The 57671-nt window shown below is 55.4% G+C and carries 46 protein-coding genes and 1 pseudogene (1 of these 47 running past the window's edge); 32 read left to right on the top strand and 15 right to left on the bottom strand.

Annotation, left to right across the window (positions count from 1 at the left end; genetic code table 11):
• Positions 1–312: 312 nt before the first annotated feature.
• Positions 313–1176: a bile acid:sodium symporter family protein gene (locus OUO13_RS07765; protein WP_283173301.1), complete on the bottom strand. Its 864-nt coding sequence runs from the start codon at positions 1174–1176 to the stop codon at positions 313–315.
• Positions 1177–1425: 249 nt separating this feature from the next.
• Here OUO13_RS07765 and OUO13_RS07770 point away from each other — a divergent pair, with 249 nt between their 5' ends.
• Positions 1426–2790 carry an alpha/beta hydrolase gene (locus OUO13_RS07770; protein ID WP_283173302.1) on the top strand — a complete coding sequence of 455 codons (1365 nt, stop codon included), beginning with the start codon at positions 1426–1428 and terminating at the stop codon, positions 2788–2790.
• 84 nt (positions 2791–2874) lie between these two features.
• On the opposite strand, the gene OUO13_RS07775 is transcribed toward OUO13_RS07770, so the two are convergent.
• Positions 2875–4233: a TrpB-like pyridoxal phosphate-dependent enzyme gene (locus OUO13_RS07775; RefSeq protein WP_283173303.1), complete on the bottom strand. Its 1359-nt coding sequence runs from the start codon at positions 4231–4233 to the stop codon at positions 2875–2877.
• Positions 4234–4504: 271 nt separating this feature from the next.
• Here OUO13_RS07775 and OUO13_RS07780 point away from each other — a divergent pair, with 271 nt between their 5' ends.
• The 5 genes from OUO13_RS07780 to OUO13_RS07800 all read left to right on the top strand — a co-directional run bounded on the left by OUO13_RS07780 (position 4505) and on the right by OUO13_RS07800 (position 12356).
• Entirely contained in the window at positions 4505–5776 is a 1272-nt protein-coding gene (locus OUO13_RS07780; protein WP_283173304.1) for a DUF945 family protein, read from the top strand.
• Positions 5777–7581: 1805 nt separating this feature from the next.
• The gene (locus OUO13_RS07785) at positions 7582–8088 is read left to right on the top strand and encodes a hypothetical protein (protein ID WP_283173305.1); all 507 of its coding nucleotides are present in this window, start codon (positions 7582–7584) and stop codon (positions 8086–8088) included.
• 121 nt (positions 8089–8209) lie between these two features.
• Positions 8210–9127, top strand: coding sequence for an endo alpha-1,4 polygalactosaminidase (locus tag OUO13_RS07790; RefSeq protein ID WP_283173306.1), 918 nt, complete (start codon positions 8210–8212; stop codon positions 9125–9127).
• Positions 9128–9598: 471 nt separating this feature from the next.
• Positions 9599–11800 carry an OsmC domain/YcaO domain-containing protein gene (locus tag OUO13_RS07795; protein ID WP_283173307.1) on the top strand — a complete coding sequence of 734 codons (2202 nt, stop codon included), beginning with the start codon at positions 9599–9601 and terminating at the stop codon, positions 11798–11800.
• A gap of 220 nt (positions 11801–12020) precedes the next feature.
• Positions 12021–12356: a cupin domain-containing protein gene (locus OUO13_RS07800; RefSeq protein WP_283173308.1), complete on the top strand. Its 336-nt coding sequence runs from the start codon at positions 12021–12023 to the stop codon at positions 12354–12356.
• Positions 12357–12408: 52 nt separating this feature from the next.
• On the opposite strand, the gene OUO13_RS07805 is transcribed toward OUO13_RS07800, so the two are convergent.
• Positions 12409–12990 (bottom strand): ester cyclase, encoded by a 582-nt coding sequence (locus tag OUO13_RS07805; protein ID WP_283173309.1) that lies wholly within the window; start codon positions 12988–12990, stop codon positions 12409–12411.
• 166 nt (positions 12991–13156) lie between these two features.
• On the opposite strand from OUO13_RS07805, the gene OUO13_RS07810 reads away from it, so the two are divergent.
• On the top strand, positions 13157–14065 hold the full coding sequence (locus tag OUO13_RS07810; RefSeq protein ID WP_283173310.1) for a LysR family transcriptional regulator: 909 nt from the start codon (positions 13157–13159) through the stop codon (positions 14063–14065).
• A gap of 23 nt (positions 14066–14088) precedes the next feature.
• Here OUO13_RS07810 and OUO13_RS07815 read toward each other — a convergent pair whose 3' ends face one another.
• Entirely contained in the window at positions 14089–14826 is a 738-nt protein-coding gene (locus tag OUO13_RS07815; RefSeq protein WP_283173311.1) for an IclR family transcriptional regulator, read from the bottom strand.
• A gap of 150 nt (positions 14827–14976) precedes the next feature.
• On the opposite strand from OUO13_RS07815, the gene OUO13_RS07820 reads away from it, so the two are divergent.
• Positions 14977–15540 (top strand): NADPH-dependent FMN reductase, encoded by a 564-nt coding sequence (locus OUO13_RS07820; RefSeq protein WP_283173312.1) that lies wholly within the window; start codon positions 14977–14979, stop codon positions 15538–15540.
• A 1118-nt stretch (positions 15541–16658) separates the two neighbouring features.
• Here the strand turns inward: OUO13_RS07820 and OUO13_RS07825 are convergent.
• The 4 genes from OUO13_RS07825 to OUO13_RS07840 all read right to left on the bottom strand — a co-directional run bounded on the left by OUO13_RS07825 (position 16659) and on the right by OUO13_RS07840 (position 20864).
• Positions 16659–17621 carry a glycine betaine ABC transporter substrate-binding protein gene (locus OUO13_RS07825; RefSeq protein ID WP_283173313.1) on the bottom strand — a complete coding sequence of 321 codons (963 nt, stop codon included), beginning with the start codon at positions 17619–17621 and terminating at the stop codon, positions 16659–16661.
• A gap of 147 nt (positions 17622–17768) precedes the next feature.
• Positions 17769–18338 (bottom strand): hypothetical protein, encoded by a 570-nt coding sequence (locus OUO13_RS07830; protein ID WP_283173314.1) that lies wholly within the window; start codon positions 18336–18338, stop codon positions 17769–17771.
• 182 nt (positions 18339–18520) lie between these two features.
• Positions 18521–19708, bottom strand: coding sequence for an acetylornithine transaminase (locus tag OUO13_RS07835; protein WP_283173315.1), 1188 nt, complete (start codon positions 19706–19708; stop codon positions 18521–18523).
• 235 nt (positions 19709–19943) lie between these two features.
• On the bottom strand, positions 19944–20864 hold the full coding sequence (locus tag OUO13_RS07840) for a LysR family transcriptional regulator (protein ID WP_283173316.1): 921 nt from the start codon (positions 20862–20864) through the stop codon (positions 19944–19946).
• A gap of 158 nt (positions 20865–21022) precedes the next feature.
• Here OUO13_RS07840 and OUO13_RS07845 point away from each other — a divergent pair, with 158 nt between their 5' ends.
• From OUO13_RS07845 to OUO13_RS07870, 6 genes are all read left to right on the top strand, one after another.
• On the top strand, positions 21023–21736 hold the full coding sequence (locus OUO13_RS07845; protein WP_283173317.1) for an alpha/beta fold hydrolase: 714 nt from the start codon (positions 21023–21025) through the stop codon (positions 21734–21736).
• Positions 21737–21823: 87 nt separating this feature from the next.
• Positions 21824–22246 (top strand): nuclear transport factor 2 family protein, encoded by a 423-nt coding sequence (locus OUO13_RS07850; RefSeq protein WP_283173318.1) that lies wholly within the window; start codon positions 21824–21826, stop codon positions 22244–22246.
• Between the two features lie 49 nt (positions 22247–22295).
• Positions 22296–22658 carry a protocatechuate 3,4-dioxygenase gene (locus OUO13_RS07855; protein ID WP_283173319.1) on the top strand — a complete coding sequence of 121 codons (363 nt, stop codon included), beginning with the start codon at positions 22296–22298 and terminating at the stop codon, positions 22656–22658.
• Complete coding sequence (locus OUO13_RS07860; protein ID WP_283173320.1) at positions 22658–23503, top strand: class III extradiol dioxygenase family protein; 846 nt, start codon at positions 22658–22660, stop codon at positions 23501–23503. The genes OUO13_RS07855 and OUO13_RS07860 overlap by 1 nt, the downstream gene beginning before the upstream one ends.
• Positions 23504–23669: 166 nt before the next feature.
• Positions 23670–24746: a TRAP transporter substrate-binding protein gene (locus OUO13_RS07865; protein ID WP_283173321.1), complete on the top strand. Its 1077-nt coding sequence runs from the start codon at positions 23670–23672 to the stop codon at positions 24744–24746.
• Positions 24747–24857: 111 nt separating this feature from the next.
• Positions 24858–26312 carry a hypothetical protein gene (locus tag OUO13_RS07870; RefSeq protein ID WP_283173322.1) on the top strand — a complete coding sequence of 485 codons (1455 nt, stop codon included), beginning with the start codon at positions 24858–24860 and terminating at the stop codon, positions 26310–26312.
• A gap of 178 nt (positions 26313–26490) precedes the next feature.
• On the opposite strand, the gene OUO13_RS20045 is transcribed toward OUO13_RS07870, so the two are convergent.
• Complete coding sequence (locus OUO13_RS20045) at positions 26491–26925, bottom strand: methyl-accepting chemotaxis protein (protein ID WP_428982325.1); 435 nt, start codon at positions 26923–26925, stop codon at positions 26491–26493.
• 108 nt (positions 26926–27033) lie between these two features.
• Positions 27034–27810: pseudogene (locus tag OUO13_RS20050) on the bottom strand (PAS domain-containing protein); the annotation flags it as partial.
• 455 nt (positions 27811–28265) lie between these two features.
• Here OUO13_RS20050 and OUO13_RS07880 point away from each other — a divergent pair.
• Positions 28266–29084, top strand: a complete 819-nt coding sequence (locus OUO13_RS07880) for a hypothetical protein (protein ID WP_283173324.1) — start codon at positions 28266–28268, stop codon at positions 29082–29084.
• Positions 29085–29425: 341 nt separating this feature from the next.
• Here the strand turns inward: OUO13_RS07880 and gcvP are convergent, their stop codons facing one another.
• From gcvP to gcvT, 3 genes are all read right to left on the bottom strand, one after another.
• On the bottom strand, positions 29426–32344 hold the full coding sequence (gene gcvP / locus OUO13_RS07885) for an aminomethyl-transferring glycine dehydrogenase (protein WP_283173325.1): 2919 nt from the start codon (positions 32342–32344) through the stop codon (positions 29426–29428).
• Between the two features lie 224 nt (positions 32345–32568).
• Positions 32569–32955, bottom strand: coding sequence for a glycine cleavage system protein GcvH (gene gcvH / locus OUO13_RS07890; protein WP_283173326.1), 387 nt, complete (start codon positions 32953–32955; stop codon positions 32569–32571).
• A gap of 201 nt (positions 32956–33156) precedes the next feature.
• Complete coding sequence (gene gcvT, locus OUO13_RS07895; protein WP_283173327.1) at positions 33157–34242, bottom strand: glycine cleavage system aminomethyltransferase GcvT; 1086 nt, start codon at positions 34240–34242, stop codon at positions 33157–33159.
• Positions 34243–34625: 383 nt separating this feature from the next.
• Here gcvT and OUO13_RS07900 point away from each other — a divergent pair, with 383 nt between their 5' ends.
• From OUO13_RS07900 to OUO13_RS07910, 3 genes are all read left to right on the top strand, one after another.
• The gene (locus OUO13_RS07900; protein ID WP_283173328.1) at positions 34626–36566 is read left to right on the top strand and encodes a methyl-accepting chemotaxis protein; all 1941 of its coding nucleotides are present in this window, start codon (positions 34626–34628) and stop codon (positions 36564–36566) included.
• Positions 36567–36743: 177 nt separating this feature from the next.
• Positions 36744–37736 (top strand): permease, encoded by a 993-nt coding sequence (locus OUO13_RS07905; RefSeq protein WP_283173329.1) that lies wholly within the window; start codon positions 36744–36746, stop codon positions 37734–37736.
• 71 nt (positions 37737–37807) lie between these two features.
• Positions 37808–38044 carry a thioredoxin family protein gene (locus OUO13_RS07910; RefSeq protein ID WP_283173330.1) on the top strand — a complete coding sequence of 79 codons (237 nt, stop codon included), beginning with the start codon at positions 37808–37810 and terminating at the stop codon, positions 38042–38044.
• Positions 38045–38065: 21 nt separating this feature from the next.
• Here the strand turns inward: OUO13_RS07910 and OUO13_RS07915 are convergent, their stop codons facing one another.
• Positions 38066–38707: a TetR/AcrR family transcriptional regulator gene (locus OUO13_RS07915; protein ID WP_283173331.1), complete on the bottom strand. Its 642-nt coding sequence runs from the start codon at positions 38705–38707 to the stop codon at positions 38066–38068.
• Positions 38708–39003: 296 nt separating this feature from the next.
• Between OUO13_RS07915 and OUO13_RS07920 the strand changes: the two genes are divergently transcribed.
• The 3 genes from OUO13_RS07920 (at position 39004) to OUO13_RS07930 (ending at position 42474) form a co-directional block, all read left to right on the top strand.
• Positions 39004–39606 carry a peroxiredoxin gene (locus OUO13_RS07920; protein WP_283173332.1) on the top strand — a complete coding sequence of 201 codons (603 nt, stop codon included), beginning with the start codon at positions 39004–39006 and terminating at the stop codon, positions 39604–39606.
• 570 nt (positions 39607–40176) lie between these two features.
• Positions 40177–41529, top strand: a complete 1353-nt coding sequence (locus tag OUO13_RS07925; RefSeq protein WP_283173333.1) for an alanine/glycine:cation symporter family protein — start codon at positions 40177–40179, stop codon at positions 41527–41529.
• A 573-nt stretch (positions 41530–42102) separates the two neighbouring features.
• On the top strand, positions 42103–42474 hold the full coding sequence (locus OUO13_RS07930) for a c-type cytochrome (protein WP_283173334.1): 372 nt from the start codon (positions 42103–42105) through the stop codon (positions 42472–42474).
• A gap of 176 nt (positions 42475–42650) precedes the next feature.
• Here the strand turns inward: OUO13_RS07930 and OUO13_RS07935 are convergent, their stop codons facing one another.
• Positions 42651–43106, bottom strand: coding sequence for a hypothetical protein (locus OUO13_RS07935; protein WP_283173335.1), 456 nt, complete (start codon positions 43104–43106; stop codon positions 42651–42653).
• Between the two features lie 510 nt (positions 43107–43616).
• Here OUO13_RS07935 and OUO13_RS07940 point away from each other — a divergent pair.
• The 11 genes from OUO13_RS07940 to OUO13_RS07990 all read left to right on the top strand — a co-directional run.
• Entirely contained in the window at positions 43617–44222 is a 606-nt protein-coding gene (locus OUO13_RS07940) for a hypothetical protein (protein ID WP_283173336.1), read from the top strand.
• Positions 44223–44361: 139 nt separating this feature from the next.
• Positions 44362–46581: a flagellar biosynthesis protein FlhA gene (gene flhA, locus OUO13_RS07945; protein ID WP_283173337.1), complete on the top strand. Its 2220-nt coding sequence runs from the start codon at positions 44362–44364 to the stop codon at positions 46579–46581.
• A gap of 71 nt (positions 46582–46652) precedes the next feature.
• Positions 46653–48251, top strand: coding sequence for a flagellar biosynthesis protein FlhF (locus tag OUO13_RS07950; RefSeq protein WP_283173338.1), 1599 nt, complete (start codon positions 46653–46655; stop codon positions 48249–48251).
• A 2-nt stretch (positions 48252–48253) separates the two neighbouring features.
• Positions 48254–49075 (top strand): MinD/ParA family protein, encoded by an 822-nt coding sequence (locus OUO13_RS07955; protein ID WP_428982324.1) that lies wholly within the window; start codon positions 48254–48256, stop codon positions 49073–49075.
• Between the two features lie 3 nt (positions 49076–49078).
• Positions 49079–49810, top strand: a complete 732-nt coding sequence (locus tag OUO13_RS07960) for an RNA polymerase sigma factor FliA (protein ID WP_283173339.1) — start codon at positions 49079–49081, stop codon at positions 49808–49810.
• A gap of 155 nt (positions 49811–49965) precedes the next feature.
• Positions 49966–50340 (top strand): chemotaxis response regulator CheY, encoded by a 375-nt coding sequence (gene cheY / locus OUO13_RS07965; protein WP_428982326.1) that lies wholly within the window; start codon positions 49966–49968, stop codon positions 50338–50340.
• A gap of 24 nt (positions 50341–50364) precedes the next feature.
• The gene (locus tag OUO13_RS07970) at positions 50365–51144 is read left to right on the top strand and encodes a protein phosphatase CheZ (protein WP_283173341.1); all 780 of its coding nucleotides are present in this window, start codon (positions 50365–50367) and stop codon (positions 51142–51144) included.
• Positions 51145–51156: 12 nt separating this feature from the next.
• Positions 51157–53448 (top strand): chemotaxis protein CheA, encoded by a 2292-nt coding sequence (locus tag OUO13_RS07975; protein ID WP_283173342.1) that lies wholly within the window; start codon positions 51157–51159, stop codon positions 53446–53448.
• A gap of 28 nt (positions 53449–53476) precedes the next feature.
• Entirely contained in the window at positions 53477–54592 is a 1116-nt protein-coding gene (locus OUO13_RS07980) for a protein-glutamate methylesterase/protein-glutamine glutaminase (protein ID WP_283173343.1), read from the top strand.
• Positions 54593–54983: 391 nt separating this feature from the next.
• Positions 54984–55766 (top strand): ParA family protein, encoded by a 783-nt coding sequence (locus OUO13_RS07985; protein ID WP_283173344.1) that lies wholly within the window; start codon positions 54984–54986, stop codon positions 55764–55766.
• 329 nt (positions 55767–56095) lie between these two features.
• A protein-coding gene (locus OUO13_RS07990; protein WP_283173345.1) for a chemotaxis protein CheW crosses the window boundary here: on the top strand, positions 56096–57671 show its 5' portion. 278 nt of this gene lie beyond the right edge of the window; the window shows 1576 of its 1854 coding nt (coding positions 1–1576); the start codon lies at positions 56096–56098; the stop codon falls past the right edge of the window.

A 57671-nucleotide genomic window follows, 5' to 3' on the forward strand; every position in this document is an offset into this window, starting at 1 on the left:
CCGACAACGGCGGTTCGACCCCGGCCCGATGGCACATCCCTGTGCCAACGGGCCTTGCGGGGCATCCATGCCCCGGCCGGGTCGGCCGTTGCGGTGAATCCCGGCTCGCCCAGATGGGCAATTAAAGGTGGCCAGCTGCGCTGGGCGAAATCGGTGTGCCGGTGGATGCTGTTCGCCAGACGCCAGACGCCAGACGCCAGACGCCAGACGCCAGACGCCAGACGCCAGACGCCAGACGCCAGACGCCAGACGCCAGACGCCAGACTTCAGACTTCAGACTTCAGACGTCCGACTTCAGACGCCTGACGCCGCTCAGCTTTGTACCGGTTTGCGGCCGACTACGAGGGTGAACAGGGTGGCGGTGACGAACATCAGCAGGCTGTAAACGATTGGTGCCATCGACATTTCGGCGTTTTGCAGGATGGAGCTGGTGATCATCAGTGCCATGGTGCCGTTTTGCAGGCCCACTTCCAGTGCGATGGTGCGGGCTTGGGATTCTCGATGCAGCAGGAATTTGCCGATCATGTAACCGGCGGTCATGGTGATCAGGTTCAGCGCCACGGCTGCCGGGCCTGCAGCCGTTGCTGCGGCGCCGAGTTTTGGCCCCAGCTGGGCGCAGATGGCGATAATCACCAGTGCCAGCACTACCACTGAAAAGCGGTTGATCCACGGCTCGGCGCGTTGGGCGAAGGCGGTCCAGCGGGCGCGGATGACCATGCCCACCACTACCGGAATCACACCCACGACCAGCAGTTGGATAAAGGTTTTACCCAGTGGCAGGTTGATCGGGTTGGCTCCGTCACTGAAGTGTGACACCGCCCAGGCGCCCAGCAGTGGAATGGTAAACGGTGTGATAAATCCGATAACAGCGGTCAGTGATACCGACAGACCAACATCGGCCTTGGCCAGCAGACTGTACAGGTTGGAGGTCGAGCCGCCCGGACACAGGGCGATAATAAACAGGCCAATGGCCACGCCGCCGGTCAGACCGAGGGTTTCAATAATGGCGAGGGCTACCAGTGGCAGCAGCAACATCTGGCACAGGGCACCGACAACAAAGCCTTTGGGTTCGCGTAGCACACGGCCGAAATCGCGAGTCGTCAGGCCAAGGCCAACACCGGTCATGACCAGAATCAGCGCGATGGGTAAACCCGTTGCAATCAGGTTGGCAAGCATCTGTTTTGCAATCCTTATATGGAAGTTATTGGAATCCGGTCTTCTGCCGGAGTGGCATCCTGACGGCGATAGTAGTTATAGGCAACCTTGAACGCCTGTCTGTCATGGTATTAACAGCCTTTGACGTCTGAATGGCTTCGCCGACAAGCTGACATTGTCTGGTCACCATTCGCTTACTAGTATGTCGGGCAGTGTTGTCCGGGGGATGGTCTGATCGGCCGGATGCTCCAACTTTCAGGGGATTTATAGATGTCATTTAGCCGTCGTCGTCGCTGGTCCGGATATGTTCAGACTCTGGCTGTCAGCGCTCTGGCTCTGGCCTGTGCCGCCTGCCAGGGCGTTGACAACAATCTGTTGAAGCCCAGCGGTGAAGCGCAAACCGCACCGGTTGTGGGCCAGTCGTTTACCGATTACGTGGGCAGCAGCCACTTCCGTCTGGATACGGTGTTGGGGGGTGTGGGTGCCAGTGAATACATGGGTGGTTACAGCGCTGCCGAAGCCGCCGCCATGCGCGCGCCGTTCCAGTGGGGGCCAAACCCTGAATTGTGTGCCGGCGAAAAGGCCGCCGGTACAGGCAAGGCGTTTTTGCTAGTACATGGCCTGACCGATTCGCCATATGTGTTACGCAACGTCGCAGCGTCGTTGCAGGCGGCGTATCCCTGCTCTCAGGGGCGGGCCCTGTTGCTGCCGGGCCACGGCACGGTTCCCGGTGATTCGCTGGAGATGACCTACACCGAATGGCAGGAAGCGTTCCGTTATGGCATTGGCAGTTTCAAGGCGGATCCCGATCCGGTTGCCGGTGCCCCAGCCCAGTTGTATCTGGTGGGTTTTTCAACCGGTACATCGTTGATGCTGGATTACATGCATCGCCATCATGAGGCGGCTGGTCAGCCACGCCAGGACAACGTTGCCGGGATGATTCTGCTGTCGCCAGCGGTGCAGGCCAGTAGTGGTCTGGCTTTCCTGACGCCCATGATTCGCCATGTCAAATCCTGGATGTCGGTGTACCCGGAGCGTGATGCCGCCCGTTATGAGTCGTTTTCTTTTAATGCCGGTGCCGAGTTCTATCATCTGACCCGCGAAATGAATGATCCGGTCTATGCGCCAACCGTGCCGGTCTTGATGGCGGTAAGTGCGGATGACACCACGATTGATCCGCGTGCTGCGCGCCGTTTGTTCTGCGCAAGTGAGGTCAAACGTCGCCTGATGGTCTGGTATCCATCGGTGGATGGGGATGTGAACAAGGACGTCGCCGCTGATGCGGCTCTGCAGTGTGATGGTATTGTGGAAGTACCTCTGGCCAGTTTTCCGGCGGATATGCGTACGCTGAATATCTCCCACGTTGGTGTAGCGGGTTCACCAGCCGATCCGCATTACGGTCTGGACGGCCGTTACCGCAACTGCAAGGAGCTGGATGACGACAAAACTCGCGCTGAATTCGAGCAGTGTGTCAGCCAGAATGACAAGACGGTCTACGGTGAAAATCCGGATTTGCTGAAGAAACAGGCGAACCTGGATGGCCGCCAGGTACGGCGTGGCACCTTCAACCCGGACTACCCGGCGTTGGAAAAACGTATGGTCTGTCTGGTGGATGAAAACTGCGCTTTGCAGTAACAGCCCAAACCGCCGTAACGACGTGTGGGGAATGCCCAACCGGGCTGAACGAGTCAGTCCGGTTGGGGCGCGATCCGTATGGGATCAGGCTTTCACTTTTGGCAGACGCTCCAGCGCTGCATCAATTTCGGCTTGTGGGTAATCGTAGTCTTCCAGATTGCCCGACAGGTACTTGTCGTACGACACCATATCAAAGTGACCATGGCCCGACAGATTAAAGAACAGGGTCTTGGCTTCTCCGGATTCCTTGCAGCGCAGGGCTTCGTCGATACAGGCACGAATGGCGTGGTTGGATTCCGGTGCCGGAATAATCCCTTCGGCGCGGGCGAACTGCACACCGGCGGCAAAGGTCGCGACCTGTGGCACCGCCACCGCCTCGATCAGTTTTTCATGGTACATCTGGGATACCAGTGACGAGGCGCCGTGATAACGCAAACCACCGGCATGAATACCCGGCGGCATAAAGTCATGGCCGAGGGTGTATTGCAGCATCATCGGTGTAAATCCGACAGAATCACCGAAGTCGTAGGCGTAATGGCCACGGGTCAGGCTTGGGCAGGATGATGGCTCAACCGCGACCAGACGCACATGTTTGCCACCAGCCGCTTCGTCGGCGAAAAACGGAAAGGCAACACCACCGAAGTTGGAGCCACCGCCGCACGGCGCAAAAATCATGTCGGGGTAGTCGCCGACCATGGCGAACTGCTTTTGGGCTTCCAGACCAATAATGGTCTGATGCAGTAACACGTGGTTCAGTACCGAACCGAGGCTGTAGCGGGTATCGGCGCGGCTGGCGGCTTCTTCGACCGCTTCGGAAATGGCGATACCCAGCGAGCCCGGGTTGTCGGGATTGGCGGCCAGAATCTTGCGGCCGGTTTTGGTCAGATTGGTTGGGCTGGCCAGTACTTCGCCACCCCAGGTTTCCATCATGGAGCGCCGGAACGGCTTCTGCTGGTAACTGATCTTCACCATATAGATGCGCACATCAATCCCGAACATCTGCCCCGCCAGAGACAACGACGAGCCCCATTGGCCAGCACCGGTTTCGGTGGTCAGACGGGTAATACCGGCCTGTTTGTTGTAATACGCCTGTGGGATGGCGGAGTTAAGCTTGTGGGAACCGGCTGGGCTGATGCCTTCGTACTTGTAATAGATTTTGGCCGGAGTGCCCAGTGCCTGTTCCAGACGGTGGGCGCGAAATAGCGGGGTTGGGCGCCACTGCTGGTAAATTTCACGAACCTGATCCGGAATTTTGACCCAACGCTGGGCGCTCATTTCCTGCTCGATAATCGGATCACAGAAAATGGCCTGCATCATGGCCGGGTCGAGTGGTTTGCCATCCGGACCCATCGGCGGGGCGGGTGGATTTTTGAGATCGGCCACCACGTTGTACCAGTGGGTCGGCATTTCTGTTTCCGGCAGGATGATCTTGGTTTGTTGCATGTGGCTTCCTTGTGCGCGGGACAATACAGCTTCGGCGGTTGCCGAGGTTAGCGTTTGCAGACTACGGCAGGTGCGAACGGACTCCAACTGCTTGTTATAGCAACCATGAAGCATGTCAATTTCGTTCGCCAGTTGTCGTGGATCGTCTCGAATACAGTGCGACTGGCGGCTATTATTTGGTAATTCCGGATGAGAAGTCCGTTGTGTCATCAATTATTGGCATGAATACCCATGCAGTAGTCGTGAGGCTGCCAATTGAAAGGAGTCTTCTATGAAATACCTGGTATCCGGTGTGGCGGTATTGGCGCTCACTGGTTCCGGCTGGGCCCAATATCAGCTTGGACAGGAAGTCGGGGCGCGAGTGGATGAACAACTGAACCCGGAAACGCTGTCACGCTGGAGTGGTGTGCCGGTTGAAGTTCTGGCAAACGACCAACAACGTGGTCTGCTGGAAACTCGTGGCAGTGTGCGACTGGCAACACCGACCAGTGATGTGCCAGTGGATATGACGGTTGAGTATGTGATTCATCACAGTCTGCTGGGCGGTATTCATTGGGAAGCCGATCTGCCGACCTTGTATGTGGGGGGGCCGGTTAACCTGTCTCTGACTGACCAGATGTTTGCTGGCAAACCATTGCATGTCAGCGGTGAAATGGGGCTATCGAAAGCGACCGGAACCCTGTTGGTGCCGGAAACCAATTGGCTGGTGGAAGATAATGATCGTCTCAGTATTGAGGCGTTCCCGGTGCAATTCCAGCTGGAACTGGATGGCGACAATCGTCTGTCGGCCTATGAAAGCAAGGCCGAGGTGCCCCCTATGCATCTGGATGGCACCGATGTCAGTCTGTTGGTCAGTGGTTTGAGCTGGGAGCATCGTTACGAAGGCTCACCGGAGCATTTGCTGGGACAATTTGACCTGACGATTCACGAGATTCGTGAAAACAGCAGTTTGCCGGTGGTCGCCAGTGGCATTACCAACCACGTCGAAACCCGCATTGCCACCGAAGTGGCATCGACCATGAGTTTTGGTATCGAAACCATTAACAGCCCGCTGGGCACCATGAATAACCTGCTGTTGCAGACCTCGTTTGGTGGTCTGGATGGTAGTCTGACCCGTCAGTTGCTCGATCAGCTCGATGATGCTGGTCAGAGTGGAGACCCTGAGCTGGTGATGGAAGAACTCAGCCGTTTTCTGGAGCAACATGCCGACCAGTGGTTTGCGCGTGCGCCCTGGTTCCGACTCGACCATTTTCGTTTTGATCAGGGCGATGAGCCTTTTATCGATCTCAGTGGCAACCTGACTTTGCAAACCGGACAGCTGCCAGATGATTTTTTCTCGGTGTTAATGAAAGGTGATGCGGTGGATTCGCAGGCTCTGATGGGCGTGCTGGACGCCAGTGTCGACATGGCTCTGAGCCAGGATGCGATTGCACTTGCGACCCTCAGCAACCCGCTGATGGGTGACTTGCTGGCCAGTAATGGCCCGGCGATATCGTTCCGGATTAGCCAGGGGCAGATGACCCTTAACGGCAATCGCCTGTGATGGTTCGTCGCCACGAGCAGGCAGTTGCGACCTCGAGCATATCAACAAATGGCCGCTGTCATTTTTATGTCGATGATTCAGCCCTTCCAAGGGAGTTCTGAATAACTCGGTGCCCGCTCTGGCTTATCGGGATGGTGATAAATCACGAAGCCAGTTTGCAGGCCTGATGAGGCAAGTCAAAAACTGGCAACCCGGAGTCGGGATCATCCAGCAGCCCCCGAAGGGCGCGGATTGCCGCCTCTCATAACTGCGTTAGAGAATCTACGCGGCCCGACTTTAAAAGGACCCGGCCAGATTGGTTCGTCATTTCACTGCGTTCTCCGCCTTGCTCTGAGAACCGGCAACACTCGCGCACGACCGTATGGAGGCAGGAAGTAGGGCGAATCAGGAGCCTGAACCGAAAGCTGTGAAGAGTTATTCTGAGTGTCCCCAAAATACTGTTATTACAACAACGAGCTGAATTGGCCATAATCAATGGCTTCAAAAAACTGCTATATAAAATATTCCAACAGGTGGCAGTAATTCAATTTGAAGGGGGGATTGTTTGCTGAATGAGTATTTTTAATATGAATCAGAGTCAGTCTCTGCTGGTCTCAACTGTATGTCTGTAAGACGAGTGCTTTAAAATCTCAGGAATAAATGCGATTGATTTTTATATGATTTGGGCCCCTGTGAATAACTCGGTGTCTGCTCTGGCTTATCGGGATGGTGATGAATTACGAAGCCGGTTTGATGGCCCTTCTGTCTAAGGACCCTCTGAATAACTCGGTGCCCGCTCTGGCTTATCGGGATGGCGATGAATCACGAAGCCGGTTTGATGGCATAGCGGGCTACGTCAAAAACCGGCGACACCGAGTCATCGCCATCCCGAAAGCCCCGAAGGGCGCGGGCTGCAGCGCATTTGAGCGGTGTTGACGAACTTGAAAAGGACATGTCATTTCGCTGCGTTCGTCGCCTTGCTCACACGCGCTGCAGCGCTCGCGCAGAGCTGTGCAGAGTTATTCAGAGTGTCCCTAGGGCTGCCATGCGTTTGAGCGGTGTTGACGAACCTGCGCGGCCCGATTTGAAAAGGACCCGGCCAGGTTGGTTTGTCATTTCGCTGCTTTTGTCACCTTGCTCAGACGCGCTGCAGCACTCGCGCAGAGTTCGTCATAATGTCTCTGGCCGATTTGTATTTTAGCCACGTGGTTCTCAGCGATTAGGCGAATTCCTTGTCTATATTTACCGTGGTGGTTGCATTTTTTGCGCAACGCTGGGGCACTTGATATGAAAGTTAATAATAAATATCTCTCTTTGCCTGGATTGAGGATATGATATGGCCGTGTGTTACAAGGCACTTCTGAGTAACCCTGCCCAACTCTGCGCAAGTTCTACGGGGTCTTGCCGTGAAGTGTCGAGTCGAGTTGTTCCCAACAGCGTTTTCAGGAAAACGCCGACTCGGTATCGTTGGTAATTGAGGTAGCCAAAGCGGCTACATAGCTTTCGGGGACATCTATTTAATCCTGCACAGCTCTGCGCGAGTGTTGCCGGTTCTCAGAGCAAGACGGAGAACGCAGCGAAATGACGAGTCCTTTTCAAGTTCTCTAACGCAGCTATGTGAAGCGGCAACCCGCGCCCTTCGGGGGCTGCTGGATGATTCCGACTCTGTGTCGCCAGTTTTTGACTTGACCCGTCAGGCCTGCAAACTGGCTTCGTGATTCGTAACCATCCGGAAGCCCAGAGCGGGCACCGGATTAAATAGATGTCCCCTTTCAGAGAGGATCTGGACTGTTGAACAATGCTGCGTCGCGGACAAGGAGTTCGGTGTGACTGCAATTCGATCAGACCGTGCAGCGGAAATCCACTTTATGGCATTAGCGCTCAGCTTCGAGATTGAGACTGGCGAGCGTTTTCGTTGGAAAAACAACCCGGATGTGATGGCGTTGATGCTGGTGCAGGCGCTCAAGTTGGAGCACCATGAGCTGCGATGGCGTGCTGAACGTTACTTGCAGATTCTCAAGGATGAATCGCGTGCCGATATGCTGGCTATGATGGACAAAATCCGTGATAGGCAGCATCGCGGTTATTCGGCCTCCGGATTGCATCGAACTGAGGCACCGATATCGCGTAAGGTACGTACCATTTATCGTGGTGCCAGCAGTTTTCGGCCGGCGGTACCGGATCCGGTCAGCAGTAGGCCTGTGCGGGAAGCCGCCACCCAACCGATGGCTGTTTCTGGTGAAAAAACTGATTCCTCTATCACCCAGCCATCACGTGGGCCAGTGTTACTGGAACCGCTGGAGGATGACTGGCTGAATGGTAAAAGCGCCTGACAGGCGCTTCATAAACGTTGGCTGTCCTGTCATGGCTGACGTTTACGTTGAAACTGTTGTCCGGTTTGAGCTTTTTACTGATAGATGCATCAGAATTATCAAAAGCCATCGGAATTCTTCTATGCCCACACAATCCCTTTGCCAGCCCCTTGCCCGGCGTTTGTTAGCCCTGTTGTTGCTTGCCAGCCTGACGGCCTGTGGTGGTTCCGGTGGTGGCAGTGGTGATCGTAGTGACGACAACAGCGATAACAGCAGCGAGTCCGATGCTGATGAAACCGCTAACAGCGATGATCCGTTACCCGTTACGTCAGGTAACTGGTATCAACCGGAGCTGGCGATCAGCTGGCAATGGCAACTCACCGGCACGTTGAATAGCCGTTATGCCGCCAGCCTGTACGACATCGATCTGTTTGATACCAGCACCAGCCAGATCAGCGCTTTGCAGCAAGCTGGCCACAAGGTGATCTGTTATTTCTCGGCCGGTTCGTGGGAGAACTGGCGTGATGACGCCGACGACTTTGCAACGGCAACCCTGGGCAATAATCTGGATGGCTGGGTGGGGGAACGCTGGCTGGATATTCGTGCGGCCAGTGTGCTGGCGGTAATGGCAAACCGCATGGATCTGGCGGTCGAGAAGGGTTGTGATGGTGTTGAGCCCGACAACATGGATGGTTATCAGAACACCCCGGGCTTTGCCCTGACGGCTTCTGACCAGCTGACCTACAACCGCAAGATCGCCAATGCCGCCCACGAACGGGGATTGGCCGTCGCTCTCAAAAATGATCTCGACCAGATTGAAACGCTGGTGGACTACTTCGATTTTGCGGTGAACGAGCAGTGTTTTGAGTACAACGAATGTGATCTGCTGGCGCCGTTTATCGAGCAAGGTAAACCGGTTCTGAATGCCGAATACAACAGTCGTTACATCAACAACAGTAGTAACCGCACAGCGCTTTGCAGCGATTCCCTTGAGCGCCAGTTCAGCACTCTTATCCTGCCGCTCGATCTCGATGACAGTTTCCGTTATAGCTGTCGTTAATTCCGATTTGTGCCGCCAACCTTCGGCGGCGCGACCAACAAAAGACTCAGCGCTGGAAATCTGGATCGGTAGCCGGGGCCATCTGCGTGTCTCCCGTATGTCTCCTGTATGTCTGCAGTGAGCAGTGACAAACAAAAGACTTAGCGCTGGAAATCTGGATCGGTAGCCGGGGCCATCTGCCTGTGTCTCCCGTATGTCTGCTGTATGTCTGCAGCGACAAACCAAAGACTCAGCGCTGGAAATCTGGATCGGTGGCTGGCCCATCGGCCTCAGTCTCAGGTATTTCTGCAGCGACAAACAAAAGACTCAGCGCTGGAAATCTGGATCGGTGGCTGCCCCATCGGCCTCAGTCTCAGGTATTTCTGCAGCGACAAACAAAAGACTCAGCGCTGGAAATCTGGATAATAGCCGCCCATCTGTGTGGCCCATCGGCTGCCACGCTCACCTCATTCGAATACTCAGGTATCGCGCATGCAAATCAAGGTCAACTTCCTCGACAACCTTCGTCTCGAATCCAAATTCGACGACTTCACCGTGGTGGCCGACCAGCCCATTCGTTACAAGGGTGATGGCTCTGCACCGGGGCCGTTTGACTACTTCCTGGCATCGTCCGCCATGTGTGCGGCCTACTTTGCCAAGATGTACTGCATGGCGCGGGACATCCCGACCGAAAACCTGCGTCTGGTCCAGAACAACATCGTGGATCCGGAAGACCGTTACAAACAGCTGATCAAGATCCAGCTGGAACTGCCGGACGGTATCTCCGAAAAAGACCGTCTGGGCATCCTGCGTTCCATGGAGCGTTGCTCGGTCAAACGAGTGATCCAGAACGGCATCGACTTCGAGATCGAAGTGGTGAACAACCTCGACGATGACACCCAGGCGCTGCTGCTGGGCAAAAACGAAGCCGGCACTCAGACCTGGATCGAAGGCAAAGACCTGCCGCTGGAAGAAACCATTGCCAACATGACCAGCCTGCTGGCTGATCTGGGCATGAAGATCGAGATTGCTTCCTGGCGCAACATCGTTCCTAACGTCTGGTCGCTGCACATTCGTGATGCCGACTCCCAGATGTGTTTTACCAACGGCAAGGGCTCAACCAAAGAGAGCGCCCTGGCGTCGGCTCTGGGGGAATTCCTCGAGCGTCTGAACTGCAACTTCTTCTATAACGACCAGTACTTTGGCCCAGAAATCGCCAACGCCGAATTCGTGCATTACCCGAATGAAAAGTGGTTCAAGCCGGGCCCGGATGATCAACTGCCCGATGGCCTGCTGGATGACTACTGCCTGGAAGTGTACGACCCGGATCGTGAGCTGCAGGGTTCCAACCTGATTGATACCAACTCCGGCAACCGTGAGCGTGGTATCTGTGCGCTGCCGTTTGAACGTCGCTCCGATGGCGAAACCGTCTATTTCCCATCCAACCTGATCGAAAACCTGTTCCTCAGTAATGGCATGAGTGCCGGTAACACACTGGCGGAAGCGCAGGTGCAGTGTTTGTCCGAGATTTTTGAACGGGCCGTCAAACGTCAGATTCTGGAAGAAGAAATCTGCCTGCCAGACGTACCCGCCGAAGTGCTGGCCAAATACCCGAGTATTCTGGCGGGTATCCAGGGCCTGGAAGAGCAGGGGTTCCCGGTGCTGGTGAAAGATGCCTCGCTGGGCGGTCAGTTCCCGGTGATGTGTGTGACCCTGATGAACCCGCGTACCGGCGGTGTGTTTGCATCCTTTGGTGCACACCCGAGTTTCGAAGTGGCGCTGGAACGTACCCTCACTGAACTGCTGCAGGGGCGCAGTTTTGAAGGTCTGAACGATCTGCCACAACCAACTTTCGAAAGCCACGCGGTGACCGAACCGAACAACTTCGTTGAGCACTTTATTGACTCCACGGGCCTGGTGTCGTGGAAGTTCTTCAGTGCCCGTGCCGACTACGAATTTGTCGAGTGGGATTTCACTAACGGCGGTGAAAGCAGCAACGAAGAAGAAGCCGAACGCCTGTTTGAAGTTCTCGAAGATCTGGGCAAAGAAGTGTACATGGCTTCCTATTCCGACCTTGGTGTACCGGCTTGTCGTATTCTGGTCCCAGAGTATTCCGAGGTGTACCCGATTGATGACCTGATCTGGGATAACACCAACAAGGCGCTGGATTACCGCGAAGACATCCTCAATCTGCACCGTCTGAGTGACGATCAGCTCGAAGACTTGCTCGACCGTCTGGAAGAAAGCCAGATGGACAACTACACCGACATCACCACCCTGATTGGTATTGAGTTCGACGACAACACCGTCTGGGGCCAGCTGACCGTGCTGGAGCTTAAACTGCTGACCCTGCTGGCGTTGGGTGAAGTGGATGATGCCAAGGAACTGGTGGAGATGTTCCTGCAATTTAACGATAACACCGTTGACCGTGGCCTGTTCTACCAGGCGCTGAACGTGGTGATGCAGGTGCATCTGGATGACGAGCTGGAGATGGCGGATTACGAACAGGCTTTCCGTCGTATGTACGGTGACGAACGTATCGACGCCGCCATCGGTTCCATCGAAGGTACGGTGCGTTTTTATGGCCTGACCGAAACCAGTATGAATCTGGAAGGGCTCGACAAACACCAGCGTCTGATCAACAGCTATAAAAAGCTGCATGCTGCCCGGGCCCGTGCCGCCAAGGCGGAATAACGCTCCGGTCTGTGCCATGACACTGGTCTGAATCAGGCCAGTGTCGCGGCTGGCGGTTCAGCCGTCGTTGTGGTGAATGGGCTTCAGCCTCGGGCTGTTATACATGCAGCGGTTATAAACAGCGACTCATATAAAAGTTGAATAGCGGTGAGCGGGATAACAGTTTGCCATCGCAGCAAACCCCGCTAAGCTCCTGTATTCCGTCCGTTCAGGATTTTCTATGCAAATCACCAGCCTTGATCAGATTCCGGAAACCGGTGTTTCCCACAACACCCGTATTCGCAAACAGGTGATTGTTGCCAATAACCAGATTCGCAACGTCACCCATTTTTCGCGGGCGGTGTTTCCGGCCGGGGAAGTGGCGTGGGCGCATTCTCACACCGACATGACCGAAGTGTTTCTGATTGAAGCTGGCGTCGGTGAGATGGCCATTAATGGTCAGGCGTTCCGGGTCAGTGCTGGCACCTGTATTTCGGTGGAGCCGGGCGACGAACACGAGTTACGCAACGTCGGCAAGGAAGAGCTGGTGGTGCTGTATTTTGGTGTACTGATCTGATTCAGGCTGGCGGCGCAGGTCGCCACCAGCCCACGGGTTTTGCCGCTGGTGCTTATTGGCCCAGACCAATCTGCTGGTAAAACGCCTGGTTATCCCAGAACAGCCATTCTTCGTCCATCACACCGTCAGACGTCCAGTGACCAATGGTCACCATACTCAGTTTGAACGCTTGTCCAGTTGGCTGGATGTACTGATCATTGCCAATCGGCATTGGCAGGGTAAACGTACCCTCAATCACACCCACCACACCGGTGTAGTCACCCTGACCAATACGGATCGGGTGGGTTTCAATACGGGTATCCGGTGCCCACACAAAGAATCCGCGCAGATCCGTGATATGCGTGTCCAGACCTTCGGTGGTGTGGCCATCTGGCCAGTGCACCAGAATATTCTCGGCATGGCTTTCCTGCAGACGATCCCACTGTTCACCGGTAAAGACGTTGAAGTCGAGATCATCGAATTTGGTCAGATGCTCGTTCACCAGTTGTTCCTGTGCCTGGTAAGACTCCAGTGCGGCCTTGACCGGATCAACCTGGCTGGAGTGGTGGTCATCATCGCTGCCACAGGCAGTCAGGGCGGTTGCCAGCAGAGTGGTTGCACCAAGGGCAGTGAAATTACGTATCAGCTTGTTCATGTCGTTTTCCTTTGTCTGGCTACCCTGAGTGGGTGCTCGTTATGGGGCCAGTATGCGCAGCGGGTAATGCGCTCACAATGTTGATAATATTCAATGAATTTCCACATTTTGTTCTTAATTAAGTTAGCTATTGACCGCTGCGCTGGTCGTGATAAGGGAGATAACCATGGACACTCTGGATGGCCTCAAGGCCTTTGTAGCGACCGCCCAGACCGGTTCGTTTACGGCGGCGGCTGAACAGCTGGGGATTTCCAACCGGCTGGTTTCCAAGTACGTAGCCGAGCTGGAGCAGCGCACCGGTGCTCGCCTGTTGCAACGCACTACCCGTCAGGTCGGGCTTTCCGCCGCTGGTGAAGCTTTGTATGAGCGGGTGCCAGCGTTGCTGGAGGAGCTGGATGAATTACTCGGCGCGGTCAGTGCCGACGCCCGCCAGATGGCAGGGCGTTTGCGGATCAGCGCACCGGTCATGTTTGGTGAGGTGTATTTGCAAGGGCTGATCCAGCGCTTTGCCAGCCAATACCCGCAGCTGGTGCTGGACCTGCAGTTAAGCGACGACTTTGTGGATCTGGTGCAAGAGGGGATTGATCTGGCGTTCCGGATTGGTGATCCGAAACTGGATTCACTCAAGGCCCGCAAACTGGGTGAAATCCGTACCTTGCTGGTAGCCGCGCCGTCTTATCTGGCCAATGCTCCGGCGCTGAGCCATCCCGAAGAGCTGCTCAATCACCGTTGTATTATCGACACCAATCGCGAAACGCCGTGGCGCTGGCTCTTCAGTGAAAACGAACAGCCGTTAGTGGTGAGTGTGCCGCAGACCTTGCTGGTCAACAGCGCCCGGGTTGCCCGTGACTGGGCGATGGCTGGTTATGGTATTGCCCGCGTGCCCGACTTTGCGGTACGTGATGCCATTGCCCGCGAGGAACTGGTGGTATTGCTCGAAGGTTTTCACCACGACAGCCATCCGGTCAATGCCGTGTATCTGGCTGGCACATCGGTGCCACGCAAGGTGCGGGCACTGATCGACTTTGCGGTAGTCGACAGCCAGCGCCTGTTTAACCCGCACGAACCGGGTTGAAACCGGGTTGAAAGACGCCGTTGTTACAGCAGCTCCAGCATCATTTGTCGGCATTCCCGCAGGGCATTTTCCACAATCGGTTTCATGATGTGGTAACGGCTGGCGGGCATGGCCACCGAAAACGCATATCCCTTGCCATTGGCTGCCATAAAACCGATGCCAATGGCACACACGCCCAGCGCGTGTTCTTCAATGTCGTAGGAAAAACCGTCACGGCGCACTTGCTCAATCGCCTCCAGCAGAGCAGGCATTGAGGTCAGTGTGTGCTCGGTCAGGGGTTTCAGACCATCACCGTACAGGCGTTCGATTTCGTCATTGGACAGCTGTGCCAGCAACGCTTTGCCATTGGCCTTGGCATATAGCGGGCGTGGTTTATCCGGGAATGACACCACGCGTAATTCCTGATCGGAAATAATCCGGTCAAGGAACGACACCTCACCACCCAACGCGGTGGAGATATCCACGGTTTCATGGGTACGGGCAAACAGGGTTTCCAGTACTGGCCGCGCCCGTTCCACCATACTGGTCTGGCTTTTTTTGGCGATTTCCATCAGCCCCCAACCCAGTCGTACTCCGCCGCTACCGGCCTCCACCAGACTCTCGTGCGCCAGCGCATCAACAATGCGCTGAACTGTCGAGCGCGGCAGGCCGGTTGTGCTGGCCAGTGCCCCCAGGCTCTGCGGAGTGTCATTCAGGGCTCGCAAAATAGCCGCTGCCCGCGCCAGTACCTGAATGCCATTGCCAGACTTGTCTTTATCCATACCGGTTCTCTTTCGTATTGCATGGTGATACAGTCTTGTATCGTATGGTGGTTAAATTCTCAAGTGAGAAACCACCAGGCGTGTTCTGGCCGTATTTTAACAGGCACTGAGCGACGCCTCCCGATGCTTAACCGTGCAGGAGTTGCAGACATGAGTGAAACCACACAAACCTTCGTTACCCTGGTGGGCAGCCTGCGTACCGGCTCTTACCACACCACCATCGCCAACACCTTGCCTGCGCTGGCTCCGCATGGCGTGACCATCAAGCAGCTGGGTTCTATTGGCGATATTCCACACTACAACGCCGATGTGCAGGCTGAAGGTTTCCCGGAAGCGGTACTGGCCATGGCCAAACAGATTGCTGAAGCTGATGGCCTGATCATTGTGACTCCTGAGTACAACTACTCGATTCCGGGTGTACTGAAAAACGCACTGGACTGGCTGTCACGCGTAGCCCCTCAGCCAATCGCCAACAAGCCGGTGCTGATCCAGACCGCTACTCCGGGTATGGCCGGTGGCGCCCGTGCCCAGTATCACCTGCGTCAGATTCTGGTGTTTTTTGATGCGCTGGTGTTTAACAAGCCAGAGGCTATGGTGTCGCAGGTGCATAACAAGATTCAGAACAACGAGCTGGTGGATGAAGATACCCGTGCGTTTTTGGGTGTTCAGCTGGAGGCCTTCAGCAAGTTTGCTGCGAAAATGAATCGCGAATAAGGCTGTAGTCTGGCGTCTGGCGTCTGGCGTCTGGCGTCTGGCCGGGCCGCGATGGCGTGGCGGTTATTGGCGGTGTTGATGGATGCTGTTCGTCGGACGTCCGACGTCCGACGGCTAATCGGCTTGTTAACTTGCTACGTTGCTTGCCCTCTTGGGGGACCTTGTCCCCCGGCCGGGCGGGCCTCCCCCTGCTTTTGCCCGACTGGGCTCGTTTATCCGGTATTCCCCGACAACGGCGTTTCGACCCCGGCCCGATGGCACATCCCTGTACCAACGGGCCTGGCTGGGCATCCATGCCCAGGCCGGGTCGGCCGTTACGGTGAATCCCGGCTCGCCCAGATGGGCAATTAACGGTGGCCAGCTGCGCTGGGCGAAATCGATGTAAATGATTGCTCTGTTGTAGTGTGGGCATTTATGCCCACAAAAATCGTGTCCGACGTCCGACGTCCGACGTCCGACGTCCGACTTCTGGCGGCTACTCGGCTTGTTAACTTGCTACGGTGCTTGCCCTCTTGGGGGACCTTGTCCCCCGGCCGGGCGGGCCTCCCCCTGCTTTTGCCCGACTGGGCTCGTTTTTCCGGTATTCCCCGACAACGGCTGTTCGACCCCGCTCAGATGGCACATCCCTGTGCCAACTGAGCTGGCGGGGCATCCATGCCCAGGCTGGGTCGGCCGTTGCGGTGAATTCCGGCTCGCCCAGATGGGCAATTGGCGGTGGCCACCTTCGGTGGGTGAAATTGGTGTGCTGGTGGATGCTGTTCGTCCGACGTCTGGCGCTTTGCGGCTACTCGGTTTGTTAATTGGCCAGTCCGCTTGCCCTCTTGGGGGACCTTGTCCCCCGGCCGGGCGGGCCTCCCCCTGCTTTTGCCCGACTGGGCTCGTTTATCCGGTATTCCCCGACAACGGCTTATCGACCCCGGCCCGATGGCACATCCCTGTACCAACGGGCCTGGCTGGGCATCCATGCCCAGGCCGGGTCGGCCGTTACGGTGAATCCCGGCTCGCTCAGATGGGCAATTAACGGTGGCCAGCTGCGCTGGGCGAAATCGATGTAAATGATTGCTCTGTTGTAGTGTGGGCATTTATGCCCACAAAAATCATGTCGGACGTCCGACGTCCTAGCGTCCCATTTTCAATTCCATATTGGCTGCCAGCTGTTGGGTATCAATGGCTTCTCCGCGCAGGGTTTTTACCCCTTCCAGCCAGGCGTTGAGTTGTTGTGGATTGGCGTGAATCCAGCCGCGGACTGCGCGTTCCAGTGGTACAAATCCGTTGGTGACCTGATCCATCATTTCTTCTTCCATGGCGGCCCGGAAAGTCAGGTTGGTGAAGAATTTCCCGAGGTTCGGGCAGGTTTCTGCCAGCCCTTGCCGGACGCTGGTGTGTACTTTGGCTGCGCCGTAATCGGGGCCGAAATAGTCATCTCCACCACTCAGATAACGTAGATCGTAGTGCTGGTTCATCGGGTGGGGTTGCCAGCCCATAAACACAATCCATTCACCTTTGCGAACCCGGCCTTTTACCTGCGCCATCATCAGCCGTTCGGTGGTTTCGACCAGGGTGAAGTCTTTGAGGCCAAACGCATTTTTGGCAATCATCTGTAAAATCGCTTCGTTACCGCTGGAGCCTTTTTCCAGCCCGTAGATACGGCCTTCGAGTTTGTCGCGGAAGCGGGCGATGTCGGCAAAATCGCGCAGCCCTTGGTCGTAGACGTAACTCGGCACGGCCAGTGTCCAGCGTGCTTCGTTGAGGTTTTCGGTGACGGTTCGAATGGAGCGGTCGGCGTAATAACGTTCGATCATGGGGGTCATGGTGGGTGACCAGTACCCAAGAAACACATCAATATCCTTGCGCTGCATTTTTTCGAACACCTGATCGGCTCCGTCTTCGGCCTGTAGCTGGACGTTGTAGCCCAGTGCTTCCAGCAGGGTTTTGGCAACACCGTTAACGATGTGCAAATCGGTCCAGTCGACGACTCCAATCCGCACGTTCTGACATTGCTGTGGAGTATCGTTGGCTTCTGCCATCAAGGGCGCGGTGAGGGTAACAAACAACAAAGACAATAATTGGAGTGTTTTCATACCAGGCCTGCCGAGATCATGGGGGGAGTGGATTTTGATATCGGTCAAGCTTAGGCAGGGGGGTGGGAGCGGACTATTCCTCCAAATAGACACCTCTTCCGGGGTAGTGGCCTACCCCCAGGGAGCAATAGGCTTTTCAGTGACTGGTTAACGTATTTCCAGATAAGGCAGCCAGCGGTTGGTGATTTCCAGCTCGTCACGATCCGCTTCTGCAAACGGTGGAACGGTCAGATCAGCCGGAGGTGATGCCAACCGGTTCAGATCAACCGCCTGCGCCGTGCCTTTGATCACACCGTCTTCGACCGTCAGGTCGTAGTAGACACCATTCCAGAAATTGGCCCCAAACTCGGTGGGCTGTTTGAACATAAACAGCAAGTCATGCGATAGCCAGCTGAGGTCATCGGCGCTGACGGTATGCGGTTGCTGGTAGGGATAGGACAGATGGCACATCAGTTCCGGGCCTTCCAGGCACTTCATCTCTTTCATCGACAGGAAGTAATCCTTGAACTTGCCATGGTGGTCCATCTTCAGCTGATAGTGGATAACACCACCATCGCTGCTGAAGGCGACGGTTCCCACCTGGGTGGCTTCGCCTTTTTTGTCAATCAGGAAGACTGACTTGTTGCCATCGAGAGCATCGGCATAAGCGGCCACTGCGCTGGCGATCAGCGCCGGGATCAGCAAGATGCGGTAAACAAGAGACGTAATGGTGTGCATATTTCCCCCGGGGAGCCATATCTGGCCTGTTATTGTTGTAAGGGATTCCAACAGCATCAGAACAGTGTATCGGCTATGGCGCTGATTGCCATGCGACAAGGGAAGGAGATTGGGGCGTCTATTTCCGGGAAAACAGCCAGTGATCAGCGCGAGCACTGGCGGTTAATGGCGCTCAAGGGTTGTCAATAGCCCAGAAGCGTTTCGAGGATGGTCAGCATCTGGTCAATCTCATCGTGGCTAACGTTGAGTGCTGGCATAAACCGCAAACAATCGGGCCGTGGAGCGTTAATCAACAACCCCTGTATCCGAGCGTTTTCTGCCAGTTCAGCTGCGTTGATGGTTCCGGTATTGAGTGCCAGCAGCAAACCATGGCCCCGCACTTCGCCGAGCTGGAAACGGGCTGAAAGCTGCTGCAATTGCTGCCGCAGATACTGGCCGGTGGTTTCCACCTGTTGCAGGAAGCCTGGCGTTTGCAGCTTGTTTAATACCGCCAAACCGACTGCACACATTAACGGATTGCCATTGTAGGTACCGCCCTGATCGCCTGGCGCAAAGCAGCTGACCGATTTCCGGCACAGTAGTGCAGACAAGGGGACTCCGCCACCAATGCCTTTACCGAGGGTCATGATGTCTGGCACTACACCGGCGTGTTGGTGGCAGAAGAGTTTGCCAGTCCGGCCCATACCGGTTTGTACTTCGTCGAGAATCAGCAACAACTGATGTTCATCGGCCAGCGCCCGCAACTGTTGCAAAAACGCTGTTGTGGCCGGAATCACCCCGGCTTCGCCCTGAATCGGTTCCAGCATAATGGCCACCGTTTCGGTATCAATGGCGGCCGCTACGGCGTCAATGTTGTTGTAAGGCACCTTGGTAAACCCCGGCGTTTTGGGCGCGAACAGGGCGTCCCAACCGGTTTTGCCAGAGGCTGACATGGTGGTCAGGGTGCGGCCGTGAAAGCCGTGTTCGAAGGTAATGATTTTCCAGGCTCCCTGTTTGTGCAGGCTGCCCCATTTGCGCGCCAGCTTGATGGCACCTTCGTTGGCTTCGGCACCGCTGTTGGCAAAAAATACCTGATCGAGATCGCAGCTGGCGGTCAGTTGTGCGGCCAGATCCAGCATCGGCTGGTTGTAAAACGCCGGGCTTGGATTGATCAGCAGTCCGGCCTGTTGCCGGATGGCTTCGACAATGGCCGGATGGCCATGGCCCAGAGTGTTAACGGCCCATCCCTGCACAAAGTCGAGATAACGCTGGTTGTTCTGGTCGATCAACCAGCTGCCTTCTCCGTGGCTGAAAACAATATCCGGCCGTTTGGCAACCGGCATGATGGCTGGGCACAGGGGATTGGGGCTGAGAGTTTGTGGAGTGTGCATTTGAACAGTTCCTGTAAAGACCTTGGAGAAAAAAGGGCAACCACAGGTTTGCAAATGCAGCGGTAATGTCGGGCGGCAGCACAAACAGTGGCTGCCGGATGGGTTCAGATAGACGAACGACGGCAGCTGCACGGAACGCGTCGGCGCAGCTGGCGAGAAGTAGCAATAGAAGTAGGGTTAACGGTGTTCATGGTCGTAATCTAACCACGGCAGAGTGGGACAGTCCAGATCAACATCAGAATTGCTTACCTGCGGGAGATGGTGAAAGCCCACTATTCAGCGCTTCGATATCCTGGCGCAGCCATTTGCACAGGGCCGTTACCCGCGCGAGGTTTTCATTACGTTTGGGGATATGCGCGCGATACCAGCGATCCTGTGGTGGGTAGGCTGTCATCACTTTCACCAGACGTCCGCTCTGAACACCGTCGCGGGCGATATAGCCCGGCAGAATGGCCAAACCTAACGACTGTTCTGCGCCGACACACAGAGTGTAGTTATCGTCAGAACTCAGACGTGGTTGCACGTCGACATACACCGGGCCTTTGGAGGATTCAAACGCCCAGGTTTTGCCCTGTGGGCTGAATACCAGACAACTGTGATCCACCAGTTGTGACGGGTGCTCCGGGCGGCCGTATTGTTCGAGGTATTCCGGCGCGGCAAACAGGCCAACCAGCGTCGGCGCCAGCGGCACCTGCACCACACCATCATAATGAGCCAGGCGGCCACTGATCATCACGTCAATGTTTTCCTCCAGCGGGCTCACCGAGCGATCACTCATCAGGGTTTCTACCGTAATACGCGGGTGCTGGGCCATAAAGCGGGTGACAGAACGCGAAAGCGCGGCCATGGAGATGGTGGTGGGCAACATCAGTCGCAGATGCCCTTCGAGTTTGCTGTCGTCCATGGCGGCCTGCTGTAACAGCCCTTCGAACTCGGTCAGGCACTGACGCGCCGAGGGCAACAAACGCTGGCCAGCGTCGGTCAGTTCCAGCGTGCGGGTGGTGCGGTCGAACAGGCGATTGCCAAGAGTGCTTTCCAGCTGGGCAATACGCTTCGCCACCACCGATGGCACCACATGCAGACTGCGCGCCGCCGAGGTGAAATTGCCATGGCTGGATACCGCCAGAAAGGTTTTGAGGTTGGTCAGAGTGTCCATGATCGGCTCGCTTTTGATGGTTTTATTTTTTCCAGATCGCGATTACAGAGCGCTCGATTAAGCGTTTTTGAATGTAAAAGGGATTAGATAGTATAAAAAGCCAGACCACCAGACATTGTTTGGTACTCCAACAATAACGATCAGAAACGGAGCCTGGTATGACCGCTAATGTCGTTTTTCTCCCCGGTTTGTTGTGTGACGGTGCGGTATGGACCGAACAACAGGCGGCGCTCCCGGACTACTCCTGTCACATCGTCAGTTATGGCGAACTGGACTCCATCGAAGCCATGGCGCGCCATGTACTGGACACCTGTCCGGAACGGTTTGTGCTGGTTGGCCATTCCATGGGCGGGCGAATTGCGCTCGACGTGGTGCGTCAGGCGCCACAGCGTGTCAGTCATCTGGTGTTGCTTGATAGCGGTTATCAGGCGCGTGCCGAAGGCGAGGCCGGTGAGCAGGAAAAAGCCGGGCGTATGGCCTTGCTGGAACTGGCGCGCAGCCGTGGTATGCGCGCCGTGGGTGAACGCTGGGTGCAGGGCATGGTGCATCCGGCCCGCCTGCAGCAGCCGGACTTTATCGAGTCGATTCTGGTGATGCTGGAGCGCAAGACGCCCACCATTTTTGCTGCCCAGATTCGTGCGTTGCTGAATCGCCCCGATGCAACGCCGGTGTTACAGCAGCTGAGTTGCCCGACCTTGCTGATCTGTGGTCGCGACGATAGCTGGAGCCCGTTGGCTCGGCATCAGGATATGGCCGCGCTGGTGGCTAACGCCGAGCTGGCGGTAATCGAAAACAGCGGCCATATGAGCACCATGGAGCAACCGCAAGCGGTTAATCAGGCGCTGCTGCAGTGGCTGCAAAAGCACTCATAAACGTTTTGTGGAAACCGACTGCAATAAAACGGTTCTGTAAGCACTCCCTAAAACGCTCCTCACAACAACAATAACAAGAGGCATTTTATGAATATCACCCAACCCCTTCGTACGGATATTGAAGGCGCCTGTATCCGTCTGGTTCTGGATGCCGTACATGCGGTCGATCAGCAGATCTATCGGGATTTTGCCGACTGTTTCAGTGCCGACGGGCTGCTTTACCGTCCGGGGCAGAGTGAGCCGCTGCGTGGCCCGGCTGCCATTCTGGATGCCTACGAAAGCCGTCCGGCTTCGCGAATGACCCGCCATATCTGCACCAATATGCGTGTCGATATTCACTCGGTGACATCGAGCACCGTCTACAGCTATGTGCAGCTGTACGCCAAAGACCTGTCGGATGCGGATTCCAGTAGCGCGCCAGCGCTGAAAGTCGGCGAGTTTGAAGATCATTGTGTCTGTCAGAACGGCCGCTGGCTGATCGCCGAACGCAAAGCGCGGTTTGTTATGTAACAGGTAATGGCTCTGAAATAGCCCTCAACACCTTCGAGAGAATAACAACATGTCGACCATTACAACGGATATCCATTGGGATATCCCGGGAACCTATGTCTTCGATCTGGTATTGTCGCAGCAGGGATATGCCATTAACAAAATGTGCAACTCGTTAAAAAGCCAGGCCAGCCGGGATGAGTTTCTGGCCGACAGTGAAGCCTATATGGCCCGTTACGGATTAACCGAAGAGCAGAAACAGGCGATTCGTGATCGTGACTGGCTGCAGCTGACCCAACTCGGCGGCAACCTGTTTTTCTTCCTGAAGCTGGCAGCAACGCTGGGTTACGGCTTGTACCAGATTGGTGCCGATATGCGTGGTGAAAGCTACGAGAGCTTTATGCAAACCCGCCACGTTCCGGGAGCGGTGTAATGGCCAGAATTGTTGCCGGTATTGGCTCATCCCATGTGCCATCCATTGGTCGTGCCTACGATCAGAACAAACAGACCGACCCGGCCTGGCAGCCGTTGTTTGAAGGTTATGAACCGGTCAAACGCTGGCTGCAGGACGACGTAAAAGCCGACGTGGTAATTCTGGTTTACAACGACCACGGCACCGAGTTTTTCCTTGATCGTTACCCGACCTTTGCTTTGGGCGTTGCCGATTCTTATCAGGTGGCTGACGAAGGTTATGGCAAACGGCCATTGCCGGAATTTCAGGGGAACGCCGCGTTTTCCCGTCATCTGGCCAACTGCCTGCTGGCCGACGAATTCGATATGACCCTCTGCCAGGAAATGGCTCTCGATCATGGTTTCCTCACCGCCATGCCATTGCTGTGGGACCACAGCGATACCGGTTGGCCGCTGCAGGTGGTGCCGCTGCTGGTGAATGTGATTCAGCATCCGATTCCCACCGCTCGTCGTTGTTACAAGCTCGGGCAAGCCCTGAAACGGGCGATCGACAGCTGGCCGGAAGATTTGCGGGTCGCCATTGTTGGCACCGGTGGTCTGTCGCACCAGCTTAATGGCGAACGTTTCGGCTTTATTAATGAAGAGTGGGATCAGCAGTGGCTGCAACGCATCCAGACCGAGCCGGAACAGCTGGCGGATACCTCAACACGTGACCTGATGCTGGCCGCTGGCGCTGAGGGGGGCGAGGTCATTATGTGGCTGGTGATGCGGGGTGCGATGGCGGACAACGTCGAAGAGGTGCATCGCTTCTATTACGCCCCGATGACCACCGGGATTGCTGTGCTGGCGTTACAAAACGCGCAGTGATGACGGCCCCCCATGGGTTTGTTTCACCAGCAACGGAGAACGGAGGATTTTGAATTTACCGTCAGCACTCTGCTGACGGCCAGCGCAACCCGGTACGGCTGATGTCAGTGCCGGAATAACAATAAGTGTCATCAACCAGACCCAATAACTATAAGAAGGCAAAGGTATGAAAACAGAAAAAATCACAGGTCTTGCACCTCGTCTGTCGGCGCTGTTCAAGGCCGTCACCGTCACCCTGTCGCTGGGTGTGGCATCGTCAGTGTTTGCCGCAGAACCGGAAGTCACACTCAAGTTGCATCACATGTCGCCACCTATGTCGAACGCTCACAGTCGCTTTCTGGAGCCCTGGGCGCAGAAGGTGATGAAGGAGTCTGACGGCCGTATCAAGATTGATATTTATCCATCCATGCAGCTGGGGGGGAACCCGTCGCAGCTGTTTGATCAGGCGCGCCAGGGAGTGGTTGATATTGTCTGGACCGTGGGGGGTTATACGCCGGGGCGTTTCCCGAAGGCGGGGGTATTTGAACTGCCGTTTATGGCGACGTCTGGCCGCTCCAGCAGTATGGCTTTGCAGGAATTTGCCGAGCAGGAAATGCAGGACGAGCTGTCCGAGGTTCATTTGCTGGCGCTGCATACCCATCATGCCGGTGCCATTCTGATGCGTGATAAACCGGTTACCCGTCTTGAAGACCTGAAAGGCGTGAAAGTACGCGCGCCCAACAAGCAGATGGCCGAGGCATTAAAACTCGCCGGCGCTTCACCCATCTTCCTGCCGTTGCCGACCTTGCCGTCGTCTCTGTCGAAAGGGGTAGTGGACTCGGCCTTGCTGGCCTATGAAGCGGTAACGCCGTTAAAGATCCACGAGTTGACCCGTTACTCCACTGAAATCCTGACCAAACCGGGCCTGTATACCCAGTTCTTTGTATTTGTGATGAACAAGGACAGCTACAACAAACTGCCGGATGACCTGAAAAAGGTGATCGACAATAACTCCGGTATCGAGACGGCAGGCTGGATTGGTCAGGTGTGGGACGACGCCGATGTGCGTAACCGCCAGACCATGGTCGACAGTGGGACGATCTTTAATACCTTGCCGGAAGCCGAAGTGGCACGCTGGCGCCAGACCATGCAGCCGGTAACCGATCAGTGGATTGCCGACATGGATAAAGAAGGCAAAGACGGCACTCGCCTGTATCAGAAAGCTCAGACCTTGATTGAGAAATACGAAGCCAAAGCGAACTGAGGCATTGGCGTCCATCCCGCAAACGCGGGATGGCCCTCTCCTGTGTGAATGTCATTGTAGGGGGGATGTCTGCGTGTAGCAGACACCCACAAGACAGCACAGGGAATGATCATGAATATTCGTTTGATAGCCGTATGGGTGGCTGCCGGGTTAACCGCCTGTGGCGGTGGTGGTTCCGGCGGCGGAACTGGTAGTGGTGGTTCTAATACCAGCGCCAGCTGGGATGGCAGCTCACTGAGTGAACGCCAGGCACAACTTGCTCCTTACAACGCCACGCTGATCACCCGTGTGCATTCCAACGACCCCAATATCACTCCGAACTACACCCCGATCGGAGTGTTTCAGGATGTCTGGCGGCGTGATGGCCAGGTGTGGGCGCGTTATCTGCACAAACGTGGCACTTCCGATAGCAAACCGGCGGGTATGGTCTTCCGCGTAAAAACACCGGAAACCGTTCAGACCAGCATGGATCTGGATGCCGTGGACGGCTTTATGTTGGGTGGTATTCGCACCGTTTATTCACAAACGGTACTCAGTTCAGTCACGCTGGATCGAACCCTGTGGGATGGCAATACGCCGTATCTGGTGCAGGGCTGGACCATTGATTCGGTGTATCACTACAGCCGCCGGATTGTGCCGGATGCCGGTGGTTCCCTGCAGGGTTCGGTCACCGGGGGTTATTACTCCGGTTCCAGTAGTGACTTGCTATGGCCGGTGGGCGACGTGGACTACGGCTTTGGTTGCAGCATCGTGGCGTTTCGTCCGGGCTGGGCCAGCGGTGGTGGTGCGTCCTGGGTCGTTGGTCCGATCGCTGCGGACGGCCCGGTGAATGAAACCGCCGGAACCCGTCAGTATCAGACCCTCACGCTGGGCACGCTGATCTCCGACCCGACCTGGTATACCTACAGTGAAGCGTATGCCTTGCCGACGGTTAGCTGTGACCACGCGCCCGATAACGGCTCGGTGTTGTCGGCATTTGTCTGGCCCACCGGCACCGCTGATGCCAACACTACTTACAGCGGTCGCGCCGGGCTGTTCCGTTTTGAAAATGGTGCCTATAGCCTGATCGCTGAAAGCGACAACATGGATAATCTGGCCTGGGTTCCAAGCCCGTTTGCGGGGGCTGACCCGTTGCCAGTGTCAGTGAAGATCCGTATCGACAGTACCGATCCTGATCGTCCTTATCTGTTGTTGGGATTACATACCTCGACTAACGACTGGCAGATTCGAGTGTTGCAGCTGGATAACGGTGAGCTGGTGCAGCGGATGCTGGTCGATGTGGGCGGCAATGGCCCGTTGAACTGGGACACAGTTGGGACAGATACCGTCGCCATGCATAACGGCAAACTGATTCTGTATCGCGCTGGTGGTGATAACAGCACCACCTATCAACTGGCGATCGCGGCGGCGGGGGATACTCGCATGACCGAATGGAAATCCGGCCTGCTGGATAACGCCTCGGTCACCATGATCAAGTCGGAAGGTGGCAAGCTGTACCTGGGCTTGCAGCGCAACGAGACAGAATCCTTCCTGCAATTTATCGGCGAGCTGGTCGAGGTGAACTGACAACGCTTGACTTCACCGCCATAAAAAACGCCCGGTTCTGGTGAAGAACCGGGTGTTATTATTTCTGGCAGGGCTTGTTGGTAGTGGCAGGGCTGGTCGAGAGCAGCGCTTGTTGATGATCAAGAGCAGCGCGTGTGATAGTAGAGAGCAGCGCTTGTTGATGATCAAGCGCAGCGCGTTAACGCTGCTCGAGTTTTTCCACAAACACCGATACTGCTTCTACTGCCTGCCGCACCCCTTCGCGGATTTCCACAATCGCATCTCCGGCACGTTGCGCCAGCTCGACCCCGGTCTGAGCCTGGGCCTCACAGTGGGACATGGAGTCCATCGACGAACGGGTGCCACTCTGAATCTTGTCGATCATCTGGGTGATTTCCTGCGTGGAGTGGCTGGTACGGCTGGCCAGTTGCCGAACCTCATCGGCCACCACCGCAAAACCGCGCCCTTGCTCACCGGCTCGTGCTGCTTCAATCGCCGCGTTCAGTGCCAACAGGTTGGTTTGATCTGCGATTCCACGAATAGTGTTCACGATATGAGTAATGGCTTCTGACTGGTGACTCAGTTCTGAAAGTGACGCAGCGGTGGTGGTGATGGTATTGGCGACCAGCTCCATCTCCTGAGCGGCTTTCTGGATGATGTCAGTTCCTGCGATAGCGGTTTGTTCGGTTTTGGTAGCGATATCATAAGCCGAAACCGCGCGCTGGTTGCGGGCCTGGTTTTCCTTCACCCGCTGAGTAATATCGGATGCAATCTTGATAATCTTTTCGACCCTGCCATTAGCGTCGAGGATCGGATTGTAGGTGGCTTCCAGCCACACCGGATTGCCCTGATGATCTATCCGTTCAAAACGCCCTGACTGATACTTGCCAGAACGCAGCGAGTTCCAGAAGTCCTCATACTGACGGCTTTGTACAAAGCTGGATGGGCAGAATATACGGTGATGCTGGCCTATAACTTCTTTGCGTTCGTAGTTCAGGGTTTTCAGGAAAAGGTCGTTAACCTCCCGCACAACGCCATCCGGGCTGAATTCGATGACCGCTGATGAACGATTGATCGCATCCATGCGGGCACGGCTCTGGCGCGTGCGCATCTCGGTGCGGGTCACATCGGTAAAAAACGCAATACTGCCGGTGATCCGGCCATCACTGTTTTTTAGTGGGTTAAAACTGGCCTCCAGCCACACCTGCGAGCCATCCTGCTTCAGGTGCATAAAACGCCCGGCCACAGATCCGCCCTGACTCACCCGCGCCCAGTTGTCGCGGAATTCCTGACTCGACGCCACCTCTGGCGGGCAGAACATGCGGTGATGCTGGCCGCGAATTTGCTCAAGGCTATAGCCCATCAACTGCAGAAACAACGGATTGGCATTGGTGATCACCCCGTCTGGCGTGAACTCCACTACCATCATCGCCTGGTGCAAGGCATTCACCACCGACTGCAAATGAGTCTGGGCCGCATCGTTGGGCTGTTTGGAAGCCGCGTGTCGGGTAAAAAACATAACGGGTCATCTTCTGCAGGGAATACCCCAAAAGCGTAGAACATACATGCCAGACGTGCAGGGTAATTCAGCTGGATGGCAGGAAGCGGAGGTAGTGGAAGTGACAGGTATTCTATGAGTGGCGGCTGGTCGCGACATTCCCACGCGAGAGAAGCGATTACATTCAAAGCCTCGGGAGCGTGGAAACGAGCGCAAAGGTAGTGAGTATGCACGAGAGCGTAAGGGTGAAAGCGCCAAGGCTTGCCCATGCGCTGTTCATGCCGGGTCTCCGTCCGCTGTTGTTGTTGTTCTGGTCCGGTTTGAGCATTTTCTGAAAGTGCACCGCCTGGTTGGCGCAGCGCCATTGTTCATCAGGAGGGTGATGTAATTACTTTTCCAAAAACAGGGTCTATTGAGTTTTTTGTTTGCTGATAATCTCATTTTCCATTCTATTAGTAACACAAAATGAGCCAAACATGAGTTTCTTTACGCCCGCCCGCCTGTTTCTGATCCTCCTCCTGCCTCTGGCGGCCAACACCCAGGCCAGCAATAACCTGCGGCAACAGGGTCAGTGGTACGGATACTGGGGCTGGAACAACGCTACCTATTCCGATTCCGACATCCACTTCTATGGTGACGACTACGATTTCACCCTGCACAACGTCAGTGCCAGTGATCGTCAGACACCCTTTAGCTTCGCCCAGATTTTTCACAGCTACCTCAACCCCGGTCGGCTGACCATTCCCCAGTACAACTGGCGGGTGGGATATTTTCTCGCCGACAACTGGTCGATTTCACTGGGTTGGGACCACATGAAATACGTGATGGATCAGAATCAGACCGTCACCATGACCGGCACCAACAACCGTGCCGGATACGAGAACACCGACCCTGCACCGCAGCAACAGCAGTTGACCGATGATTTTCTGACCTACGAACATACCGACGGCTTCAACCAGATCTCGCTGGAAACCGAGTATTTCCTGCCGGTCTGGCATTTCAGCGGCACTCAGGACATAGCCCTGTTTGCCGGTGCGGGCGCCGGGATTCTGTACCCCAAGAGCAACGTGCGTTTAATGAATGGTGAGCGTAACGACGAGTGGCATGTGGCCGGGCACAGCACCCTCGTTAAGGTCGGCATCGAAGCCAACCTCTGGCGCGGATTGTTCGTGCGCTTCACGGGCAAATTCGGATATGCCGATATGGATGACGTACTGACCAGCGCCTACGGCGACAAGGCCAGCCAGACCTTCTACTACGACGAGTACATCGGCGCTATCGGTTACCGCATCTGAGCTGTTTGCGTAGCGGTGTTCTGTTCTGGCTCCCACGCTCCTGCGTGGTAGCCTTGGCGGATAGTCGGATTTCCAACCGAATACCGCCCGGCAGCTGGCTCCAGCATTCGCTCGTGATAGCCTTGGCTGAATCCGCTACATTCCCACGCGGGAGCGTGGGAATGATAGTAAGCCTGCGTGCTGGGTAAGCCGTTTATAGCCAACTGGCTCCCACGCTCCTGCGTGGTAGCCTTGGCGGAATCCGCTGCCTTCCCACGCGGAGCGTGGGAACGAGAACTCCAAAAACAACAAAGCCCGCATTTGCGGGCTTTGTTGTTCTGGTACATCGAACCAGCTAAGGATTAATCCTCGTAGTTTTCAATACCTGGGCAGGAGCAGATCAGGTTGCGGTCGCCGTATACGTCGTCGATACGACCTACGGATGGCCAGAACTTGTGTGCGCCCAGTTCTTTAACCGGGTAGGCGGCCTGCTGACGGCTGTATGGACGGTTCCAGTCGCCGGTTACCACTTCCGCGGTGTGCGGGGCGTTTTTCAGCGGGTTGTTTTCGGCATCCAGTTCACCACGGATCACGGCGTCGATTTCGGCCTTGATGCTGATCATGGCGTCAGCAAAGCGGTCGATTTCGGCTTTGGATTCGGATTCGGTCGGTTCAATCATGAAGGTGCCCGCTACCGGGAACGACATGGTTGGGGCGTGGAAACCGTAGTCCATCAGGCGCTTGGCGATGTCCACTTCGGTGATACCGGAAGCGGCTTTCAGTGGGCGCAGGTCAACGATACATTCGTGAGCCACTCGACCATTCTGACCGCTGTACAGGATCGGGTAGTGTTCGCCCAGACGTTTGGCCAGGTAGTTGGCTTTCAACAGTGCGTTCTGGGTGGCCAGACGCAGGCCGTTGCCGCCCATCAGGCTGATGTACATCCAGCTGATTGGCAGGATGCTGGCAGAGCCGTATTGAGCCGCGGATACCGCGCCGTTGCCTTTGGAGGCATCGTCAATCGGGCGCACGGCGTGGTTGGCGATAAACGGAGCCAGGTGTGAACGTACACCGATTGGGCCCATGCCTGGGCCGCCGCCGCCGTGTGGGATGGCGAAGGTTTTGTGCAGGTTCATGTGGGAGACGTCAGCACCGATAAACGCTGGCTGGGTCAGACCCACCTGGGCGTTGAGGTTGGCGCCGTCCATGTAAACCTGACCGCCCAGTGAGTGCACCAGATCGCAGATTTCACGTACGCCTTGCTCGTAGATACCGTGAGTAGACGGGTAGGTCAGCATCAGGCATGACAGCTGATCAGCCACTTCTTCGGCTTTCTTCTTGAGGTCGGCGAAGTCAACGTTACCCTGTTCGTCACAGTCGGTTACCACAACGCGCATGGACGCCATCATGGCGGATGCCGGGTTGGTGCCGTGGGCAGAACGTGGGATCAGGCAGACGTTGCGGTGACCTTCACCACGGGATTCGTGGTACTTCTTGATGGCCAGCAGGCCAGCGTATTCGCCCTGGGCACCGGAGTTCGGTTGCATACAGATGGCGTCGAAACCGGTAACGGCACGCAGGTAGCTGTCCAGCTCGCCGATCATCTTCTGGTAACCAACGGTCTGGTCAGCCGGAGCGAACGGGTGCAGGTTGCCGAATTCTGGCCAGGTCACCGGGATCATCTCGGTGGTGGCGTTCAGTTTCATGGTGCAGGAACCCAGCGTGATCATGCTGTGGTTCATGGCCAGGTCCTTGCTCTCCAGACGCTTCAGATAACGCAGCATGGCGTGTTCTGTGTGGTAGCGGTTGAAGGTCGGGTGAGTCAGGAAGGCCGAGGTACGTGCCAGTTCGGCTGGAATGGAGGCCGAACCCCTGGCAACCAGCTCAGCGTCCAGTGCGTATACGTCGAGGCCGTGACCGGCACCGAGGATGACGTCGAACAGCTGTTGTACGTCGGCAGCCGAGGTTTTTTCGCTCAGGCTGATACCCAGGGTGTCGGCACCCAGGCCGAGGTCACGGTCGTCACGCAGGTTGACTTCGGCGGCAACGGCGCGAGCCAGAACGGCGGCACGGTCAGCAACACTGATGGTCAGGGTGTCGAACCAGCTGCTGTTCACCAGGGCAACGCCCTTGGCTTGCAGGCCAGCGGCCAGGATGTCGGCCAGACGGTGGATACGGGCAGCGATGGTCTTCAGACCAATCGGGCCGTGGTATACCGCGTAGAAAGCAGACAGGTTGGCCAGCAGTACCTGAGCGGTACAGATGTTGGAGTTGGCTTTCTCACGACGGATGTGCTGCTCACGGGTTTGCAGCGCCATACGCAGGGCCTGTTTGCCCTGGGCGTCGATGGATACACCGATAATACGGCCAGGAATGTTGCGCTTGTAGGCATCACGGGTCGCGAAGAACGCAGCGTGTGGACCACCAAAGCCCATTGGTACACCGAAGTGCTGGGCGTTACCCAGAACGATGTCGGCACCCATTTCACCTGGAGACTTGATAGCAACCAGTGCCATCAGGTCGGTGGCAACGGCGGCCAGAGCGTCTTTGGCGTGCAGGGCTTCGATCACGGCTGAGAAATCACGCACGTCACCGTTTTTGCCTGGGTACTGGAACAGGGCGCCGAATACGTCGGCGTTGGCGGCTTCGTCAGCCGGGCCTACCTGCACGTCCCAACCGAAGGCTTCGGCGCGGGTTTTTACCACGTCGATGGTCTGCGGCAGGCAGTTTTCATCGACGTAGAAGCAGTTGGATTTGTTCTTTTTAACGGAACGTTTGGCCATGGCCATGGCTTCTGCCGCGGCAGTACCTTCGTCCAGCAGGGAGGCGTTGGCCAGTTCCATACCGGTCATGTCGATGACCATCTGCTGGTAGTTCAGCAGGGATTCCAGACGGCCCTGGGCGATTTCTGGCTGGTATGGGGTGTAGGCGGTGTACCAGCCCGGGTTTTCCATCACGTTACGCAGGATTACCGGCGGGATGATGGTGTCGTGGTAACCCAGACCAATGTAGCTCTTGAAGACCTTGTTCTGGGTAGCCAGAGAGCGCAGGTAGCCGAGGGCTTCGAACTCGGTACGGCTTGGCGGAATAGCCAGGAATGGTTCACGCAGGATGTCGGCCGGCACGATTTCGGCGGTCAGCGCATCCAGAGATTCGGCACCGACGGTGGCCAGCATGGCGCGGGCTTCGTCGTTGTTGATGCCGGTACCGTCCGAGGCAATGTGGCGACCAACGAAGTTGTCGCGCTGTTCCAGCTGTTGAAGAGACAAGGTTTGAGTCATTGGGGGACCCTGATTCAGATGAAAATGGTCAATACAAAAAAGCAGGAACCCCTGAAGAGTCAGAGGTTCGAAAAAGTGTCCGGTGATTCACCGGAACAAGCCGCCACTGGCAGATGGCTGATGGCGCGCTTCAGAATTCTGGATATTGCAGATGCTGCCCGCCGTGGCGGGCGCATCAAGGGATGCGCCTCAGAAGCTCACCCCTGGCGATCAGCCGGGGCTGATCAGCCTTCGCACAGAGCGGTGTAAGCGTCGGCGTCCAGCAGGGCGTCGAGGTCAGCCGCGTTGGCTGGCTTCAGCTTGAAGAACCAGGCAGCGCCGTACGGGTCTTCGTTCACCTGTTCCGGAGCGTCTACCAGGTCTTCGTTGATGGCAACGATGGTGCCAGCCAGCGGAGCGTAGATGTCGGAAGCGGCTTTTACAGATTCAACCACGGCGATGTCCGCTTCAGCGGCCACTTCGGTGCCGACTTCTGGCAGGTCTACGAATACCACGTCACCCAGAGCGCCCTGGGCAAAGTCGGTAATACCGATAGTCACGGTGCCGTCGGCTTCTACGCGGATCCACTCGTGGGATGCAACGTATTTCAGATCTGCAGGAACGTTAGCCATTGCTTGTCTCCAGGCTTTGGTGGTGCTCAGCGCGTTATGGCTGCCGGCTGGCCAGTAATGGCGGACAGCGCCGGAGAGTCGGTAACGCGGTTAAAGAGCAACACAATTAGGGTTCAGGATTGTTAATGGTGGTGCATTTTACGGATTCCTGACGGCGGCGAAAGCGCAGCCGTCGTTTATCCGTTGTGATGTTCAGTTTGATTATTCGTAAACTTTCTTGCCGTTACGAACGAAAGGCAGTTTGACGACGCGAGCCGGGATCAGTTTGCCGCGAATCTCAACCTGGCAGGTTTCACCGGTGGCAACCGGTACGCGGGCCATGGCGATGGAGCATTCCAGTGATGGGCTGAAAGTACCGGAGGTCACTTCACCTTCACCAACGCCATCAATGATCACTTTCTGGTGGGAGCGCATGATGCCACGGCCTTCCAGAACCAGACCAACCAGCTTGTTGGCAACACCAGCGGCTTTTTCAGCTTCCAGAGCGGCACGGCCGATGAACTGACGATCAGCCGGTTCCCAAGCGATGGTCCAGCCCATGCCAGCCTGCAGCGGGCTGATGGTTTCGTCCATGTCGTTGCCGTACAGGTTCATACCGGCTTCCAGACGCAGGGTGTCACGGGCACCCAGACCACATGGTTGTACACCGGCTTCCAGCAGGGATTGCCAGAAAGCAGCGACTTCGGCTTCCGGGATCATGATTTCCAGACCATCTTCACCGGTGTAACCAGTGCGGGCGTAGAACCATTCAGCCTGTGGGCGACCCTGGAATACTTTCAGGCCGTCGATGGCAACCGCGGCTTCCGGCTTGACCAGTTTCACCTTGGCGATGGCTTCCGGGCCCTGAACGGCAACCATGGCCAGTTCTGGACGCTCGGTCAGGCTCAGGTTGGAGAAGCCCAGCATCTGCTTCTGCATCCACTCGAGGTCTTTGGCGCGAGTAGAGGAGTTCACCACCAGACGGTAGCCGTTGTCGGCCTTGTAAACGATCAGGTCGTCGATCACGCCGCCGTCCTGGTTCAGCATGCCGCTGTACAGTGCCTTGCCTTTTTCTTTCAGGCGGGCAACGTCGTTGGCCAGCAGCTTTTGCAGGTAATCGGTAGAGTCAGAACCGGACACATCAACGATGGTCATGTGCGACACATCGAACATACCGGCGTTCTGGCGCACTGCATTGTGTTCCTGAATCTGGGAGCCGTAATTAACAGGCATATCCCAGCCGGCGAAATCGACCATCGTGGCGTTCGCTTCGAGGTGTTTGTCATAAAGCGCAGTACGTTTTGCCATGAGTCTTCCTGTCTGCGGCAGCACCTGAGTGAGGGACTGTCGTCTGTGATTGGTCACTGTTCTGCCAGACAACCTGAGCCGTCCGGCACTGAAAAAAGGGCCGCAATTATACAGGCTCAGGCCGGTTTTTGGGCAGTAGCCCTGAAAAAATTGTTGTTGAATTTATCCATGAGCCCTGTGCCTGCCACTCCGCGCTGAACTCCGCTGTGTCGTTGGTAACCGCTGAGATAGTGCTGTGGCCTGTGGATCAGATCCTGATCAGGATCATCGACAGCACTTGCCAAATAACGACCGTCCAGTCTTTTTCAGGGGAGCAACAAGCGCAGTGGAAATCCCTCGTCTACGCTTCAGAAGATTCATTAATTTTCTTCGGGGATCCTTCTATGACGATCCGGGCACGACTGATTCTGATTATGCTGGCTGCTGTAATACTGCCAATGTTAATTACCACCCTGATTGCGATTCGCGAGTTTCGTGTTGGTGCTGAACAGGAGTTCCGTTCCAACGCTCAACATCAAATGGCGCAGATCAGTAAAACTTTTGATACCTTTTTGACTGGGCTGGCTCAGAGCGTGGCGTTTTTCGCCAACAGTGAGGCCATTCTGGATCTTGATTCATCGGTTACCACCTACGAAGGTGAAAAGCGGATGATGGACCCGTCTGTCGGTGGTGAAGCGGAGCAACGTGCCTATGCGTTGATGGAAGCTTTCGGTAAACAGAATCCAAGCCTGACCTATGTGTATGCCGGTCTTGAGCATGGCGGATTTGTCCAATGGCCAAGCGCCGAGATGGGCAACTACAACCCGACTCGTCGTCCCTGGTACAAGGCCGCAGAAGCAGCGCCTGGCAAACCATTACTGGGCGAGCCATACGCTGACATTATTACCGGTAATCCTATGTATCCGTCGTTGCATACCTTTACCACCAAAAGTGGTTTGAAAGGGGTGATTGGCATGGATATGTCGTTGGCCAAATTGACCGAGATCGTCCAGACCGTGCGCTTTGGCGAAAAGGGTTATCTGATTCTGATCGAGAACAGCGGTGTAGTGCTGGCCGATCCGACCACGCCGGCGAACAACTTCAAGGCGGTCAGTACGCTGGGCGCTGATTATCAAGGCATGGCGAACGGTTCACTGATGCAGGTATCTCTGGCCAATCAGCAATGGCTGGTATCCCGCTATCAGGACTCGGCTACCGGCTGGACCCTGCTGGGTTTGATTCCGGAGTCTGAAGTATTTGCCGCCGCCAACACTTTCCAGCTGCAAGTGATTATGGTGGCGCTGGTGGTGATTGCTGCGTTTGCTGTTGTTGGCGTGTGGTTCAGTAATCGGATTGCCAACCCGATAGCCATTATGACCAAGCGTATGGAAGAAATTGCCAATGGTGAGGGTGATCTGACTCGTCGTTTGCCGGAAGCGGGTTCTGACGAGTTGTCACAGATGGCGCGTTCGTTTAACCGTTTTGTGGCCATGATTCATCAACTGGTACAGGACATTACCCGCACCTCGCAAGATGTCAGTCAGCAGGCTGGTAACGGTGCTCGTATTGCTAACGAAATGGCACAAAGCTCCAAACACCAGACCGAAATCATGGAGCAGGTAGCCACTTCTTTTAATGAGATGGTCTCTACTACATCAGATGTGGCGCGTAGCTGCACCGAAACGGCGGCCTCGGCGCAGGAAAGCCGCCAGTATGTGTACGACGGCAAACGGCATATCGACAGCTCGGTAGTGGCCGTGCAGTCGTTGACCTCCGGTATTGAAGATTCCAACCAGGCCATGAAGGCTTTGGCCGAAGAGTCGCGCAATATCACCAGTATTCTCGACACCATTCGGGGGATTGCTGAACAGACCAACCTGCTGGCGCTTAACGCGGCGATTGAAGCGGCACGTGCCGGTGAACAAGGCCGCGGATTTGCGGTGGTGGCAGATGAAGTGCGTACACTTGCCGGGCGCACTGCCGATTCCACCGCTGAAATCGACTCGATGATTGCATCGCTGGTAACACGTACCGCATCGGTGGCCAGCAAACTCGACAGCACCTTGCAACACTCTGGCAAAACCATGTCGGCCACTGAGCAGACCCGTCAGGTGTTTGAGTCGATCGAGTCGTCGGTCAGTCGTATTCACGATATGACCCAGCAAATTGCAGCGGCAGCGGAAGAGCAGCAGCAGGTATCGGTGATGATCAACCGCAATATCACCGACGTAAACGGCGAAACCACGGCGACTCATGGCCGGGCGTTGGGGCTGAATCGTGATGCTGGTGAACTCAACCGGGTCGCAGACAAGCTGCGCGGTACGGTATCGCGTTTCCGGATCTGATGATTTCCCAGCGTTAATACGCATTGCTGTTGAATCAAAGCCCGCCGAGGTTCGCCCGGCGGGCTTTTTGTCGCCTGTCGGTCGGCCAAAACTTCGGGAAGCTGTTGCAGATCAAGATGAACAGCCGCTCAGGCAAGCACACTCTATATAACGATAGCGGCATATATAGAGGTTCCCATGCTGCAATGGTTTACCACGCTGGCGACCTGGCTGGTGTATGAGCAGCTGGGTCTGGATTCACAATCCCGTCTGGGCCAGGCGTTGCACTTCTTTGCGGAAGACGTCAGCAAGATTCTGGTGTTGCTGGTGGTCATGATTTATCTGGTGGCCCTGGCGCGAGCGTCATTGCGGGTTGAGCGGGTTCGCGCTTTTCTGGAGGGGCGTAGCCGGGCCAGTGGTTACGGGCTGGCGTCGATGTTCGGTGCTATTACACCGTTCTGTTCCTGCTCCAGTATTCCGGTGTTTCTGGGTTTCAGTTCGGCGGGGATTCCGATCGGTATCACCATGGCGTTTTTGTTGACCTCGCCGCTGATCAACGAAGTGGCGGTGGTGCTGCTGGTCAGTCTGTTGGGCTGGAAGCTGACACTGGTGTATGTGCTGGCCGGGATGCTGGTGGGCATTCTGGGTGGTGTGTTGCTGGATGCACTCGGGGCTGAACGCTGGTTGCAGTCGTTTGCGGCGGATGCGTTGGTGCGTGCCCGTCAGCAGCCGCAAACGCGCCTGAATCTGCCGGAGCAACGCATCAGTTGGCAGGAGCGTCATGAATTTGCCCGTGACGAGGCATTCGAGATTTTTGGCCGGGTGTGGAAGTGGGTGCTGATTGGTGTCGGTATGGGCGCGGCGTTACATGGTTATGTTCCTGAAGGCTGGATTGCTGATCATCTCGGGGATGGCCAGTGGTGGTCGGTGCCGATGGCCGTGCTGCTGGGGATTCCGCTGTATTCCAATGCCACCGGGGTGATTCCGGTGATGGAGAGCCTGATCCGTCACGGTCTGCCGGTTGGCACCACGCTGGCGTTCTGTATGAGTACGGTGGCGGCCAGTTTTCCCGAATTTATTTTACTGAAGCAGGTGATGCAGTGGCGGTTATTGGCCTTGTTGCTGGTGATCCTGCTGGTGTCATTCACGTTGATGGGCTGGTTACTGAATCTGGCGGCATCATGGCTGTAGATCATGCAATGGCACGCTTTTTTACCGGAGCGGGGGACCGCTACGGGTTATGTGGGCACAAGGGGTTGGATATGAAAGTGATCGAAGTATTGGGCAGTGGTTGCAGCAAGTGTCAGAAAACCGCCGACAGTATTGGTGCCATTGCCAGTGAGCTGAACGTGGAGGTTGATCTGCGCAAAGAGACCTCACCGCAGGCGCTGCTGACCTACGGAGTAATGAGCACTCCGGCGGTGGTGATTGATGGTGTGGTGGTGCACAGCGGTTCGATTCCTCATCGTGTTGATATCGAACAGTGGCTGCGAGGCTGAGCGGCAGCCTCTGACGGTTATTCAGGGCAATATGGCGGGGATGATCCCGGAACCCAGCAGGTCGAGATTCGATTGAATCAGCTGCTGGCGTTCACACTCGTTATACCCATCGTGGCATTGGTCGAAGTCATCGATCAGCAACGATGACAGACCGTGAATACTCGACCACAGATGAAACGCCAGAAGTTGCGGGTCGTGGTTGATCAGGGTGCCTTCATCAACACCCTGACGAATCAGATTTACCAACACCATAAAAGCACGTTCACCACTGCTGTGCAGCGCTGGGTTGAGATGGCGGTCGGGCAGGAAGCGGCCAAACATCAGGCGGTATTTTTCCGGATGTGCCAGTGCGTAGTGAATGTAGGCTTCACCACAGGCACGCAGGCGCTGGCGCAGTGGTCGGTCCGGCTGTTCTGAACTGGCCTCGCCAAGGGCAGCGGTCAACTCGTCAAAACTCCAGATCGCCAGTTGTGCCAGCAGGTCGTCCTTGTCCTTGAAGTGACGGTAGGGCGCGGCCTGGGATACTCCCACATGGCGTGCCAGTGCTCGCAGGCTCAGCTGTTCAACACTGCCGTTACGCAGTTCGGTGACGGCTGCTTCCAGCAAGGCCTGATGCAGATTGCCATGGTGGTAGGGGTTGGTGTGGTCGTCGCTGTTGGTCATGAAGCACTCGTTCCGTTAATGGCCGTCATTTCACGGCGACAGGGTTGAAAGGTCAACGTTTGCTGCCGGAATTTGATGGGATAGTTCGGTGTTCTGACGCCTGATTGAACGGGTAATAGACAGCATTAAACTTGCCAATAGGTATGGGCTATCTGTTCCATTGCCAAAAACAATCAGGCACGGATTGCCCGATAGCCCTCGCTTGCCATGCCGCTTTTCACTTGTATGATGCTGGAACGTTGTTTGTGGCGGTAGTGACGACCGCCAATCCAAAAACTGTAAATGGAGTGAGATACATGAGCGTATTGGTAGGCAAGAAAGCCCCTGATTTTACTGTTCCTGCGGTACTGGGCGATGGTTCCATCGTTGGCGCGTACAACTTTGCTGAAGCCACCAAGGGCAAATATGCTCTGGTGTTCTTCTACCCACTGGACTTCACCTTCGTGTGCCCATCCGAGCTGATCGCTCTGGACAAGCGTATGGACAAGTTCGCTGAACTGGGTGTGGAAGTAGTTTCTGTTTCTATCGACTCCCACTTCACCCACAATGCATGGCGTAACACCGCTGTTAACGCTGGTGGTATCGGCGCGGTGAAATACACCATGGCTGCTGACATCGATCACGGCATCTGCAAAGCCTACGACGTAGAAACTGCTGGTGGTGTTGCTCTGCGTGGCGCGTTCCTGATCGACAAGGAAGGCGTGGTACGTGCTTCCAACATCAACGACCTGCCACTGGGCCGTAACATCGACGAACTGGTTCGTCTGGTTGAAGCTCTGCAATTCCATGAAGCTCACGGTGAAGTTTGCCCAGCCGGCTGGAACAAAGGCGACAAGGGTATGACTGCTTCTCCGGAAGGCGTTGCCAAGTACCTGTCCGAGTCTGCTGACCAGCTGTAATTTTTACAGTTTCAGTTTTCTCGAAAACGCCGGTCAGGGTTATCCGACCGGCGTTTTTTTTATGTGTTTTGCACTCTTTTTAGGCCCTTTTATGTTCTTGTCAGGGACGTAGGCGGCCGTTTTTTCGATTCATGGCCACCGTTGCAGATATGACAGAAAGTTCTGTTTGATGGTTTTTTCAGTGATTTAATGGCTCTTAATAGAGCCTTTAAGTAGGCATTGGAACAGTGTGTTGATACACACCGATAAACCTTATATACCTTGGTGTTGGCGAATTCTTACCCTGATAGTATGTCAACTTTGCCAACTCATTGTTATTTTGGTTTTTTTTTAGACTTATTCACCAGAGTTTTTAAAGAAATCAGAGGAGTCCTCTGAAAATTTATGATTTTCCCCACCATCATCCACTAACTTTGCAATAGCTTATTTGGCAGTCAGTCAACACGAGTACGGGCTGTGGCGACCCCAAACATGGGTCAAAACGGCGGTTGTCTGGCTGCAGAACGTAGAGTCGGACCGGAAACACCGGCGACCAATAACAAAAAATTACAAAGTCGATGGAGCAAAAATATGGAATTGATTACCGGCTGGATTAACGCCGTTAACGGGGTGGTGTGGGGACCAGTAATGCTGGTGCTGATTCTCGGCGTTGGCCTGTTTCTCAACCTTGGTCTGAAAATGATGCCATTCATGAAAATCGGTCTGGGTTTCCGACTGATGTGGCAAGGTCGTGAGACTACCGAGGGGGATCGCAAGGAAGGGGATATCAGCCCGTTCCAGGCACAGATGACTGCGATGTCAGCCACTGTGGGTACCGGTAACATTGCAGGTGTGGCAACAGCCGTATTCCTGGGCGGCCCAGGTGCGCTGTTCTGGATGTGGTGTACTGCCATGGTAGGGATGGCGACCAAATACGCGGAAGCCGTGCTGGCGGTGAAATACCGTGAAGTGGATGAAGACGGTAACCACGTGGGTGGCCCGATGTACTACATCAAGAACGGTCTGGGTAAAAACTGGGCCTGGATGGGGACCCTGTTTGCTGTGTTCGGTACTCTGGCCGGTTTTGGTATCGGTAACACCGTACAGTCCAACTCGGTTGCTTCTGTGATTGAAACCACTTTTGGTGTGCCAGTATGGATTTCCGGTCTGGTCATGATGGTTCTGACCGGTGGTGTGCTGCTGGGTGGTATCAAGCGTATCGGCTCTGTTGCTGAAGCGCTGGTGCCTCTGATGGCGGTTGGTTACCTGGCCGCTGGTCTGGTGGTTCTGGCCATTAACGCTGCTGAAATCCCACACGCTCTGGAACTGATTTTCACCCAGGCTTTTACCGGTACTGCGGCTGAAGGTGGTTTTGCTGGTGCGGCTGTCTGGGCTGCTATCCGTTACGGTGTGGCTCGTGGTGTGTTCTCTAACGAAGCTGGTCTGGGTTCAGCGCCAATCGCTCACGCAGCCTCCCAAACCAAAGACCCGGTTCGTCAGGGTCTGATTGCCATGCTGGGTACCTTCCTGGATACCATCATCATCTGTTCTATCACTGGTCTGGCGATTGTGACTTCCGGTGTCTGGACTTCCGGTGCTTCCGGTGCCGCCCTGACCTCAGCGGCTTTCTCTGCGGCTTTGCCTGCTGCTGGTGATTACATCGTTGCGGTATCCCTGGCTATCTTTGCCTTCACCACCATTCTGGGATGGGCTGTGTACAGTGAGCGTTGTGCCGAGTACCTGTTCGGTGTGAAAGCGATCCTGCCATTCCGTCTGCTGTGGATTATGAGTGTACCGGTAGGTGCTCTGGTTGGTCTGGATTTCGCCTGGTTGCTGGCGGATACCCTGAACGCTCTGATGGCGATTCCTAACCTGGTTGCCCTGATCCTGCTGAGTCCAGTGGTGTTCCGCCTCACCAAGGAATACTTCCAGACTAACAAGTAAGTATCTCCTGCTGACAGCTATCTTCTGTGTAAGTTAGGGACACTCTGAATAACTCTGCACAGCTCTGCGCGAGTGCTGCAGTGCGTGTGAGCAAGGCGACGAACGCAGCGAAATGACGAGTCCTTTCCAAGTTCGTCAACACCGCTCAAACACGCTGCAGCCCGCGCCCTTCGGGGCTTTCGGGATGGCGATGACTCGGTGTCGCCGGTTTTCGACGTAGCCCGCTATGCCATCAAACCGGCTTCGTGATTCATCACCATCCCGATAAGCCAGAGCGGGCACCGAGTTATTCAGAGGGTCCCTTGCAGTGATGTTTGTCAAAAAAGGCTCCGGTTATCGGGGCCTTTTTTATTGCAAAAATATTGCAGATAACAATCTATCTTGTTGGGAATGCTGTGTTTTTTCATTTTCATGAGAGGGCGTAAAGGACTTTTTATTGCCCACAAGATGCATTTTTTTGACCTGGAGCATGACTACCCCCGGAACAGTACCGAAGTACAGGATGTGCTTATCCAGAACACTCATAAACTGGATTCATCAGATTTATCAACTGTGGAAAACAGGAGTTTCATTATGAACAAGACTGTATTGGCTGGTCTGATGATGGTCGCTGCCATGGGTGTCCAGGCCGATGAAGAAATGCAAGCCGCGGCGGGTCAGCAAGTGTTCGCCCAGCGTTGCCACGCTTGCCACTCTGAAGATACCAGCAAAAATACTTTTGGTCCTAGCCTGACTGGCGTGGTTGGCCGTAAAGCCGCATCACTGCCACGTTTTGCCTACTCTGACGCGATGAAAGCGTCTGGCTTGACCTGGACTGAAGACAACCTGCGTCTGTGGGTAACTGACAACGAGAAGCTGGTTCCTGGCACTCGTATGCGTCACGTTGCCATCACTGACAAGGCTGAGCAGGATTACCTGATCTCTTTCCTGAAAACCCTGAAATAATCGTCGGGTCGCTCTGACGGGTTGGGTTGCCAGAGTTTGCCGATATCGAATAGCCGATATTGGCTGCAGTAATAAAAATGGCCGGTAATCCGGCCATTTTTATTTCAGTGATATAACGATTGGCTGGTATTTTTTATGCGCCAGCCATCGATCAGTATTAATGCGGTTGCTCAGGATTAATGCGGGGCCAGCGCTACGGTGGCGGCTGACAGGTTATATGGCTGCATCAGTCTGGCCAGTTCAGTATCGGAACCCACCGCACGTACTTGCCAGTCCATATCCACAGCCGACAGTTTGCTGCCGGTGCGGGCATCAATCAGACGGGTCAGGCTATCGGCGTTGATGTCATTATTCTGACGCAGACGTTCCAGCTCGACCGGATCAACATACGCATGGCGGCCACCCGGCAAGTAAATTGCGCCAGTAACGAAGTCGACTGCAAAAGCAACCACCCCCGGTACGAACCAGAACAGCAAACCAATCGCGTCCAGTGCTACCACGCCAATATCCAGACGGCCACCGGCAGAGCCTTTGCGTTCTGGGTAAAGGATGGTGCCGCAGGCGGTCAGTTGGGTCAGAAGACTGCCAGCAACCAGAGTCGCCAGTGCTTTTTGTTTCAGATTTGATGGCATAACAACAAGCCTCCTTAATACAAAGTCCCGATTATGACCCTGAGGCAGAATGAGTTGCGACCATTGCTGTGCGGAATTGTTTCGTATTTCGCGATTTTTCGGACTCGACTCGCCAATTTGATGGATCTTTCAGCAACAATCCGGAACCCTGAAGACTTTTGCCAGTCGCATTGCAGGTTACATTCGATAATGGCGGTGGCCGTGCGGCGCCGTCGTTGTGAACGGCTAGGGACCCTCTTAATAACTCGGTGCCCGCTCTGGCTTATCGGGATGGTGATGAATCACGAAGCCGGTTTGATGGCATAGCGGGCTACGTCGAAAACCGGCGACACCGAGTCATCACCATCCCGAAAGCCCCGAAGGGCGCGGGCTGCAGCGCATTTGAGCGGTGTTGACGAACTTGAAAAGGACTCGTCATTTCGCTGCGTTCGTCGCCTTGCTCATACGCGCTGCAGCACTCGCGCAGAGCTGTGCAGAGTTATTCAGAGTGTCCCTAGGGGAGATTTAAGGATGTTCCATCAATACAAAACCGGTGTCGCCATGATGTTTGCACTGGTCTTTCATGTGATTGCCTTGTTGTTGCTGGTGAAAACGCTGGGGTTGTTTGCCCAGGGATTGCTGGATGGCAAGGATGATCTGGTCAGCCTGCTGATTCGTTCGATCAACACGCTGGTGATTGCGCTGGCGATGTATGAACTGGGCCTTGGGGTTGGCAAGGAATACACCGCGGAAGAAGCCGGGGAGAGTATTTTCCTGAGTATTCGCCGCACCATCACCCGGTTTGTGGGGACGGTCTGTATTGCGCTGGTGCTGGAAGCGCTGATCATGATCATCAAGTACAGCCAGCTGGATCTCGCCGGTAACCTTTATTATCCGGTGGCGATTCTGGTGGCCTGTGCCGTGTTGCTGCTGGCCCTGGGCGGATTTCTGGCGCTGACTCGTCGTTTGTGTCGGGATGAAATGGAAGCCAGTGTTATGCAGCAGCGCTTGTTGCAGCTGACCGAGGCGCAGATGCCGGTTGAGTCCGCCAGCAGTCGCGACTCCGTGGCTGGGAAACCGTCGCAGGATTCGCACCACCAGACCAATACTGGTGGCTCACTGACGGCGCTCGGGTAATTAATACCAGGGCGACGGTTCCACTTCGTCTTTCTTCAGCTTTCTTCGTCTTTCTTCGGCTTTTCTCTGATCGCGGGCCAAATCAGGCCCGCTTCTTGCGATAGACCCCGATGTCTCGGTTTTTTTGACGGATAGGTCTATGGCAACGGTTTCCCGAGTGCAGGTACTCGATCAGTTACGCGCCGTGGCGTCGCTACTGGCGCAAGGTAATCTGAGTATCCCGCTGATGCTGGTGGTGTTGCTGGGCATGATGACCCTGCCGATGCCGCCCTTGCTGCTGGACGTCTTTTTTACCTTCAACATTGCCTTGTCGATTGTGGTGTTGCTGGTATCGGTGTATGCGCGCCGCCCACTCGATTTCGCCATATTCCCGACGATCCTGCTGGTCGCCACCCTGTTGCGACTGGCACTGAACGTTGCCTCTACCCGTGTGGTGCTGATGGAAGGTCATGAAGGGGGGGATGCCGCCGGTAAGGTAATCGCTGCTTTTGGTGAAGTGCTGATCGGTGGTAACTACGCAGTGGGTCTGGTGGTGTTCACCATTCTGATGATCATCAACTTTGTGGTGGTGACCAAAGGTGCGGGACGGGTGTCGGAAGTGAGCGCCCGTTTCACTCTGGATGCGATGCCCGGCAAACAGATGGCCATCGACGCCGACCTCAATGCGGGTCTGATCGATGCGGATCAGGCCAAGACTCGCCGTGCCGAAGTGGCTGCCGAGGCCGACTTCTACGGTTCCATGGACGGTGCCAGCAAATTCGTAAAGGGCGACGCCGTTGCCGGTATCCTGATTCTGATCATCAACGTGGTGGGCGGTTTTGCCATTGGTATGGGCCAGCATGGCCTGAGCTTTGGTGATGCGGTTTCGGTGTACACCCTGCTCGCCATCGGTGACGGTCTGGTGGCGCAGATTCCGTCGTTACTGCTGTCGACCGCGACGGCCATTATGGTGACCCGTAATGGCGGCGAAGAAGACATGGGTGAACAGGTGATGGGCCAGATGTTTGGTTCATCCAAAGCGTTGGGGGTTTCTGCTGGCCTGATGTTCTTGATGGGGGTCGTGCCGGGAATGCCACATGCGGTGTTCCTCAGTGCTGCTGCGGTGTCCGGGGTTCTGGCCTACAGCATTCGTTACAAGAAGGAAGGTGGTCAGCTCGGTGATGCGGTGGTCAAACGTCTGGGCGGCAAACCCAAGAGTGATCCGGCGTTGCCTGCTCCTGGCAAACCGGGTACGGCGCTGGAAGCTCCGCGTGAAAAAGCCGAAGCCGCCATCAAGCAGATGGAAGTGAAAGAGCTGGGCTGGGATGACGTTGAGCCGGTCGACCGGGTTGGACTGGAAGTGGGTTATCGCCTGATTCCACTGGTCGACAAACATCAGGGTGGTCAGCTGCTCAACCGCATTAAAGGTGTTCGCCGCAAGTTGTCGCAGGAACTGGGTTTCCTGATGCCGTCGGTGCATATCCGTGACAACCTCGATCTGTTGCCGAACCAGTACCGCATTACCCTGATGGGGGTGACGTTGGCCGAAGCCGATGTCTACCCGGAGCGTGATCTGGCCATTAACCCCGGTGAAGTGTTCGGCAAGATTGACGGTATTGCCGCCAAGGACCCGGCGTTTGGTATGGATGCCTTCTGGATTGACGCTGCCCAGAAAGAACGGGCGCAGACGCTGGGTTACACGGTGGTGGATGCCAGTACCGTGATTGCTACCCACCTGAATCAGAAACTCAATCGCCATTCTCATGAACTGCTGGGTCATGAAGACGTTCAGCAGCTGCTCGATATGCTCGCCAAGAATTCGCCAAAACTGGCGGAAGAACTGGTGCCAAACCGCCTCAACGTCAGCCAGCTGCTGCTGGTGCTGCAGAACCTGCTGCGCGAGCGGGTGCCTATCCGCGATATGCGTTCCATTGCCGAATCTTTGGCGAACATGCCTGGCAATAGTCAAGATCCTGCCGTTCTGACCGGGGCCGCCCGTATGGGTCTGCGCCGCCTGATCATCCAGAACATCTTTGGCCATGCGGATGAGCTGCCGGTTTTGACCCTCGACCCAGGATTGGAACAGCTCTTGCTTAAGTCATATCAACAGTCATTGCAACAGGCGCAGCAGAATGGCGGTCAGGCTGGTCTGGTACTTGAACCAGCCATGGCAGACAACTTGCAGCGCTCTCTGGCAGAGGCCGCGCAGTCCCAGGAAATGGCCGGTAACCCGGCGGTACTGCTGGTCACCAGCCAGTTGCGTGCAGCGATGGCGCAGTTTGTTCGGAACAGTATCGAAAGCCTGCATGTGCTGGCGTATCAGGAAATTCCGGACAACAAGAGCATCACCATCGCCGCGTCTATCGGTGGCAAACGCTAGTGATAGAGATGACAGAAAACCAACGGCGCAGGACGCTTTTTTGACAGATAGATAACCAGCGAGATCGTCCTATGAAAGTAAAACGTTTCACCGGAGCCAACATGCAGCAGGCATTGCGCCTGGTGTCCCAGGAGCTGGGCGCAGACGCGGTTATCCTGTCGAGCAAAAAAGTGCCGGAAGGTTTTGAGGTCGTGGCTGCCCTCGACTATCAGAATGATCAACCTCAACCACGCCAAAGCCGTGAGGTTGAGCGCCAGTTACAACTGCAGCAGGAGCTGGAGCAGGCGCGCGATTTCAGTCGCAACGTGCGAGGCCCTGAGCAAAGTGCAGCGGCGGCTTATCGCCAACAGCAGGAAAACTCCATGATGCAGGCGCGCGCGTCTGATCTGCGTGAGCAGCTGATGGAGCCCCGTCGTGAATCTTCTCGTGAACCGGTACGCGAATCCCGTCCGCAGCCAGTCCGTGAATCGCTGGTAGCGCCGGTGGGGCGCAGCCGTGCGGCCCGACGTGAAGAAACCGAACGTCAATTGCGTGAATTGCAGCAGCAACGCGAACGCCAGCAGCGCGAGCGTCAGCGTCATCCACTGCTCGATCCCGATCTGGAAGCCGCTCGCAAGGCATTAACCGATTGGGATCTGGAGCCGGTTGGTCGTGACGGTCGTGATGGTCGTGATAGTGGTCGCGCCAGCATGATGGACGACGATGGCGTCTCCCGCCTGATTGAAAAGCTCAATAACGAACTCAGTGAACTCAAGAACTGGATGGTCAGCCATGGCGGCAATGCCTGGGATACCGGCCGTCCTTTGACCTGGAAACAATCGCAGTTATGGCAGCGTTGTCAGGACGTGGGCCTCGAACCAGCCTGGTCTGACCGGATTGTGGCGCAAACCAATGCGGATCTGGACCCGGACGACTCCTGGAAACTGGCGCTGCGGCAGATGGCTCAGGATCTGCCTATCGCCCGTGCTGGCAGCCTCGACAAGGGTGGGGTATTCGCCCTGCTGGGCCCAACCGGTGCTGGTAAAACCACCACCATTGGCAAGCTGGCGGCGCGTGCTGTGATTCAGCATGGCCCCGAATCGGTTGCGCTGGTCACCATTGATAACTACCGCGTGGCCGCCCACGACCAGCTGCGCTCGGTGGCTCGTATTCTTGGCGTTGAACTCCATACCGTGCCTGCCGGGGAAGACCTAGGCGGTGTACTGACCCGTCTCGGTAATAAAAAGACCGTGCTGGTGGACACCGCCGGTCTGGCCAGTCAGGACAGCTCGTTTCGCGAACAATTGGCTATGCTGAAAGAGGTTGGTAATCGTAATACCAAAAATGGCCGTATGCGCTGTTTGCTGACCTTGCCACTGACTAGCCAGGGACGCTGCCTGCAGGAGAACTATGAACACTTCAAACCCGCCGGTTTGGCTGGTTGTATTTTCACCAAACTGGATGAGTGTTTCAGCCTTGGCCCGGCCATGAGCATTGCCGCTCTGACCCGTCTGCCCATCGTGCTGATTACCGATGGACCTCATATCCCGGATGACCTGCATTACCCCGAAGCAGGCAAGCTGGTCAAACTCGCAGAACAGATGGCGCGTATGGCGCGCACCCGCTGGCAGGCAGCCGAGGCCATGGGCCTGGCTCCTCGTCCAGCAGGTTCACAACACGGAGTACAGTAATTATGGCTAAGCACCCGGTTCAGGTAATTGCAGTCACTGGTGGCAAGGGTGGAGTTGGTAAAAGCAATGTGTCGGTGAATCTGGCCATCGCGCTTGCCGAGCTGGGCCGACGGGTTGTGGTGCTGGACGCCGACCTCGGCCTTGCCAACATCGACATTCTGTTGGGAATCAGCTCCAACCGCACCATCGAGCATGTGCTGGCTGGAGAGTGTGATCTCCGGGAGGTCATGGTTCGGGGCCCGGGTGGTATCCGTATTGTGCCGGCCGCCTCTGGCACCCAGCGGCTGTCACAGCTGAATACCATGGAGCACGCCGGTCTGATTCAGGCCTTCAGCGACCTGGGTGACGACATCGACGTGCTGATTGTCGATACCGCCGCTGGTATCTCTGACACCGTTATCAATTTTGTGTGCGCCGCCCAGGAGGTCATCCTGGTGGTGACCGACGAACCCACCTCGATCACCGACGCCTACGCTCAGATCAAGCTGCTCAATCGGGACTACGGTCTGTTCCGTTTCCGGATTGTCGCCAACATGGTTCGTACTCCGCAGGACGGCCATGCCCTGTTTGCCAAGTTAACCAAGGTAACGGACCGATTCCTCGATGTCGCCCTGCAGTACGTAGGGGGAATTCCTTTTGATGATGCCGTCAAGCGTGCCGTTCAGCGTCAAAAAGCAGTGATTGATGTGTATCCACGTGCCCGTGCCTCCATCGCCTTCCGGGGGCTCGCCAAAAAAGTGGACGCCTGGCCGCTGCCGCAAACGCCGCGTGGTCATCTGGAGTTTTTCGTGGATCGACTGGTGCAACAACAGGTCGGAGTATGAGTCGTGGTCCAGAGCAGTTGTCTGGCGTATGCCGAAGTTGAAAAACAGAAGGTGGATGAGCGGATCAGAACGCATGCCACCCTCGTCAAGCGGATTGCTCATCACATGATGGGGCGGCTGCCCGATACGGTGCAGCTTAACGACCTAATCCAGGCGGGCATGATCGGTTTGCTGGAAGCCGCCCGTAAGTACGACGGCGAAAAAGGCGCCAGTTTCGAAACCTACGCCGGTATCCGTATCCGCGGGGCGATGGTGGACGAAATTCGCCGTGGCGACTGGGCACCGCGTTCGGTACACCGTAATTCGCGACGTATCAGTGAAGCGATACAACAAATTGAGAATGAAAAAGGCCGTGATGCCGAAGACGCCGAGGTCGCTGAACGACTGGGCATGAGTCCGGATGAATATCACGGTGTACTCAAGGACAGCGCTACCTGTCGGCTGTTCAGCTTTGAAGAGGTTCTGGAGAACAACGACCAGGGGCTCGACAGCTTTCTGTCAGAAGACGACAACCCCTCCAGCAGCATTGAGCGTCAGCATTTCCAGCAGCAGCTGGCCGATGCCATCCGCAGCCTGCCTGAGCGTGAGCAGCTGGTGTTGTCGCTGTATTACGACGAAGAACTCAATCTCAAGGAAATTGGCGCTGTACTGGGCGTCAGTGAATCGCGGGTATGCCAGATCCACAGTCAGGCTGCCCATCGGTTACGCGCCCGTCTGGGCGGTTGGCAAGACTAGAGTGGCGTCGATGCCGATGGTTATTGCCTTCACTGGATAACCGACAAGCAGCGTCTACACTCTGGATAGAGCCCTGAGGCAGAACGGTTTTCACCGCTCAACAGAAACGGCTTGAAAGACAGAGTCGAATATTGGAGGTCGTTTTGAACAAGAACATGAAAATCCTCATCGTTGACGATTTTTCTACGATGAGACGTATTGTCAAGAATCTGTTGCGGGATCTTGGGTTTACCAATACCGCTGAAGCAGACGATGGTTCTACGGCCTTGCCCATGTTGCAGCAGGGGGATTTCGATTTTCTGGTGACTGACTGGAATATGCCAGGCATGACCGGGATTGACCTGCTGCGCAAGGTACGGGCTGACGAACGTTTACGACATCTGCCGGTACTGATGGTAACGGCGGAGGCAAAACGAGAGCAGATCGTGGCGGCGGCTCAGGCCGGGGTCAACGGCTATGTGGTGAAGCCATTCACTGCAGCGGTGCTTAAAGAAAAAATCGAAAAAATCTTTGAGCGTGTCGAAGGCTAACCGGAAGAGACCGCGATGCCCCATATGAAACAGGACTACGATCTGCCGGATACCAGTGAAGCCATGAAAGATCTCGCTCGGGAGATGGTCTCCCGAATTGAGAATGGCCAGTTGGGTCACGCAGTAGCACTGGTTGACCGTATGAACGATGTCAGGGAACAGACGCTTTATCAGGAGATCGGGCGTCTGACCCGAGCACTGCATGAAGCGATCAAGAATCTGAACATCGAATCGGTGGGAGCCGGTTCAGAAATTCATAGTGCTACCGATAAATTGGCATACGTCATTGAAATGACGGACAAATCAGCTAACCGCACAATGGATTTGGTCGATGCCAGTATGCCGCTGGCAAGTGTTATCAATGAGCGGGCAGCTGAGCTGCAAATGCGTTGGCAACGCTTTCTGAATAAGGAACTACGCCCTGATGAGTTCAGGGTTCTGACTCGGGATATTGGTGAGTTTCTTGGCCAGAGTGCCGATCAATCGCGCCAGTTGCAAAACCAGTTGAGTGAAATCGTGCTTGCTCAAGATTTTCAGGACCTCACTGGCCAGGTAATTCAGCGGGTTGGCAAACTGGTTCGGGATGTTGAATCCAGGTTGGTAAATCTGGTGGTTATGGCTGGAACAATAGACTCTATTACTGGAGTCAGTCACCGGGGCTTCTCGGAGTTGGACTCGGAATCTGATCTGGCTGAAGAAATTGATGCTATTGCAGCGGAAGGACCACAGATAAATCCCGACTGTGAGGGCGTTGTTGCCAGCCAGGACGACGTGGATGATCTGTTGTCGAGTCTAGGTTTTTAAAGGAGCTGGTGAATGAGCTTCGATGCTGATGAAGAAATCCTTCAGGACTTTCTGGTAGAAGCCGGTGAGATTCTGGAGCTGCTGTCCGAACAGTTGGTGGATCTTGAACAACGACCGGGCGACAAGGATTTGCTCAATGCCATCTTCCGTGGTTTCCACACTGTAAAAGGCGGGGCAGGTTTTCTGCAACTGACCGCTCTGGTTGATTGCTGTCACGCCGCTGAAAACGTGTTTGACACGCTTCGTAATGGTTTGCGCAGTGTAAACCCCGACTTGATGGATGTGGTGCTGCAGGCGCTGGATACTGTCAACGAAATGTTCGATGACGTCCGCTCTGGCAATACACCGCCACCAGCCGACCATGGCCTTATTGAGCGGTTGCATAAGCTGGCCAAGCCTCAGTCGGCCGATGAAATGGCAGTTCAGGCTACCTTGCCTGAACCTGAACCTGAACCGATGGCTTTCGAGCCTGAATCGGTGGTGGTTGGCAGCGATCCAGTTGTTGCATCAGTGCCTTTGGGTAAGGGTGATATCACTGATGACGAATTTGAACAATTGTTGTCGGCATTGGATAGCGATAGTCCTTCCCCTGCGATTGATATAGCAAAATCCTCTGCATCGGTGGATGACCTGTTTGATGAGCCGGTCAGTGTGACAAACGAAAGCGACGAAATCACCGAGGACGAATTCGAAGCTTTACTTGATCAGATTCATGGTAAAGGCAAGCACAGTGGTGCTCCTGGTATAAAGGCTACGTCTGTCGAGCCCGTTGTTGAGCCTGTATTGGCAACTGAAACGTCAGTAAGCGTAGTCGGTGATGATCTGATCACTGATTCTGAATTTGAAGAGTTGCTTGATCGCTTGCATGGCAAGGGCAAACATTCCTTTGCGCCGATGTCAGATCCTGCTCCGGTAGCTGCTCCTGTGGCTATTGAAGACACCTCTCCGTCAGCTCCTCAGCGGGTAGTTGCCGCAGTTGAGCCCTCCGAAGCCAAGATACGGCCATTGCCAGTTAGACCAACAACAGATCCTGAGATTACTGGTAGTGGTAGTGGTAGTGGTGGTTTTGGGGGCGGTGGTGGTTTGGGGGGAGATGGAGGTCGTAAAGTCGACAAGGAAGCATCCGAAACGACTGTGCGTGTCGATACCAAACGTCTCGACGACATCATGAACATGGTGGGCGAGCTGGTACTGGTGCGGAACCGTCTGGTGCGTCTGGGTCTCAAGAGCCAGGACGAATCCATGGCCAAGGCCGTAGCCAACCTCGATGTGGTTACCGGTGATCTGCAGGCGTCGGTGATGAAAACCCGCATGCAGCCGATCAAGAAAGTGTTTGGTCGTTTCCCTCGGGTGGTTCGGGACCTGGCGCGCCAGCTCAAGAAAGAAATCAACCTCGAACTGCGGGGTGAAGAAACTGACCTCGACAAGAACCTGGTAGAAGCGCTGGCGGACCCGTTGGTGCACCTGGTACGTAACTCGGTAGACCATGGGGTTGAAACCCCGGCAGAGCGTGAAGCCATTGGCAAACCGCGTGTTGGCACGGTAGTGCTGTCAGCCGAACAGGAAGGTGACCATATTCTGCTGCTGATTCAGGACGATGGCCGCGGCATGAATCCGGATATCCTGCGTCGCAAGGCTGTTGAGAAGGGGTTGATGGACCAGGATGCCGCAGATCGTTTGTCAGAAGCGGAATGTTTTAACCTGATTTTTGCGCCGGGTTTCTCCACCAAGGATGAGATTTCGGATGTATCCGGTCGAGGTGTGGGCATGGACGTGGTGAAGACCAAAATCGCCCAGCTCAACGGCACCATCAGCATCGAGTCTCGTCAGAACATCGGCACCATCATTCGTATCAAGGTGCCGCTGACTCTGGCGATTATGCCAACCCTGATGGTGATGCTGAAAAACCAGGCATTTGCTTTCCCGCTGGTGAGCGTGAACGAGATTTTCCACCTGGATCTGACCCAGACCAATATCGTCGACGGACAGGAAGTGGTGGTGGTACGGGAAAAACCGATTCCGCTGTTTCACCTCAAACGCTGGCTGATTCGGGGCGAGTCCGGTTCCCGCAAGGATGCCAGTGGCCACGTAGTGGTGGTGCAGGTCGGAACCCTGAGTGTCGGTTTTGTAGTGGATCAGTTGATTGGCCAGGAAGAGGTGGTCATCAAGCCGCTCGGAAAAATGCTGCAGGGGACTGCCGGTATGGCGGGGGCAACCATCACAGGTGATGGACGGATCGCCCTGATTCTGGATATCCCCAGCATGCTTAATCGTTACGCGGCACGTCGATCATCGGCGGCGTAACCGGATTTTCTGAAGGAATCTGAAGGATATGACCATTCGTGTGCTGGTAGTGGACGACTCCGGTTTTTTCCGGCGCCGTGTTTCCGACATGATCAACGCCGATCCTCGTATGAAGGTGATCGGCGATGCTTCTAATGGTCGTGAAGCGATTGAGCTGAACGATCAGCTGAAGCCGGATGTGATCACCATGGATTACGAGATGCCGGTTATGGATGGCATTACCGCGCTGCGCAATATCATGCTGCGGCGGCCAGTACCGGTACTGATGTTTTCATCACTGTCGTTCGAAGGGGCACGGGTAACTCTGGATGCGCTGGATGCCGGTGCTCTGGATTATCTGCCGAAAAACTTCGATGCCGTTGCCAAGGGCACGGCAGAAATGCGCCGTACGCTTACCGAAAAAATTGTGGCGGTTTCACAAAGCCGTCAGGGCCGCGGTGAACCCGAGCCAGAACCGGCTCCAGTCCCCAGACCGGCTGCTCCAATAGCCCCAGCTCCGATTGCCAGGCCAGCGGCGGCACCTGTTGCCCCAGCGCCGATTGCTCCTGCGCCTGCACCACGTCGCAGTCGCTTGAGTGGTATCGAGCTGATTATGATTGGCACCTCAACCGGGGGACCTGCCGCGCTACAAACCCTGTTTCGCAGTCTGGCACCGGACTTCCGGATTCCGATTGTGATTATCCAGCATATGCCAGCGTCGTTTACCAAAGCCTTTGCTGAACGTCTGAACAGCATCAGCTCCATGAACGTCCGTGAAGCCGTTGAAGGCGACCGCATTGTGGCGGGCAACGTGTATGTGGCTCCAGGCGGTATGCAACTGATGCTCGAGAATCGTGGGTCGCCGGTGATCCGTATCCGTGAAAGTGACGAACGTGTGAACTATCGCCCCAGCGTAGATATCGCGTTTGCTTCTGCGGCCAAACACTTTGGCTCCAAAACCCTCGGGATTGTACTGACTGGTATGGGGGCTGATGGCCGCGAAGGTGCGCGTCTTCTGAAATCGGCAGGTGGCCATATCTGGGCCCAGGACGAAGCCAGTTGTGTGATCTACGGTATGCCAATGGCCGTGATCAAAGCCGGTTTTGCTGACGATGTTTTGTCGCTGAAAGATTTTGGTCCACGTTTGTCGACCGATGTGAACTGATGCAAACCAACGCATGTGCATCGGACATCTGGTGTTTTGAAGCTGACTGCGGCCGGGGATTCCCCGGCCTCTGTTTTTTCAGAAACCGCTATCTGACGCCTGTTTGATGTTGCTGGTTCTGGCTGGATGAACCCTGGCTGGCAGTGCCAGTCGTCGAGAGTCAAAACCTTGCGACTGTTCAGTCTGCTTGGGCGCCGAATAACCTCAAGACGAATGAAACAGGGCCGATAACGCCCAGACAACCGCCAGAATCTGGCCTGTTAACTGTCTTTCAGGACATACGGGCAGGACTGTCACGGTTTTTGCTGAATCCGGTTATCTGGCGGCAAAAAGGCCGCCAGCGTCAGGTTGCTGACATCGATGTATTCTTGACCAACAAGGGGGATGCCTCGTGAGAGTCTGGTCTATTGCAAATCAGAAAGGTGGGGTGGGCAAAACCACCAGTGTGGTGGCTCTGGGTGGCCTGCTGGCACAACAAGGGTACAGGGTACTGCTGGTGGACCTTGACCCTCACGGTTCCCTGACCAGTTATTTCAAGCTTGATCCGGATCGGGTCGAACATGGCATGTATCAGCTGTTTTTCGAAAACCGCTGCCGTAACCATGACTACATCGAACAGGTGATCCGGCCAACGTCCATGAACAACGCCCATCTGCTACCGGCTTCTACCGCGCTGGCAACGCTGGAGCGGCAGGTCAGTGGTCAGGAAGGGATGGGATTGGTGTTGTCCCGAACCCTGGCGCAGGTCTGGGATGATTACGATTTTGCCCTGCTGGATACACCGCCAATTCTCGGGGTTTTGATGGTCAACGCGTTGGCGGCTTGTCAGCGTCTGGTGATTCCGACCCAGACCGAACATCTGGCACTCAAGGGACTTGAACGCATGGTGCATACCCTGCAAATGGTAATGCGCTCGCAGCGTCGAGAATTGCCGTATCTGATTGTTCCTACATTGTTTGATCGTCGTACTTCTGCATCTATCACCACTTTGCGAGAGATGCGCAAACTGTACTCTGATTGTTTGTCACCTGAGACCATCCCGGTGGATACCCGTTTGCGTGATGCCAGTCAGCAAGGGGTTTTTCCACATCAGCTTGATCCTGACAGCCGCGGCGTACGTGCATATCGGCATTTGCTTAACCTTCTGGAAAGTGAGGTTGCCAAAGTTGGCTAATATCCTTACACATGATCCTGTCGCTGGTTATTTGGATGACCTGTTACATGACTGTGTTGCAGCCGATGAAGATTTCCAGGATATGGTTTCTCCTTGGGATCAGGTGTTACGAGAGGCTGTAGCACGTCACAACGAGCGTTCGGCAACGACATTACAGGCTGGTATGGCTCCGGTTCTTGCTATACGCATTGGATCCGGAAATCGATATCAGTGTTACATCCAATGGTTGTGCTTGCAGAGGATTGCCTGTGTCTTGCCGCAGGGGCGTTTGCGTCAGGACGTGTTGTTGGCTGCTCACCAGTGCGACATGGTTCAGCAGGAGATTTGACATGAGTGCAGTCAAGCAAGAGAACCCGGTTGATGGCGTATTGATGGGGTATCTGGATGACCTGTTGTTGGATCCGGGGGATCTGCGTGGACAAGCGCCTGAGGATATAAGTGTTCAGTCAGATACATTGCTATCCACTTCATTGGAAACGTCGGTAGCAGAGGAGATGTTTGAATCTGAGTGCGTGTCAGCTGTTGATGAACCAAATACCGAAACTGTGGTGGATTGTCCTGTTCAGGTGAGCACTGACGAACCTCCAATATTTCATGATGAGGTATTGATTGAAGGGTCTATAACGCTCGATAACTGCCATTTGGGCGAAGATGACGAGATCAGGGTTGAGCCAGAACTCGAAAGCGCTCTGGCCGCTATCGAAATGCAGGATAATCCTGTTGTAACGCAGGATGAGGAGCGTTTGGCTGATGATGAGGCCACTCTGGGTCATGAACCTCTTCTGATGGCAACTGATCTGAATGAGCGAAGCTTCGACCTCTTTGAGGATAACAATGAAGAAAAGGCTAACAACGTTGAAACAGGTGAAGAGGGTCTGATACACAAGGTTGTTAATGAAAAATTGCACCATGTTGCAGCGTCAGTTGTAGATGAATTTTCATTGAATGCCGTGTTGAGTACTGAGGATCTGATTGTTGAGGCTGCTCTTGATATCCCTGCCGAGACAGCGGCAGAACATGTAGAAATAACATGGGAGGCATGCACATCTCTGCATAGGCCTGAACTGGCTGGCATGACAGATAGGGAATATGAAAACGTTCCTGAAAAATCAGGACAACCGATATTGGTTAAAAATGCTGTTGATGCTCAACTGGACAGTGCGTTTGTCCAGGATTCCACTATTAAAGAATGTGCAGATATTGATACGGCATCGAACAGTATTGCAGACCATATTGATGATATTGACTGGTCGGCAACTGAGTGGCCTGAAGATGCCATGGCGGATGTTTCTCACAAACCCCTTCACACTGGTCTGACTTCGACAAGTGCTCCGCTGGAGCCTGCCATTCCGACTGTAGTCATTCATACCAGTACTCATTCTGGGCGTGGGGTGCTTGATGACTTTAATAGTCCTCAGCGAGTTGTTGAAGATCGTTGGCCTGCTGATGTCTGGCCGTCTGCAACAGACTTTGATGAACCTCGAGCGCATCGAGTAACCCCAGTCCATTTATTAACAGTTGCTGTACCTGACTTTGCCGACGTTACCGAAATCACAGTACCACAGCCTCTGTTTGCTCCTGAAATCCCCATGGAATCTGATTCCACGCCAGAGACTGTGGTGGTGGCGACTGTTGACACCAACAGTCGCGTTTCTGTCAGAGAGAACACTCAGGAACTGTCAGAAACTCAGCAGCCACCGTCAATTAACTGGCGTGACAGTGCCGGTGTCGATTGCCTGTTATTCACAGTGTGTGGCCTGAAGCTGGCTATTCCGCTGCCGATGTTGGGCGGAGTGCATCAGGTGAATGAGCCGATTACGCCACTGTTTGGTCAGGCGGCCTGGTCGTTGGGCGTGTGGCAAGGCGACAAGGGCAAACTGACGATTATTGATAGCGCCGAGCTGA

This window comes from Parathalassolituus penaei, assembly GCF_026626885.1.
GTDB lineage: Bacteria > Pseudomonadota > Gammaproteobacteria > Pseudomonadales > Oceanobacteraceae > Oceanobacter > Oceanobacter penaei.

What these genes read in the sequence shown, in the direction of transcription:
- OUO13_RS07865 (WP_283173321.1), top strand. Translation starts at nt 23,670, where the DNA reads ATGAAAACAGAAAAAATCACAGGTCTTGCACCTCGTCTGTCGGCGCTG.
- OUO13_RS07915 (WP_283173331.1), bottom strand. Translation starts at nt 38,707, where the DNA reads ATGACCAACAGCGACGACCACACCAACCCCTACCACCATGGCAATCTG.
- OUO13_RS07980 (WP_283173343.1), top strand. Translation starts at nt 53,477, where the DNA reads ATGACCATTCGTGTGCTGGTAGTGGACGACTCCGGTTTTTTCCGGCGC.
- OUO13_RS07920 (WP_283173332.1), top strand. Translation starts at nt 39,004, where the DNA reads ATGAGCGTATTGGTAGGCAAGAAAGCCCCTGATTTTACTGTTCCTGCG.
- OUO13_RS07970 (WP_283173341.1), top strand. Translation starts at nt 50,365, where the DNA reads ATGAAACAGGACTACGATCTGCCGGATACCAGTGAAGCCATGAAAGAT.
- OUO13_RS07795 (WP_283173307.1), top strand. Translation starts at nt 9,599, where the DNA reads ATGCAAATCAAGGTCAACTTCCTCGACAACCTTCGTCTCGAATCCAAA.
- gcvH (WP_283173326.1), bottom strand. Translation starts at nt 32,955, where the DNA reads ATGGCTAACGTTCCTGCAGATCTGAAATACGTTGCATCCCACGAGTGG.
- OUO13_RS07800 (WP_283173308.1), top strand. Translation starts at nt 12,021, where the DNA reads ATGCAAATCACCAGCCTTGATCAGATTCCGGAAACCGGTGTTTCCCAC.
- OUO13_RS07850 (WP_283173318.1), top strand. Translation starts at nt 21,824, where the DNA reads ATGAATATCACCCAACCCCTTCGTACGGATATTGAAGGCGCCTGTATC.
- OUO13_RS07905 (WP_283173329.1), top strand. Translation starts at nt 36,744, where the DNA reads ATGCTGCAATGGTTTACCACGCTGGCGACCTGGCTGGTGTATGAGCAG.
- OUO13_RS07950 (WP_283173338.1), top strand. Translation starts at nt 46,653, where the DNA reads ATGAAAGTAAAACGTTTCACCGGAGCCAACATGCAGCAGGCATTGCGC.
- OUO13_RS07900 (WP_283173328.1), top strand. Translation starts at nt 34,626, where the DNA reads ATGACGATCCGGGCACGACTGATTCTGATTATGCTGGCTGCTGTAATA.
- OUO13_RS07975 (WP_283173342.1), top strand. Translation starts at nt 51,157, where the DNA reads ATGAGCTTCGATGCTGATGAAGAAATCCTTCAGGACTTTCTGGTAGAA.
- OUO13_RS07805 (WP_283173309.1), bottom strand. Translation starts at nt 12,990, where the DNA reads ATGAACAAGCTGATACGTAATTTCACTGCCCTTGGTGCAACCACTCTG.
- OUO13_RS07860 (WP_283173320.1), top strand. Translation starts at nt 22,658, where the DNA reads ATGGCCAGAATTGTTGCCGGTATTGGCTCATCCCATGTGCCATCCATT.
- OUO13_RS07780 (WP_283173304.1), top strand. Translation starts at nt 4,505, where the DNA reads ATGAAATACCTGGTATCCGGTGTGGCGGTATTGGCGCTCACTGGTTCC.
- OUO13_RS07825 (WP_283173313.1), bottom strand. Translation starts at nt 17,621, where the DNA reads ATGAAAACACTCCAATTATTGTCTTTGTTGTTTGTTACCCTCACCGCG.
- OUO13_RS20045 (WP_428982325.1), bottom strand. Translation starts at nt 26,925, where the DNA reads ATGGAGCTGGTCGCCAATACCATCACCACCACCGCTGCGTCACTTTCA.
- OUO13_RS07940 (WP_283173336.1), top strand. Translation starts at nt 43,617, where the DNA reads ATGTTCCATCAATACAAAACCGGTGTCGCCATGATGTTTGCACTGGTC.
- OUO13_RS07830 (WP_283173314.1), bottom strand. Translation starts at nt 18,338, where the DNA reads ATGCACACCATTACGTCTCTTGTTTACCGCATCTTGCTGATCCCGGCG.
- OUO13_RS07910 (WP_283173330.1), top strand. Translation starts at nt 37,808, where the DNA reads ATGAAAGTGATCGAAGTATTGGGCAGTGGTTGCAGCAAGTGTCAGAAA.
- OUO13_RS07855 (WP_283173319.1), top strand. Translation starts at nt 22,296, where the DNA reads ATGTCGACCATTACAACGGATATCCATTGGGATATCCCGGGAACCTAT.
- OUO13_RS07870 (WP_283173322.1), top strand. Translation starts at nt 24,858, where the DNA reads ATGAATATTCGTTTGATAGCCGTATGGGTGGCTGCCGGGTTAACCGCC.
- OUO13_RS07930 (WP_283173334.1), top strand. Translation starts at nt 42,103, where the DNA reads ATGAACAAGACTGTATTGGCTGGTCTGATGATGGTCGCTGCCATGGGT.
- OUO13_RS07770 (WP_283173302.1), top strand. Translation starts at nt 1,426, where the DNA reads ATGTCATTTAGCCGTCGTCGTCGCTGGTCCGGATATGTTCAGACTCTG.
- OUO13_RS07815 (WP_283173311.1), bottom strand. Translation starts at nt 14,826, where the DNA reads ATGGATAAAGACAAGTCTGGCAATGGCATTCAGGTACTGGCGCGGGCA.
- flhA (WP_283173337.1), top strand. Translation starts at nt 44,362, where the DNA reads ATGGCAACGGTTTCCCGAGTGCAGGTACTCGATCAGTTACGCGCCGTG.
- OUO13_RS07845 (WP_283173317.1), top strand. Translation starts at nt 21,023, where the DNA reads ATGACCGCTAATGTCGTTTTTCTCCCCGGTTTGTTGTGTGACGGTGCG.
- OUO13_RS07820 (WP_283173312.1), top strand. Translation starts at nt 14,977, where the DNA reads ATGAGTGAAACCACACAAACCTTCGTTACCCTGGTGGGCAGCCTGCGT.
- OUO13_RS07810 (WP_283173310.1), top strand. Translation starts at nt 13,157, where the DNA reads ATGGACACTCTGGATGGCCTCAAGGCCTTTGTAGCGACCGCCCAGACC.
- OUO13_RS07925 (WP_283173333.1), top strand. Translation starts at nt 40,177, where the DNA reads ATGGAATTGATTACCGGCTGGATTAACGCCGTTAACGGGGTGGTGTGG.
- OUO13_RS07775 (WP_283173303.1), bottom strand. Translation starts at nt 4,233, where the DNA reads ATGCAACAAACCAAGATCATCCTGCCGGAAACAGAAATGCCGACCCAC.
- gcvP (WP_283173325.1), bottom strand. Translation starts at nt 32,344, where the DNA reads ATGACTCAAACCTTGTCTCTTCAACAGCTGGAACAGCGCGACAACTTC.
- gcvT (WP_283173327.1), bottom strand. Translation starts at nt 34,242, where the DNA reads ATGGCAAAACGTACTGCGCTTTATGACAAACACCTCGAAGCGAACGCC.
- OUO13_RS07955 (WP_428982324.1), top strand. Translation starts at nt 48,254, where the DNA reads ATGGCTAAGCACCCGGTTCAGGTAATTGCAGTCACTGGTGGCAAGGGT.
- OUO13_RS07935 (WP_283173335.1), bottom strand. Translation starts at nt 43,106, where the DNA reads ATGCCATCAAATCTGAAACAAAAAGCACTGGCGACTCTGGTTGCTGGC.
- OUO13_RS07835 (WP_283173315.1), bottom strand. Translation starts at nt 19,708, where the DNA reads ATGCACACTCCACAAACTCTCAGCCCCAATCCCCTGTGCCCAGCCATC.
- OUO13_RS07840 (WP_283173316.1), bottom strand. Translation starts at nt 20,864, where the DNA reads ATGGACACTCTGACCAACCTCAAAACCTTTCTGGCGGTATCCAGCCAT.
- OUO13_RS07790 (WP_283173306.1), top strand. Translation starts at nt 8,210, where the DNA reads ATGCCCACACAATCCCTTTGCCAGCCCCTTGCCCGGCGTTTGTTAGCC.
- OUO13_RS07765 (WP_283173301.1), bottom strand. Translation starts at nt 1,176, where the DNA reads ATGCTTGCCAACCTGATTGCAACGGGTTTACCCATCGCGCTGATTCTG.
- cheY (WP_428982326.1), top strand. Translation starts at nt 49,966, where the DNA reads ATGAAAATCCTCATCGTTGACGATTTTTCTACGATGAGACGTATTGTC.
- OUO13_RS07880 (WP_283173324.1), top strand. Translation starts at nt 28,266, where the DNA reads ATGAGTTTCTTTACGCCCGCCCGCCTGTTTCTGATCCTCCTCCTGCCT.